A 54,993-nucleotide genomic window follows, 5' to 3' on the forward strand; every position below is an offset into this window, starting at 1 on the left:
ACTTTATGCCAGAAATGCAGACCTCCATGACCTGCTGGTGGACTATTACATTCTTGGCCATACCTTCCTCTCGCTGGCGAGAAAACATCACTGTTCAGACGGACACATCGGAAAGAAACTACAGAAAGCCGAAGGCATTATTGAGGGGATGCTCGTCATACTCGATGCGCCACTTGAAATGGACCGGTTTGTACACCGCGTGCCGGACGCTTATTCCTGTGAACCCGCTTTACGTACGTAAAAGTCTGCGTATTCTTTCAGCATCGGTTTATCAGCTTCACGCATTGCAACCGGATTAATGTTGAAAAGCAAGCGTCCTGGCGCTTGCCTCAAATTACTTATTTTCCGGTGAAGCGACTGCGGTAAAGATATGCCAGGGGTGTAAGTGAAGTTTGTCACAGGCTATACGGTGATCGCCGTGTTTTCGCAGCATAATAAGCTCGCGCGTCAGAGTCAGGAGCTCATGCTTCAGATTCATGCTTGAGGGCAAAACTAATTGTCTCCTGATATCTGCAAAGAGATGCAGGCTACGGGCGGTGCAACAGGACTGTGCCTTTTCAAGCGAGTCTGAATACGTGAAATCTGCAGCGTCCACACGCTTGATTCCGTAGACGTAATCAAGTTCGTCGAAATCCGGTAGCAGTTCGGTCTCGTCGACTTCCACTTCGAACACTGAAAGAAAATTGTCCCTGCGGAACACGGCCTCTTTGTTAGCCACGTATATCGCATAACCAATATTATCCGTCAGGTAGACGAGGCCATTCGTTGTGGGGAAGGGAGATGATTCATCGTAAGTCCGTTTAATTTCGTGAAGAATTTTTTCTGAGCTGATAATGCTCTGCGAGGCACTGAATGATGTGCCGTTATAAAGACGCATTGTTTACCCTGGTTGGCTTTTGTCCGGTTTTTTTAACCGGGTATCGCATGCTGCGCAACATAACAAAGCCAAAACAGGATGCTATGCCATAAACGCCTGCTTATGCAGGCGTTTCTTTTACAGATCCCGGTCAGTCAGGAGGAGAATCAATGCACAACAATCTGAACGGCTGGCCAGCTTTAGAAGCGCTGATACAAAGCTGGTGGCGGGGAGAAACGCCTGTTGGGGCTATTCTGCTGGCGATGATTATGGCTGTGCTGCGTATCGCTTATACCGGCGGAGGCTGGAAAAGAATGATCCTCGAAGGTCTGCTGTGTGGTGCGCTGACATTAACCGTCGCCTCAGGACTGACTTATCTCGACTGGCCACGAACGGCAACCATCGCGATCGGCGGCGCTGTCGGGTTCATCGGGGTAGATTCCCTGCGCGCTTTTGCCTTGCGTTTTATCAATAATCGTCTCGGTGATAAAAATGAAAGCGAATAATGCCCGCGGGATTCGTAATAATAATCCCGGCAACATACGATGGGGAGATCACTGGCGGGGACTCGTTCCGCAGTTACAGCAAACAGACAAAGCGTTCTGCCAGTTCGTCAGCCCGGAATACGGTATTCGGGCCATGATGATGATTCTGAAACGCTATCAAAAGCAGCATGGTCTCAATACGATCGCGGGTATCATTCATCGCTGGGCACCGCCAGAAGAGAATGACACTCAGGCCTACATAAATAGCGTGGTTACAGTGACCGGCATTCCTGCACACAAGCAAATTGACGTAACGGACAGCGCAACGATGTTGAAACTTGTCCAGGCCATTATCGTTCACGAAAACGGATATCAGCCATACGATGCTTCAGTGCTTCAAAGGGCAGAGAAACTCGCACATGAGTAATCTGCGAAATCCCTTTCTGTGGTTCATTTTCCTGGCGATGGGCTTATCTGGCCTGCTAGCGAGTGAGCCACTGTGACGTAAATACTTTCAGACATAGCTATACATAACGAAGCCCCGGGGTGCTGGAACACCACGGGGCTTCTGCTTTCCAGCGTTACACCACTAACGATGAACATAGGTGAACTATAAACGAATTATGTTGAGGTTAACTATGAAAAATGGTCTCGAACCGGAAGCACCAGATAACCCTAAAATAACTAAAGCGGCTGCCTTCGCAATTCGCCTTATATCGATTTCTATCTTCATATGGGCTATACGCTGGTGGTGAAGTGAACAGATGCCTGTCCAGCTTGCTCTTTATTTTTATTATTATTCTCAGTTGGGCTACCGACCATTTTCATAATGGAATGCTCCAGGCTCAAAAGGCAGAGCATGTCGCCCGTAAAGAACAGCTGAAATCTCAGTCCGTCCTTAAGAGCACATTGGCAGCAGTCACACTATTTCAGGATATAGCCCGTATCACGCATGAAGACAGGCGAAGCAATTTTGCTGAAAGCGAGAAGCGCATTATCCGTATCAGGAAGGAGATGCAAGAAGATGCCTGTGCTCACCATCCTGTGCCTGCCGCTGTTGCTGACCAGTTGCGCGCGCACAGAGACAGAATTCGTGCCCACTCAAGTGGTACCAATCCCGCCGCAATTGCTGGTGGACTGTGAAATTCCTGATATCCCAGAGCCCATGACATACGGTGACAGTCTGGAGCTGAATGAAAAGTTTCTTACTGTCATTGAGAACTGCAACCTGGATAAGGCAGCGATTCGGAAAATTGAAGAAAGTCGGGCCTCGCAATAGCAGGGCTCTACTTCTCCATCAATAAATCCATGCGCCTCGTACGCGCAGCTATTAACCCAGAGCCTACAGAAAAGTGAGCCTGAGAGATCCCGTATAGGTGCGGACCTCTCTGGGGCGGTTTCTCTGTGCGACAGGCTCACTTTTCTGTAGGTATCCGAAATGAATGAACTGACATTTAACAATCACAGTGTCGTGCCATTTGATAACGGTGACGGGAAAATCTGGTTCACGGCTGATCACCTCGCTGAGTTGCTGGGATACAACGATGCTAAACAGGTAAACAAAATCTTTCAGCGCCATGAAGCCGAGTTTTCAAACAGCATGACAATGCGGACCAAAGTGACGAAGAATGGAATAAACAATAGCTTACGTGAAATTTCGGTAAGGCTGTTTTCTCCACGTGGTGCTCATCTTATTGGCATGGTGTCACGTACCAAAGTCGCTAAGGAATTGCGTATCTGGCTGCTGAACTTGGCAGAAAAAGAGTCCGGTATTGAGTTAGGGCAACTCCCTGTTAACGAACTTGCCAGCCTCACGCGGCAGAAACTTCACGATGCGATAGCAGTGTTTGACCAGAAATCGTTCACCTTACGGGGGCAGCGCGGCAGTGGACTCATGGCGCAGCGTAAGCGCGATATCAAACGAGTGAAAGAAGCGACGCGTTTGGCTCTTAGTCTTACGCAGATGGTCATTCCGGATCTGGGCGAGTTTTCTCTGGAGGAGACATCATGAATCTGACGCCGGCTCAGTTTCTGGAGAAACACATCATCTCGGAGCTCACCCGTCAGGGCTTCGCCAGTAACGTCGCAAATATCGGTGCGCGCGAGGCGCTGAAATTTTACCGTCGCGCTGGCTCGTGCGGAGGAAAAAATAAGATATTCGACGAATGTCTGAGCGTGGCGAAAGCGTGGGCGGTTAAAAGTCAGGGCAAAAAGAAAAATGATCCCCCGCTGCGCGCTGAACCTGCGGGTCCTCCCGGCGGAGTACCCTGTCCACGAGGCGGCGGCCCCGCGGAAAACGGCTGATTTTTGCATTTTCATGGTGGCGGCGGCAGGTCTCTTAACTCTATGAAAATAATGAATAATTTTTAATATCACCTGTACACTTTTTTTATGGGGGTGTCATTAGACCAGTTCGTAATATCATGAATTTACTTAATAAAATTGGTTTTCACCTGCCAGGTTGAGCTGCCTATGTCGAATGTAAGTGGAATCGGTGATGCTTATCACTGGAGCGTGTTCAAGATCGCAGAAGCTTTCGGACTGCACCGTGACACCGTAAAAAAGCGCCTCTTCGCCGCCAACATTCCGGTGGCTGCGACAGCCAGGGGTAATCCCGTATATGCGCTGCAGCATGTCGGACCGGCCCTGTTCGGCGTGAAGTGTGAAACCGCTGACTCCGTTCATGATCCGTCCCGGATGGAGCCGAAAGAGAGAAAGGACTGGTATCAGTCAGAAAATGAAAGGATCAAGCTGGAAAAAGAGCAGCGCAAACTCATCCCTGTGGATGAAGTGGTCGTTGTTTATTCGTCAATGAGAAAGGCTGTCGTGCAGGTTCTGGAGACTATTCCGGATATTCTCGAGCGCGATTGTGCCCTTTCACCACAGGCTGTCAGCGTCGTACAGAAATCAATCGATGACCTGCGGTATACCCTCCAGGAAAAATCATATGAGGCTTGTGCTGCGGAGTTAATGCCGGGCGATCAAGGAGAAAGCCACGAGGAGGAATAATGAGTTTTTCATCAGCCCGAAATTCTGGCAGGGACATCGCGGCAGGGTTTTCCCCACCACGTCGCATGCCGGTTTCAGAGGCTGTGAGAAAATTCATGCGTGTTCCCAAAGGTGCCGGTAACTCGGTTCCCTGGGAGCCAGAGCTGACCCCTTATATCATCGAACCGATGAACTGCCTGACATCGCGTGAATATGATGCGGTGATTTTTGTCGGTCCGGCCCGTACCGGAAAAACGATCGGCCTCATTGACGGCTGGATTGTTTATACGATTGTCTGCGATCCCTCAGACATGCTCGTCGTGCAGATGACGGAGGACAAGGCCCGGGAACATTCTAAAAAGCGCCTGGACAGAACCTTCAGAAGCAGCGCAGCGGTCAGGAAAAGAATGAGTCCCCGCCGCAACGATAACAATGTCCACGACAAGACGTTCAGAGACGGCTCATTTCTTAAAATCGGCTGGCCTTCAGTGAATATTCTGTCGTCGTCGGATTACCGGTTTGTCGCGCTGACCGATTACGACCGCTTTCCGGAGGATATCGACAGCGAGGGGGACGGCTTCTCTCTTGCATCCAAACGAACCACGACCTTTATGTCTGCTGGTATGACGCTGGTGGAAAGCTCACCCGGCCGGGATATCTGCGATACAAAATGGAAAGCCTCAACCCCGCACGAAGCGCCGCCCTCAACCGGGATACTGTCACTGTATAACCGGGGCGATCGCCGACGCTGGTACTGGCCCTGCCCACACTGCGGGGAATACTTTCAGCCAGAAATGGCCAATCTCATGGGCTATCACGATGATATCGACCTGGTGCGGGCCAGTGAGGCTGCACGTCTGCAGTGCCCGGCCTGTCAACACATCATCCCCCCGGAGATGAAACGGGAACTGAATATCCGCGGGGTCTGGCTGAGGGATGGCGAGGCGATTAATCGCGACGGGAACGTGACCGGGGAGGGGCGTCAGTCGAGGATTGCTTCATTCTGGATGGAGGGACCGGCGGCGGCCTATCAGACCTGGGCACAACTGGTTTTTAAATACCTCACTGCTGAACAGGACTACCAGAAAACGGGTAGCGAAGAAACGCTCAAAGCGGTCGTCAACACTGACTTTGGCCGGCCTTATCTTCCCCGGGCTGCGTTTGAACAGCGCAGGGGAGAGCTTCTGGAACAGCGGGCTGAGGAGATCCCCGAGCGAACCGTTGCGGACGGAGTGAACTTTCTGGTGGCAACCGTGGACGTTCAGGGCGGCCGGCATCGTCGGTTCGTGGTACAGGTTACCGGCTACGGCAGCATGGGAGAACGGTGGATCGTTGACCGGTATAGCCTCCGCCATTCGCAGCGCTGCGACGACGGAGGAGAAAGCTGCCGCCTTGATCCTGCCAGTTACCCTGAAGACTGGGATCTGCTTATCCCGGATGTGCTGCACAAAACCTGGCAGCTGGCCGGCGACCCTTCAAAGCGCATGTCACTCATGGCGATGGCGGTGGACTCCGGCGGTGAGGATGGCGTCACTGATAATGCGTATCGGTTCTGGCGTAAATGCCGCCGGGAGGGCGAGGGGAAGCGGGTTTACCTGTTTAAGGGCGACAGCCACAAGCGGGAAAAGCTGATCACCCGGACCTGGCCTGACAATACCGGGCGTTCTGCCCGGCGGGCAAATGCCGCCGGCGATGTTCCCCTCTACCTGCTCCAGACGGATGCGCTCAAGGACCGCGTCAACAACGCGCTGTGGCGCGACGCGCCGGGACCAGGTTATGTCCATTTCCCGGCGTGGATCGGCAGCGGGTTTTATGACGAGCTCACCTATGAAGAGCGCACGCCTGATGGCCGGTGGCGTAAACCGGGGCGCGGAGCCAATGAAGGATTTGACCTCCTTGTCTATGCCGAGGCGCTGGTGATGCTGCATGGGTACGAAAAAATCAAATGGCCTGATGCTCCTTCATGGGCGCGCCGGGAAACCTGGATTGAAGAGAGTGAGACCGATAGCGCTGCGGAACGAGAGGCTTCCCGCCTGAATAACCGCGTCCACACATCCTCATCAGGCACGACGACCGATATGACTAACAATCCCTGGATTACAAACGGAGGCTGGGTATGAACCAAGGCGATGTGGAAGCCATGATCCGTGCTTATACCGAGGCAGAAATTGCCGTTCTGGGCGGCAAAACTATCATGCTGAACGGGCAGTCCATGACCATGGAGAACCTGACAGCGATTCGTGACGGGCGGCAGGAGTGGGAACGCCGTCTGACCCGATTGCTTGAGAAGCGCACCGGGCAACCAGACTATCGCCTGGCGAGGTTCTGATGTCGCTTCTGGATCAGGCAATCGGCTTTTTCTCGCCGTCGTGGAAGGCCGCCAGGCTGCGTGCCCGCATGCAGATCCGCGCCTATGAGGCCGCGACCCCCTCGCGAACGCACAAAGCCAGACGCGAAACGCGCTCCGCCAACCAACTCAATCAGGCCGGTGCCATTTCCCTCCGTCAGCAGGCCAGAGCGCTGGATGCAAACCACGACCTGGTGATTGGGATACTGGACAAGCTTGAAGAACGCGTGATTGGTTCAAGAGGCATCATCGTGGACCCCCATCCGCTGCTTAAAAACGGTCGGGTGGCGACAGAGCTTGTTAAATCCATTCGTAAAAAATGGGCTGAGTGGTCACTTCGGCCTGATGTCACCGGTGAGTTCTCACGGCCGGTGCTGGAGCGTCTGATGCTGCGCACCTGGCTCAGGGACGGGGAGGTTTTTGCTCAGATAGTGAGCGGACATGGAACAGGGCTTAGCGCTGACGGTGGGGTACCCTTCTGGCTTGAGGCGCTTGAGCCCGATTTCGTGACCATGAACTCCGATCCCGCCACCGGTCTGATTCAGGGCGTCTGGCTAAACGAATGGGGTAAGCCGCAAAAGTACCAGGTCTATAAAAACCTTCCCGTCAGCGGTTTGCTGTCGGATACCAAAGACGTGCCCTCTGACACCATGCTGCACCTTAAATTTTCACGGCGCCTGCACCAGGTCAGGGGCATTACTCTGCTGTCCGGCGTAATGATCCGCCTGAGCGCCCTGAAAGATTACGAAGAAAGCGAACTGGTCGCGGCGCGCATTGCTGCTGCGCTGGGCATGTATATCAAAAAGGGTGATGGTCAGGACTATTCAGACAGCCTGAGTGACAGCGGTGAGCGTGAACTGACTATCCAGCCGGGCATGCTTTATGACGACCTTCGTCCGGGGGAAGAGATTGGCATGATCCGCTCAGACCGTCCCAACACCAGCCTTGAGTCATTCCGTAATGGCCAGTTACGGGCGGTGGCGGCGGGTACACGTCTGAGCTTTTCCAGCACTGCCCGCAATTACAGCGGGACATACAGCGCACAGCGGCAGGAGCTGGTGGAGTCTACCGACGGGTATCTCATCCTTCAGGACTGTTTTATTGCGGCCATCACGCGGCCGGTTTATCGCGCATGGCTGAAGCAGGCGGTTGCGGCGGGCGTCATTAAGCCGCCATCCGATATTGAGCTTTCCACACTATATGACGCCATTTATTCGGGTCCCGGCATGCCCTGGATCGATCCGGTGAAAGAGGCGACAGCCTGGAAAATTCAGATACGGGGTGGGGCGGCAACCGAATCCGACTGGGCACGGGCATGCGGCCGTAATCCTGATGAGGTTAAACGCCGCCGCAAAGCGGAAGTTGATGAAAACCGAAAAGAAGGGCTGGTGTTTGACACTGACCCGGCAAACGACAAAGGAGTCAGCAGTGACCGAGAAAATAAAGCCGATAAGCCAGCGTCAGGCGATACAGGCGAAGAAGACTGAATCCTGGTTCTGGATGGCCGCAAGGGGCGAAGCTGAGGCAGAGATTTATATCTATGACGAAATCGGTTTTCAGGGGGTGCCGGCAAAACAGTTTATCAGTGACCTCCAGGCGCTTGGCGAGATCAAACATATCACCCTTCATATCAACTCGCCGGGTGGCAGCATTTTTGAAGGGATCGCCATTTTCAACGCCCTTAAATATCACCCTGCTGCGATTACGGTTCATGTCGACGGCGTGGCCGCGTCGATGGCTTCCGTTATCGCCATGGTCGGCAATCCGGTCATCATGCCGGCGAACAGTTTCATGATGATCCACAAGCCCTGGGCCGTCGCGGGCGGCGACGCCGATGACATGCGTGATTTTGCCGAACTGCTGGATAAGACAGAGGCTGTGCTTATTCCGGCGTATGCCGCAAAAACCGGGCTGTCCCGGGAGGTTATCGCCGGGATGCTGAAAGAGGAAACCTGGATGGACGGAACCCAGTGTGTCTCGCTGGGGTTCGCTGACCAGTTGGTGCCCGCGGTTCAGGCCATGGCCCACATTGATTCAAAACGTATCGAGGAGTACGAAAAAATGCCAGAAAACCTTCGCACTATGCTGACGCCCCCGCAAAACAGCGTGGCGCACGAGCCTGCTCAGCCCGCACCCCAGACCGTTTTAAATGAAACGGGGTTACGTGAGCAGTTTCTGGAAGAACAGCGTGCGCGCGCAGGGGCGCTAAACGATCTGTTTGGGATGTTTGGCGATAAATATCAGGCACTGCAGACAGCGTGCATCGCCGATCCGACGTGCACGCTTGAGCTGGCACGAGAGAAGCTGCTGAATCAGATGGGCAAAGACAGTACCCCCTCAAACAAATCAGCCGCAACTCACATTTATGCTGGCAACGGTAACTTCACCGGGGACGGCATCCGACAGGCTATCATGGCGCGGGCCGGTCATGAGCCGCTTCAGGCGGATAATCCCTACAACGCCATGGCGCTTCGCGAACATGCACGGCTGTCTCTGACTGAGCGTGGATTTGGTGTGGCGAGTTATAACCCGCTGCAGATTGTCGGGCTGGCGTTTACGCACAGCACGTCCGATTTTGGCAATATCATGCTTGATGTGTCCGGCAAGTCCCTTCTTCAGGGCTGGACGGATGCACCGGAAACGTTTGAAGAATGGACCAAAAAAGGACAGCTGTCCGACTTTAAAGTCGCACACCGTGTGGGGCTGGGTGGCTTTCCTTCTCTGCGTCAGGTTCGCGAAGGTGCAGAGTACAAATACGTCACGACCTCTGACAAGCAGGCAACGATTGCACTGGCCACCTATGGTGAACTGTTCAGCATTACCCGGCAGGCCATCATTAATGACGATCTGAGCATGCTGACTGACGTCCCCATGAAGCTCGGCCGCGCAGCGAAAGCCACTGTGGCGGATCTGGTGTACGCCATTCTGACCACGAACCCGCTACTTTCGTCAGACAGCCTGCCGCTGTTTGACGAGGCACGCCATGCCAACATGCTGGAAAAAGCCTCAATGGATGTGATTTCTCTGGATAAGGCCCGTCAGTTGATGCGCCGTCAGAAGGAAGGCGAACGCCATCTCAACATCCGTCCGGCTTTCGTGCTGGTGCCAACCGCCATGGAGTCCACGGCCAGTCAGGTCATCCGCTCAACGTCTGTCAAAGGTGCTGACACCAACGCTGGCATCATCAACCCCGTACAAAACTTTGCGACGGTCATTGCCGAACCCCGTCTGGATGACGCCAGCCAGAGCACGTTCTATCTGGCTGCAGCAAAAGGCTCGGACACGATTGAGGTCGCTTACCTTAACGGTGTGGATACGCCATTTATTGACCAGACTGAAGGCTTCACCTCGGATGGTATTACCACGAAAGTACGCATCGATGCTGGTGTGGCACCGATTGACTATCGCGGACTGGTGCAGTGCGTTGCCCCTGTAGTTGACCCTGAAGTTAACCCTAAAGTTAATCCTAAAGTGGCGTAACGCTCTGCGTGCCCGAAAGGGCTTTTTTTTATGTCTGAAATCCGGTCCTCAGGGACCGTGAAGGAGAATCAGTATGGCAAAGAACTATCTGCAGGACGGTAAAACGCTGACGTTCATCGCAAAAGAAGACTATAAAAGCGGCGATATGGTGCAGGTGGGAGATCGTGTTGTTATTGCCGTCACCGATACGCCAAAAGGGTGTGCCGGCACCGGCCTGGCGGAAGGGGTTTTCATCCTGCCAAAACAAAAGGATGTCGCCATACAGGCCGGAAAACCTGTCTCCAAACTGGGCCAGCAGGTTGTCGCCGCTAAAGCGGATGGTACTGTGCCGATCGGTACCGCCTGGGAAAACGCCAGTGATAAGGCGGTCATGGTAGCCGTTAAGCTTGGATAACCGGGTAAAAAGTCTGGCTGACAGAATGGACCGTGTTACTGCACGCCGGTTTGGTCAGCCGGTGGTGATTAACGGACGGGCAATGTGTGCAGCCGAACACGCCTTTACGGCTGACATGGGGCCATTGTGCGGCGAGGGGCTGTCACTCATTGTTTTCGACAGGGCTTATGAGCCCGGGCGGCACGACAGGGTTGAATGGCAGACAAAACGCTGGAGGGTGACCCGCTGGCAGCTTTACAACAACAAACCGCAGATCTGGCTGGAGGAGGAGAACGATGCAGGGACTGAGGCAGGCGATGATGAACCTGCATGAACTCGATCGTCAGCTGGTGCCCCGGGCCCTGGTGCAGGCGGTAAACCGCGTGGCGCGCCGCGTCATTACGCGCAGTACTCGCCAGGTCGCAAACGAGACCGGCGTGCCTCAGAAGCTGATCAGGCAGCGCGTCCGACTCCGGCTGGCCACGGCCAGTCATGCAGCCCCCTCTGCACGGCTGCTGATTAATCGTGGCAATTTGCCCGCAATCAGTCTGGGCGCAGCCCGAATGCAGCTGTCCCGGCGCAAGACAGCGACCGGCCGGCACGGCAGCGTGCTGAAAATCGGGCGGTTTACTTTCCGGAATGCATTTATACAGCAACTGGCTAACGGCCGCTGGCATGTCCTGCAGCGGACCGGCCGCAGTCGCTATCCGGTTCAGGTCGTAAAAATCCCGCTATCCGGGCCTCTGACCGAACGTTACCAGAAAGAAAGCCAGCAGCTGATGAAAACGGACATACAGGCAGAGCTGGCTGGCGCGCTCAGACAGCAACTGAGGCTATATGTCAGGAAAAGAGTGTGAAAAAACACGCTGAAATCAGGCGCACGTTTACGGATGCGCTTAAGTCCCACATCCGCGGGGCGGCCTTTTATGATGGCCGCCCCGTTTTTATTGATGAGAAAGAACTGCCTGCTGTGGCGGTGTATCTCTCAGACGCGCGCTACAGCGGGAGCTACCTGGATGCAGAAACCTGGCAGGCCACGCTGCATATTGAGGTATTCCTGCGGGCAACCCAGCCGGATACGGCACTCGATGAGTGGGTTGAATGCCATATTATGCCCGCGCTCAGTAGCGTGCCGGCGCTGTCGTCCGTCATCGATGCGCTGATGCCGCAAAGTTATGACTGGCAGCGTGACAGCGAGATGGCAAGCTGGGGATCAGCCGACCTCACTTATCTCATTACCTATCAGATGTAAGGAGCCCTTATGGCCACACCTAATCCACTTGCGTCGGTGAAAGGCGCAGGGACCACTTTGCTGATTTTTACCGGCAATGGCGATGCCACGGCTAAACCGCTGGACGATAACGGCTGGACGCGGCTGGCGCAGATCCGCGAGCTTCAGCCTGGCGAAATCAGCGCGGAAAGTTACGACGATACCTGGCTCGACGATCCGAATGCCGACTGGAAAGCCACGGCGCAGGGCGAGAAGTCGGCCGGCGAAGCCAGCATCACGCTTGCCTGGAAACCCGGTGAGCAGGGACAGAAAGATTTACTGAGCTGGTTTCACAGCGGGGAGGTGCGCTATTACAAAATCCGCTATCCGAACGGCACGGTTGATCTGTTCCGGGGCTGGGTCAGCAGCCTGGGCAAGACGATTCCGGCAAAAGAGGTCATCACGCGAACCATCAAAGTAACGAACAGCGGCCGTCCTGTTCTGGCAGAGGAAATTTCGCAGTCGCCCGAACCTGTGCCACATTCTGACAATAACCATGAGAATGGAGGACTGTGATGTTTCTGGAAAAGACCGTGTTTCATTACGGGCCTGAGCAAATGGAGTTATCTGAACTCACAGCGCTGCAGCGCGCCGAGTTTTTTGATTTTTTTGCCAGTTCTGACGTGGTCAAAGACAAGCTCCTCACTGACGCGGCCCGGAACGCAGCCCTTGTCAGGCTCAATACGGAGTCGTATGCCTGGCTTGTCTCCCGCGCGATCTGGAACTGTCATCGTGAGGCGGACGTTAACGATATTTATCAGGGGATCCTGGCCGACTGGCCCGAAAAGGCGCTGTGTCTGGCTGCGGAAACGGTGATGGTTCTCAGCGATCTCAACGGGGATGGAAAGCCGGCCGAGCCATCCGGCCCCGGGGAGGAGGACGTGAAAGTAAAGCCGATGGACGGGAGCTGAAATTTATCATGTTTCTGGCCCATGAGTTTCGCCGCCCTGACTGGCGCCGGATGCTGAGCGAGATGACGTCTTCTGAACTCGCAGACTGGCAGCGTTATTTTGCCGCGGTGCCGTTCAGCCATCGCCTGCTGGATGCGGAATTTGCGGCGCTCAGCAGCACAATGGTGGCGCTCGCCACTGGCGAATGCGGACTGACTGCAGAAGATTTCAGCCTGCTCAGTCGCTCTGAAACGGGTGACCTCATGACTGATGACATGTTGATGAGCGTGGCCGAGTCCATGGGAGGAGAACGCCATGTCCCAGCAGATTGCTGATCTTGTCGTAAACCTTGGGGCTGAGACTGCCCGGTTTCACGAGCAAATGGGCCGGGTCGAACGCCAGTTGAAAAACGCGGGGCAGCAGGCCGGGCGCACTGCGCAGCAGGTTTCCTCCGCTTCACGCGCTGAAGTGCAGGCCACGCAGGCAAAAGCCCGCTTTCTCAGCCAGCTCAAGGCACAGCTGGCCACACAACGGCTTTCACGTGAGGAGATGCTGAGAACGCGCGCGGCACAGCTGGGGCTGGGCGACGCGGCGGAAATCTATATCCGTAAGCTGGAGTCGGCCCGTCAGAAAACGCACTCTCTTGGACTGGAAAGCGCGGCGGCGCGGCGCGAGCTTGGCGTGTTGTTTGGCGAAATGGCGCGGGGCAATTTTGGGGCACTTCGTGGCTCCGGCATTACGCTTGCGAATAATGCCGGATGGATAGAAAAGCTGATGACCCTACGCGGTCTGAGCATAGCCGGGATGGTGGGCGGTATTGCCGCTGCTGTCTGGGGACTGGGGAGAGCCTGGTATCAGGGTAGTCAGGAAGCAGAGACCTTTAACAGGAAGCTTATCCTCACCGGCCACTATGCCGCCCGGACAACCTCAGCGCTTCAGGCGATGAGCCGCTCTCTGGCGGGCAACGGTATTACGCAGCATGACGCGGCTTCTGTGCTGGCGGAAGTCACCGGCTCGGGTTTATTTAACGGGCAGCACCTCCGGCAGGTCGCTGACGTCGCGGCCCGTCTCAAAACGGTGACCGGGCAGGCCACCGAAGAGACTATCCGGCAGTTTGCGCGGCTTCAGGATACACCCGTCACTGCTGTCCGGGAACTGGATAAATCCCTCCACTTTCTGACTGCCACTGAACTCGAAAGCATCTCCCGACTGGCTGAACAGGGACAGGAAACCGAGGCGGCTACACTTGCGATGGATCGTTACGCCGACACGCTGCGTCTTCGCAGCGATGAGGTGGCGCAGCACCTTGGCACGCTGGAAAAAACCTGGAAATGGCTGGGAGAGACTGCCGCAGGGACCTGGGATGCCATGCTGGGCATCGGGCGCGAACGTTCACTTGAGGACCAGATTGCCGCACTGAACGCAAAGATCCACGCTGGTGGACGGGCACTGGGCAAAGCCTGGGTTCCGGTGACGCAGCAGGACAGGGATCGGCTGTCCGGGCTTGAAGAACAGAAATTTCAGCGTGACCTGAAGGCCGCGCGGGACAAAGCCGCACAGGATGAGGAAATCCGTAAAAAACGCCGTTTCGATGCTGACCAGACTCTGAAAAAACAGTACGAAACGGAAGAGGAAAAACACCAGCGCGCGCTGTCAGTTATTCGCCACTCGTGGGCGTCACGCGAGGTCAAAGAGGAGGCGATGCGCCGTGAAAAACAGCGCTATGACTCGCTTGCTGCAGGCCGCCGAAAAGGGCGGGGCATACCTCAGCCGTCCGCGGCAGCCCTCGCAGGCGAAAGGGCGCAGGCTGACATGCTGGCACTGCAGGCCCGACTACAGGCTCTGAAGACGCATCAGGAAGCCGGTATTGTCAGCCAGCAGCGTAAAGACCTCTGGGCCTCCCAGGCGAAATTTCATGTTCTTGAGGAAGCCGCACAAAAACGCCAGCTGACCCATGAGGAAAAATCCCTGCTTGCCGGTAAAGCCGGCGTCCTGCTTCAGCAGGAAAAACTGGCCGTGATGGGGGATGAAGTTGCGCTTCAGGAACGCATGAATCAGCTTCAGGTGCAGGCTGGAAAATTTACGGAGCAGCAGCGCACGCGGCAGGCGGAAATCGCGGCGCTTGAACACGGTCTGTCGGCACGTGAGGCGCAGCAGCATGCCAGCGTTACCCGACTCGGTGCTAACTATGCAGAGGCACCAGATATGCTCGCTGCGGTGCTAAAGGCGCAGCAAAAAACCTGGCAGGCGGAAGAAAAGCTGCGGGCTGACTGGCTGGCGGGCGCAAAAGGCGCGTGGGCGGAGTACCGTGATGCGGCACTCGATGCCAACAGCCAGGTAAAACAGGCGTCATCCAGAACGCTGGATGGGCTAAGTACACAGCTGAGTACCCTGCTGACCGAGGGGAAGACCGGTTTTCGCGACTTTACCCGAAACATTCTGAGCATGCTCACCCAGATCCTGATGAAAATGACGCTGGTCAGGGGCGTGGATTTTTTCGCCGGACTGCTTAAGCAACATGCGTTGTCATTTCATGCGCAGGGGGGCGCTTTTCATTCTCAGGGGCTTCGCGCCTTCAGCGGAACGGTGGTGCGTACCCCCACACTGTTTGCTTTTGCTCAGGGGGCAGGCGTCATGGGTGAAGCCGGACCGGAAGGCATCTTTCCCCTGCGTCGCGGGGCTGACGGTAAGCTTGGCGTGGTGGCCAGGATGACAGCAGCCGGTCTGAAATACGCCCCCACCTTTAACGTGACCATTCACAACGATGGCCGCAACGGGCAGCTCGGGCCGGAGGCCGCCAGAATGATGTACGAGATGGGGCGTCAGGGCGCGAAGGATTTCTTCCTGCAGCAGCAGCGTGACGGCGGCATGATGAGCGGAGGCCGTGGGTGATGGAAACATTTGGCTGGAAGGTCAGGCCGGGCATGCGTACAGCGCGTGAGCCGCGTGTAAAGACCATCCGTTTTGGTGACGGGTATGAGCAGCGGCGCGCAGAGGGCCTGAATGCGATGCAAAGCCGCTACACCATTATGTTGTCAGGTCCTCACACCGCTATGCAGGCGGTGGAGGGTTTTCTTACCCGGCACAAGGGAACCCAGGCTTTTCAATGGCAACCCCCCGGCCAGCCGGCAACCGGCATCTTTGTCTGCCGGAGCTGGTCAATCGTAAGGCTGGCAACGCGTACGGAATTAACCGGCGAATTTGAACAGGTTCCTGCATGAGGTAACAGTGATGAATACCCTTCCTCCTCAGACTCTGAGCGAACTGATTCGGACAGCGCCCTCTGCCCGGATCGATCTGTGGGAAGCCGATCTGACTGCGACAGGCGGCAGGCGCTATTTTTTCTGCAACGAGCAGAACGAATGTGGCAAAGCCGTTCTCTGGCAAAAGCGGCGCTACCGTCCTTATCCCGTCAGAATCGAAGAGAGCAGTATGAACGGCAGGGGAGCGGCTGCACGGCCGTCACTCGTGGTGTCGAATCTGTATGGGATCGTGACCGGGCTGGCTGAAGCGCATCAGAGCCTGGTGGGGGCAACCGTCATACGTCGTGTCGTCTGCGCGCGTTTTCTGGACGCCGGGAATTTCAGGCTCGGCAATCCCTTTGCCGATCCGCAGCAGGAAGTGGTCAGCCGGTATATCATTGAGCAACTCGCTGAACTCACTTCCCTTACGGCCCGGTTCATTCTGGCTGTGCCGACGGAAACCGATGGCCTGGTGTGTCCCGGGCGCATCATGCTGGCCGACCTTTGCCCGTGGGAATATTTGTCAAAAGACTGTGGGTATACCCGGCCAAGTGATGAACACAAGCCTGTGCAATCCACCAGCAATGACACGCCTGATCACTGTGGTAACTGTGCGGCAGGTTGCCGGCAACGAAATAATATCGGGCGCTTTGGCGGTTTTCTCTCACTGAACGCTTACTCTGCAGAATGATGTCGACACAAAATGCAGCCTCCGTCGGGCACCTGTCAGAGGCTATCTTCGCTCACGCCCGGGCGTGTCATCCACAGGAGTGTTGCGGTCTGGTCATCCTGACACCGGACGGCTGCCAGTACCGCCCCTGCGTTAACGCATCCCCGGAGCCTAGCCGGCATTTTCTGATTACGCCTGAAGAGTATCTGAGCATTTCTGCTGCCGGCACGATCATCGCGCTGGTTCACAGCCATCCACACGGGCCACCTGAACTGAGCCCTGCGGACAGCGCCGCGATGAGGCACAGTGCCTGCAGCTGGTGGCTGGTCTGCGGTAACAACATCTATTGTTTTGGAGATGAAAATGCACCCAGCTGAATATCCCCCCGAAAGAACGCGGCCAGTAAGGGTATGCCTCTACGGCAGTCTGGCCAGGTCTGGCAGGCGCATTGACCTGCATGTGTCAACCGCTGCAGAAGCGCTGCATGCACTGGTGATGCAGTCCGGTGAGTTCAGACGCCTATTCAGCGAAGGACTTTATCAGGTGCGTATTGCCGGCAGCGATGCGGATGCTGACACGCTCCATGCCCGCCTGCACGAAACGCTTCCGGATGGCGCAGTGATTCATCTGGTACCCCGGCTGCAGGGCGCTTCCCGTCGCGGCCTGCTTCAGCTGTTTGCAGGCGCTGCACTCATTGCGGCGTCATTTATTCCAGGCCTGAATGCGTTTGCCTGGACAGTGGGCGCGACAACGCTTTCGCTGAGCGGAGCGGCTTTTTCGCTGGGTGCCAGCCTGATGCTGGGTGGCGCCGCTCAACTGCTGGCACCCCGACCGGCGGGCGCATCGGCCATGAATGACAAAAGTACCTGGTTTTCAGGCACAGATAACATGACGGCACAGGGCGCGCCAGTACCTGTTCTGTATGGGGAAATGCGGGTGGGGTCTCGCGTGATATCTCAGGAAATTGCCACCCGGGATATGAGCGGAGAGGGAAAAGTGATTGTTATCGGTCACTGAAGATCGCCCGCACAGGTCGGATTGTTGTTAGTAGCTATTTCTTTGGGATTTCTACCATAAAACCATCAACAGTCCAACTTGACTGACTAACTTCATAGCCAAGTGATTGCAGACGTTTAAAAGTCTGATCAAAAACTGTCACAAAATCTTCTTCACTCAAGCCCTCGAGATCCAGATCAGTCAAGCTGACATGGAATGAAGTATGGCCTATGCGAATTTTCTCGTTAATCACAGCAAATGTACGCTTAAAGATGATGTTAGAAAGTTCATCCTTTGCTCGGCTAACGACTGCAAGAGCATCCTTAGCGGATATGAGCTCATCTTCGGGCAACTCGTCTAGGAAACTTGAATCTAATCGGAAAACAATTTCAGCGTTTAAGGAGCGATTGTTTTCTCTAGAGGCTTCTTCAATTTTTTCCTTTAATTCAGCAGGAAGCCTGATTCTGAATTGCGGATCTTCACGACTCATTCTAACTCCAGTGTTAGAAGAAATTAGCAACTTTAAAAATTATGCCCCACGGTGGGGTTGACATCAATGACGCACGGTGTGACACTTGTTTCGTCCCACGGTGGGGCATAAAGGAGAGTAATCATGGAAAAAGCTAAAAATATGTACCAGCGGAAGATTCGCATCCCTGATGACATCAAGCGTGCAATAGAAGTAAATGGCGAGCAGCAGAGTCGTCAGTTTAACACTGAGGTGATTTATCAACTGAGAAAGGCATATGGACTAATAGGTGGGAAAAGTGCTGAGGCTTGAAAATGGCGAAACCCCGCAGTGCTCGAACACTAACGGGGCCTCTATCGTTAACCCAACTTGCGGAAAGATTAACATGAACATTGTAGCCAAATCAGATCTCAACTTCCACGGCATTCAACTGCAACCTGTTGCAAATTTAAATGATATTTGGCTTTCATCTGCTGATGTAGCTAAAGCACTTCATTACAACAGCACCAAGTCTGTCACCAACCTGTTTAACCAGTACAGCGATGAGTTTTCACCCGGAATGACAATGGTCATTGAATCAATGACCAATGGTATCAGCGGTACTTCGCGCCGAATGAAGGTTCGCGTGTTTTCTCTGCGTGGCGCTCATTTGCTGGCAATGTTCGCTCGTACCCCGGTCGCTAAGGAGTTCCGCCGCTGGGTGCTGGATATTCTGGACCGCGAGATTGCTGTTAAAGTGCCGGCTCAGTCAGCGCCAAGCGAGCGCGAACGTCACGCCTACAACGTGGAAGCTCTGGCTCACCATTATCAGGTCATGTATGAGGCATGGAAAACGCAGATTGAACCGGCACTACGCGCTATAGAATCGCCTCTTGCTGGACGTCTTTGTGACAGATTTCAGGATGGAAAGGTGTTTATGAGTTATGTGAAGCAGGGAGCTGAAAAGCAGTTAAAGGAAGGAGAAAAGGCAAGGATTCGCTAAAAAGAAAAACCGCCAGTGGCTGCTGGCGGGGTTCGTCAACTACTGATTGGAGTCTTACATGCAACAATCTTCATCGACTGGTTTCAATGTAGCAAAAACAAACCTGGCTGTCGATCCCCTAGGATTTCCCATCATTGAATGGGCTGGCGTAAGAGTGGTTACTACTGATTCCCTCGCAAAAGGGTATGGAACGGATGTAATCCGCATTCAGCAAAACCATATTCGTAATGAAGATCGATTCATCGACGGCGTGCACTATTTCAACGTCAAAGGCGCAGATCTTAAGGAGCTGAAGAACAGACTATCTTCAAGCGAGTCTGTTGGTAAAAATGCCCGCAGCCTAACTTTATGGACAGAAAAGGGTGCAGCTCGTATGTCCAAAATTGTCGACACCGACGAAGCATGGTCATTCTTTGAAAGGCTGGAAGATTCGTATTTCCGACCTCAGGCGGTGACCGCACTGCCGATGAGTTATGAGAAGGCGTTGGAAGATTTACTGGTTAAGGTGAAAGAGAACCGAATCCTGGCTGAGCAACGAGATCATGCCGTCGAAACGAAGGCGTGGATCGGCGAAAAGCGCGAGGCCACTGCAATGGCAACAGCCTCGGTTGAGAAGCGCCGAGCCAACGCACTGGCTGAGAAATTGGGTGAATGCAAAAAACATGCAACCATCAAGGCCGTGCAGCGCGTAACTGGAGAATCATTTAGCCACTGGCCTATGAAGAAGTGGTGCGCCGCCAACGGCCAATCCCCGAAAGATGTCCCGGACGAGACTTATGGCACTGTTAAATCTTGGCCTGCAGAAGCATGGAAGGCGGTTAACGACATCGACCTGAAAAGGATTTTCTGAACTACAAAAATTAAGTAGTTACCTACACAAAAAGTGTAGGTCTAACATTTCAACCCGCTTCGGCGGGTTTTTTATTTCTACAAGAGAGTCGTTATGAGCATTTTTCATCGTCACGAAAAAACGCCGCACGACAGACCCGACAACCTTCGATCATCTCAGGTCCTGAGTGTTATTGATGTGATCAGTGAGGGTCCCATTGTCGGTCCTGTCAGTGGCAACAAAAGCGTACTGGTTAACGGTACACCTGTTCTGGGATCGGATGGTCGGGTCAATATCCCCGGCGTCAGCATGCGTTTTCATGCCGGAACAGCGGATCAGCGGCCGCTGGGCGGATTTGAGGCCTCGACTCGGGAAACGCTGATCAATGCTGATGTGACCGCACTCAATCCCGTCACGCGCACGGTGGAGGGAAAAGACATTAACCGGCTTCGTCTGACGCTGGGCGTTCGCCAGCTCTTCTCGGTCAACAAGAAAGGCGAAACGCGTAATGCATCAGTGACCCTGAAGATCCTTATCCGGCATCCCGATAGCTCCAAAACGGAAAAGGAAATTACTGTGAAAGGGTGCACGCACGAGCCGTTTGCGTTCTCGGTCGTGCTCGAAAAACTGCCCCCTACGCCCTTTGACGTTTGCGTAACGCGCATTACGCCGGACAGTAAAGACACTCGCCTGCTCAATAAGACATTCTGGGCCTCATACAGCGAAATCACGGATGCCCGTCAATGCTATCCCAATACGGCCGTCGTGGGGCTGAAGATTGACTCTGACAAGTCAGGCAACCAGCGGGCGGACCGCAATTACCTGATGCGGGGACGCCTGGTCAGGGTGCCGAATAATTATAACCCCGTAACGCGCAGCTATGGAAAAGAAGCGTGGAGTGGGGACTTCATTGTAGCCTGGTCAGATAACCCAGCCTGGTGCCTCTATGACTTACTGACGCATCCGCGCTATGGCCTCGGTCAGCGTATGGGAATGGCGGACGTTGATAAGTGGGCGCTTTACAACATCGCACAATACTGTGATGGAAGCGTGAACGATGGATATGGCGGAAAGGAACCGCGCATCCGGTGTAACGCGTGGCTGACGCAGCAAAGAAAGGCCTGGGATGTCATCAGTGATTTCTGTGCCATGATGCGCTGCATGCCCGTCTGGAACGGTCAGCGCCTGACGTTTATTCAGGATGCCCCTTCAGATGTTGTCTGGACCTACACCAATGCCAGCGTGGCGGGCGGCCAGTTCCATTACAGCTTCAGCGCGCTGAAAGACCGCCATAACGCCGTCGAAGTGCGTTTTATCGATCCCCATAACAACTGGCAGCCGTCGGTTGAGCTGGTGGAAGACAGTGCGGCCATAAAGCGTTACGGACGCAACCTGCTGAAGATAGATGCCTTTGGGTGTACCAGCCGCGGGCAGGCACACCGGACCGGGTTATGGATCATCCAGACGGAGCTGCTGGAAACCCAGACCGCCGATTTTTGCGTGGGCGCAGAAGGGCTGCGCCATATTCCCGGCGACATCTTCGAAATCTGCGATAACGACTATGCCGGCACCACGGTCGGCGGCCGTATTGTGGATGTGGTACCGGAAACGAAAACCATCCGTCTTGACCGGCCCGTATCACTTTCAGGTGAGGGCGGGGCAACGCTTAATCTGATCAGCGAGTCTGGCGAGCCTTTTACTGTCAACGTGCACGGGCGTACTGAACACGACTGTGTGCAGGTGGATGCGTTACCCAGTGGGATGACATCGCTCAGCGTGTCACCCGGAAGCGTGTGGGGGCTTAAACAGCCTGCCCTGCGCAAGCGGCTGTTCCGCTGCGTGGCTATTCGGGAAAGCGAAAACGGGGGATATGCGGTAACGGCGCTGCAGCACTGCCCGGAAAAGCAGGCGCGGGTGGATGAAGGCAAATCCTTTTCGGCTGCCCCCACCAGCGTGCACGGAATGTTGCCGCCTGCTGTCCGGCATCTTCGCACCCGTGTGGACGTGTCATCCGGTCATATTCAGGCCACAGCGCTGTGGGATATCCTGCAGACAACCGGCAGCGTGCGCTTTGACGTGCGCGTGACGCGCGGCGAGAGCGCCTCAGGCCGTCTGGTTTTCCGCTGTGCAACCGAACGCCCGGAATGTCTGTTCACGCTGCCGGACGCCGGCCGCTACACGTTAACCGTCACCGCGATCGGTGATGCCGGGCAGAAAGGTGATCCAGCCTCGACCGGCATCACCATTGCCGCGCCCGAGCCACCCGTCTCCATCGACGTAACGCCGGGCTACTTTCAGGTCTCTCTGGTGCCGCATCAGGCGATTTATGACGGCACGCTGCGATATGAATTCTGGTATTCCGGAACCCGGCTCGCTGACGCGCAACAGGCCGAATCCCAGGCGCAGTATCTTGGAGAAGGACGCTGCTGGATAAAAGACGGCCTTATGCCGGGCAATGTTCACCATTTCTATATCCGTAGCGTGAACGCGCTGGGCAAATCTGCTTTCACTGAACAGTCCGCCAGTCCGAGCGACAAAGCGGACGATTATCTGGCGTTTTATAAAGGAAAAATCAGCGACACGCATCTTGACCAGAGCCTGCTGTCAACAATGACGCAGCTGTCAGAAGGTGCAGCAAGCATTGGAAAAATTGAGAAAAGCTGGAAAGACACGGAAGGGCGGCTGAACTCGCAATGGTCGGTCAGACTGGAGCAGATGAAAAACGGCCAGTATTGTATGACCGGCTTCGGCATGGGGATCGAGGAAAAACCCGAGGGGATGCAGAGCCAGATCCTGATGGCTGCCGATCGCGTGGCTTTCGTCAATCCGGCAAACGGGAATACCGTGCCTGCACTGGTCATTGAGCACAACGATATTTACTTCCGGGAAGCACTCATTAAGCATTTGCGTGCTGTCAGTCTGACCAGCGGTGGGTCACCGCCTTCATTCAGCCTGACGCCCGACGGGAAACTGGCAGCAAAGCAGGCTGATATCAGCGGTACCCTGCGGGCGACCGCAGGCGAGCTTGAGAAGGTTCGTATCAGAGACAGCTGCACCATCGAGGGTGTGCTGGATGCGAAACAGATTACTGGAGATATATATAATGTTCAGTCCGGTGGCGTAACCTTGCCGAAGGGTGTCTTTAGCTGGTCAGACAAAGCGGGAGAACATGTTTTGTTCAAAATTGCTGGCGAGACCTTTGATCGCATCTTTGAATCAAATCTGACGCTGACCGCAGAGTGCATAAAAAACCGGCAGGAGTTTAAGTTGATCATCCGGCATCATACAAAACCTGCCTTTTATGAAGATCATGTGCTTGCTTACGCTGATACCGGAAATAAAGGTAAATCACCTGGTATGAGTTACAAATTAAATGGCATCCGCTTGCCAGCGATCGGCCGTTCGCGTGTACATGAGATTATCATGGTCATTGGTAATAGTGGGCGTCGTGGAGGTGTTGTCTGTAAGGCCCCGCCCGGCGAGGTACCAAGGTTTACCGCTTACCGGGCCGGCCGGCAATTTGTCACGGGCGCTGAGCGATAATCATCGGCTGTGAACTGGTAACGTACGCTCTTCAGCGCGGGCGGCGCATGCCTGCTGTCGGGCGGCAGGATATCCGCAGCAGGGGAGTTGTTGCCGTCTGAAATGCGTGGCGACAGGTAAAAAAAAGCCCGAACGGATCGTCGGGCGGCATCAGGTCCGAGCCAGACCTCTCTGGTGTTGGCTTAGTCTCGTTGAGCAGCTTAATCCAGCCATACCTGGCTGAGGAATAAAGGGAAACTACTCTCGAACGCAGCAGCATTGCTGTGTTACACGTTCATCATAATCCATGCATGAAAACTTTCCGTTAAGATTGTGTAATTATAGGATTTAAGTATGGGTGAAAGGCGATAAAGCCGGCCGGCCGCCAGGGTCAGGCGAAAAAAGCCTGCGTTACACAGGCATCAATTCGCTCAAAGGGAAGGGTAATCCAGAATGCCAGTCAGGCTGGCTCATCCACACTACAGGGTTGGGGCAGAATAGATACAAATTAACGACGCGTGCGCAAAAATGAGCACGTTATGGGGCCGCAGCCAGTAAAAGCCGGCCGAAGAAAGGCGTCAAAACGGTTTGCCGGATATCAGAAGTAAAAAAAGCCCCGGACCCAGCAGGTATCCGGGGGATAGCCAACATTGCCTTAATACGGGTATGACAGAGCATCTGCCTTCACAGATGGTCACAGGCCAATACTAAAACATCCTCAGCAAAATTCCAGGCGTTCAGGCAGCCATCCGCTGCTGGTCAGAGGTCTGACGAAAAAGTTTTCAGGTCAGGAGGCAGTGGGAGGTGTGTGTCTGACAGGAACAGGGCCGGCAGGCGCTGATATGTCGCTGAAACAAGGGGAAAGGGAAATCCTGAATGCCAGTCGTGCTGGCTTCGCCACCATGCAGTGTCTGTAAGGAATAGATAATAATTTATCTTTTGCTCTGGATTGAGCACCTTACGGGTATAAAGGGTGCTGAATCCTGGCCTGCATGAGAGAAAAAATATCTATGCCCACCAATGGCTTTACAAAAACCCCAACCGCAGCGGCTTGATCAGTTCTACCGATCGATATTACTGTTTATCCATACAGTATTTATCACGGAGGTAAATGACCATGCCACGCGACTACGAAATCATGATTGCTTTCCGGCAGGCGGTGAAACGCGACGCTGCCGGCCGCTACACCATCAGCACACTCGACTTCATCAGAGAACTTGACCGTCTGAACTGGCATTACACGCTGCGGGCGGCCAATAAGTGGATTGAGATGCACACCACAACGTTCCGCGACATCACCAAAACCGACGGTGAAGAGCGCCTGTTTCAGGTGTTCAATCCCAATGGCGGTGTGTGATGTTTGCCCTGGTCGATGTGAACTCGTTCTATGCGAGTTGCGAAACAGTATTCAGGCCCGATCTGCGGGGAAAGCCGGTAGTGGTGCTGAGCAACAATGACGGATGTGTCATTGCCCGTTCGGCAGAGGCCAAGGCGCTGCAAATCCCCATGGGCGCGCCGTACTTCAAGCTGAAGGATGAATTCCGCCGGCACAAGGTGCAGGTGTTCAGCTCCAACTACGCGCTATATGCCGACATGAGCAACCGCGTGATGAGCACGCTGGAGAGCATGGCGCCGGCCGTGGAAATTTACTCCATCGACGAAGCGTTTATGTGCCTGGACGGTATGCAGCGCAATCACCCGCTTGAGGACTTTGGCCGCGCTGTCCGGGCGCGCGTTAAGCAGGAAACGCACCTGATCGTAGGCATAGGGATAGCGCAGACCAAAACGCTCGCCAAACTGGCTAACCATGCCGCCAAGAAGTGGACGAAGACCGGCGGCGTGCTGGACCTGTCGAATATCGACCGTCAGCGCAAGCTTATGGCGCTGGTACCGGTTGAGGATGTCTGGGGCGTCGGCCGGCGTATCAGCAGGAAGCTCAACGCCATGGGCATCATGACCGCGAAAGACCTGTCAGAGCAAAGCACCTACACCATCCGCAAACACTTCAGCGTTGTGCTGGAACGAACCGTCAGAGAGCTGCGCGGTGAGCCATGCCTGCAACTGGAAGAGTTCGCGCCAACCAAACAGCAAATCGTCTGCTCCCGTTCATTCGGCTCCCGGATCACCAAATACGACGACATGCGTGAAGCAATATGCACCTTCGCCGCGCGCGCTGCAGGCAAGCTGCGCGGAGAGCGCCAGTATTGCTCGCAGATAGCCGTGTTCGTCCGGACCAGTCCCCATGCCGTGGGCGAAGTCTTCTATGGCAACCAGTCGACAGGCAAGGTGCTCACGCCGACCAACGACACGCGCGACATCATCCGGGTGGCCATTGAAGCGCTCGATCGCATCTGGCTTGAAGGACACCGCTATATGAAGGCTGGTGTGATGCTGGGCGATTTTTACAGCGAAGGCGTGTCGCAGCTGAATCTGTTTGATGAAAACAAACCACAGGCCAACAGCGAGGCGCTGATGCGCGTGATGGATGGTCTCAACCTGAGCGGGAAGGGGAATCTATGGTTCGCAGGGCAGGGTATACAGAACACATGGGCGATGAAACGCGAGATGCTTTCGCCGGCATACACCACAAAAGTTTCCGACCTGCCGGTGGTCCGGTGCTGATCATTTCACGCCCGTCTGAAACGCTTCACATTCCAACGTGTGATGGCGTGGCGATAATCGACAGGTCGGTTCGGCCAAAAGTGGGTGACACAATCTACTTTGTGGCTTTCGGCATCTGCCAGCTCGGCATGCTGGGTCGCAATTACATCGCCTGCGAAGACGGAGAAACGTTTGAGGGAGAGGCGCTGGAAGAGATAACGATCATCGGCGTGCAGACGTGGGGAGTGATATCGGCGCGGAAGGATAACCGGCCGATAATCTGAGTGTTACTCCCTTCCATCCAGCCAGTCAGCCCATCGCTGCATCATTTCATAGCGGTTATTAAGGTATTGCGCGTGGTTATATACCCCGCGCGTACCCTGAGAATTAACGTGGGCAAGCTGCGCCTCTATGGCGTCACTGTTCCAGTGAAGCTCATTCATTACGGTACTGAACTGGTGCCGGAACCCGTGTCCGGTCGTCTGACCCTCATAGCCGAGCCGTCGGATGAGGCCCAGAATGGCGTTTTCACAGATGGGCTTTTTCGGATCGCTTCTGCCCGGGAAACACAGGGTGTGACGTTCAGTGAGCTTCTTCGTCAGTGACATCAGCGCATGCACCTGATCTGACATCGGTACGATATGAATGCGCCGGCTTTTCATGATCTCTGCATCAACAGTGATGAGGCGGCTTTCAAAATCGACATTTTCCCACCTGAGAAACCGCACCTCCTTCGTTCTCAGGGCCGTGTAATGCAGGACAAGCGCCGCATTTTTTACAATGACGCTGCCGGAATAGCTGTCAAGAGCACGGTGAAACGCCTGGATACGATCCATGGTGAGAAAGGGGAAATTCTTTTTCTGGTAGCTCTGCTGCGCGCCGATAAGGTCTGGGGCCGGATTGTAGCGCGCACGGCCGGTTACGATCGCATAGCGGAACACTTCACCGCACCGTCTTCTGGCTTTGCCTGCCCGCTCCAGAGCGCCTCTGTCTTCGTAGCGTCGTATCACTTTCAAAAGCAGCGTTGGCTCGATCTCATCCATCCGGAGATGGCCGATGAGCGGCAGGATGTCGGTTGTGAACATCCCGTACAACTCGTCGGCATAGCCCGCTGACCACACCTGAGATTTGTGGGCATACCACTCCCTGAAAATGCCCTCAAAAGTCAGGGTATCCGGCATCGGTTCCTTTTGCTTCAGCGCCTGTTTTTGCCGGGCCGGATCGACGCCGGAAAGCAGGGTCATTTTCGCTTCCGCCTGGCGTGCGCGTGCTTCGGCCAGGGATATGTGTGGCCAGGGACCAATAACCAGCGTTTTCTCTTTACCGTCAAAGCGGTAGCGGAGCCGCCATACCTTCTTCCCGGTAGGCGGGACAAACAGAAACAGACCGCCTGCGTCGGACAGACGATAGGACTTCTCTCTGGGTTTGGCGGCGTCGATCTGCCTGACCGTCAGCATGTGGGCATAATTCCGGGTTATATTTAATTGTGCCCACAATATGCCCGCAAAAAAGCGGTGTAGTCAACGCAGTTTGGTTCATTTTGGTTCGGGCTTAAAAGGGTTAACGTTATGTTTTTAGGGGGATTTGTTCGGGTGGGTTGAGGCGGGTTCGGGTCGTTATGGTGTCCCCTGCAGGAATCGAACCTGCAACTAACCCTTAGGAGGGGCTCGTTATATCCATTTAACTAAGGAGACGTGCGGCGCGCAGTATAGCGCACCGTGCAGGGGATTTTAACCGTGGGCCGCCTGTTTGCTCAAAGTGTCAGCAATCAGGCAGTGGCGATCACGCTTTTTCCTGATTTTTCTGCTTTTCCTGCTTCTCTTTACGCTTCTGTTCGGCTCGCGCTTTGGCTTTGGCCGCTTCGCTCATGTCGTTACGGATCTGCGCGTGACTGATCAGGGCAAAAATCAGCGTACCGCCGGTGATGTTGCCCAGCAGGGTGGGCAGTGCAAACGGCCACAAAAACTCCTGCCACGGCAGCGTGCCGGCAAACACCAGATACAGCACTTCAACCGATCCGACCACAATGTGCGCCAGATCGCCCAGCGCCACCAGCCAGGTCATCATCACAATCACCACAATTTTGGCGCCGCCAGCGTAAGGAAACATCCACACCATGGTGGCGATGATCCAGCCTGAAATCACTGCGTTGGCAAACATTTCTCCCGGCGTGTGCTCCATCACTTTTTCGCTGATGGCGGTGAAGGCCTGGCGCGTGGCGTCATCGAAAATCGGCATATGATTAAACGCCAGCGCGCCCAGCGCGGTACCAATTAAATTGCCGATCAGCACCACGCTCCACAGCCGCAGTAGCAGCATAAAATTGCCGCCGGTGGGTTTATGCATCACCGGCAGTACGGCGGTGACGGTATTCTCGGTAAACAGCTGCTGGCGCGCCATAATCACGATGACAAAACCAAAGGTGTAGCCGAGATTCTCCAGCAGATAAGCGCCGGGCACGCCAGCGAGGTGTACCTGAAAAATGCCTTTCGCCATCAGCGAGGCGCCCATAGATAAGCCGGCGGCAATCGCTGACCACAGCAGCGCCATGCCGTCGCGTTCCAGCTCCTTTTCACCGTCCTGCCGAATCTCTTCATGGATCGCCGCAGCCCGCGAGGGCAGGGCGTCTTCGTCCACTTCAATATCCGTGCCTTGTTCTTTTTCTTCACTGTCCACGTCATTGTCATGCGTGTTATTTGATGGCGATGGCTTCATTTTTTCTCCCGGTGATAATGCCAGTGCGTAATAAGCGTAGACGCTTTTAGCAAGGGCGAAATGTTACAAAGATTCAAATTAAGAGTAACAAGAGATTAGCAAAGGTGGTTTTTTGAGCGCTTTCTTGATCTGATGCGCATGAATACCCCATTTGGGGGAAGGGGGAGCTTGCGCACAGACTTCGGCCCCTGGTTTGAGTGTGGTATTATTCCCGCCTCATTTATTGCTATGAATCTCCCTTCTATGCTCGAAGTGATTAATCTCGCTTGCGTTCGCGATGAGCGAACCCTGTTCCACGGACTGAGTTTTCAGGTGCAGGCGGGCGATGTGGTGCAAATCGAAGGGCCCAACGGCGCAGGCAAAACTTCACTGTTGCGACTGCTGGCCGGGTTAAGCCGGCCAGAGCAGGGCGAAGTACGCTGGCAACAGCAGTCTATTCGCCGGCAGCGCGAAATATGGCAGCAAAACCTGCTGTATCTCGGCCATCATCCGGGCGTGAAATCGGTGCTGTCGCCGCGGGAAAATCTGCATTTCTGGCACGGCGATCGCAGCGAAGACACGCTGTATGACGCGCTGGAGCAGGTCAATCTGCTGGGCTATGAAGAGGTGCCGGTGGCTCAGCTTTCTGCCGGGCAGCAGCGGCGCGTGGCGCTGGCGCGACTGTGGCTCAGCCCGGCTCCGGTGTGGATTCTGGATGAGCCGCTGACCGCCATCGACAAACACGGCGTGGAAAAATTAATGGCGCGCTTCGCCGATCATGCCGATAACGGTGGCGTGGTGATTCTGACGACCCATCAGGATCTGCCGGACAGCCATGCGCGCGTGCGCAAAATTCGTCTTACATCGGAGTGGGCGTGATGCTTGGCCGGGTTATTCAGCGTGAGTTAAAGATTGCCTTTCGCAGCGGCGCGGAAGTGATTAATCCGCTGTGGTTTTTTCTAATTGTGATTACGCTGTTTCCGTTAGGCATTGGCCCAGAACCGCAGCAGCTGGCGCGCATCGCACCTGGCGTCGCCTGGGTAGCCGCGCTGCTGGCATCGCTGCTGGCGCTGGAGCGGCTGTTTCGCGACGACTTTCTCGATGGATCGCTGGAGCAGCTGCTGTTGCTGCCGACGCCGCTGCCGATCACCGTGCTGGGCAAAGTGATTGCGCACTGGCTGATTACCGGGCTGCCGCTGATTTTACTCTCGCCGCTGGCGGCGCTGCTGCTGTCGCTGGATTTTGCTGGCTGGCGGGCAATGGCGCTGACGCTGCTGATCGGCACGCCAACCCTGAGTTTTCTCGGTGCGATTGGTACCGGCCTGACCGTCGGGCTGCGGCGCGGCGGCGTATTGCTGAGTTTACTGGTGTTGCCGCTGTCGATACCGGTACTGATTTTTGCCAGCGCGGCGATTGATGCGGCCGGTCAGGGGTTACCGATCGGCGGTTATCTGGCGATTCTCGGCGCCATGCTGGCGGTCAGCGCCACGCTGTCGCCGTTTGCGACCGCCGCCGCGCTGCGCATCAGTCTGCATTAAGGCGGGCCTCCGGCAGAGAGGCCGCCATCCGAATTCTTATTTAGTGTGAGCAATGTCAATGTGGAAATGGTTACACCAGTGGGCAAAGCCTGAGCGGCTTTACCAGCTATGCGGTCGCTTGATTCCCTGGTTCGCAATCCTGGGCGTCGGTGCGCTGCTGCTCGGCTGGATTTGGGGATTCGGCTTTGCGCCGGCGGATTATCAGCAGGGCAACAGCTTCCGCATCATGTACATTCACGTGCCGGCGGCGATGTGGTCGATGGGCGTCTATGCCTCGATGGCCATCGCCGCTTTCATCGGCCTGGTGTGGCAGATGAAAATGGCCGATCTGGCGGCTGCGGCGATGGCGCCGATTGGTGCGGTGTTTACCTTTATCGCACTGGTGACCGGCTCGGCGTGGGGCAAGCCGATGTGGGGCACCTGGTGGATTTGGGATGCGCGTCTGACTTCTGAACTGGTGCTGCTGTTCCTCTATATGGGCGTGATTGCGCTCTATCACTCTTTCGACGATCGCCGCACCGCCGGACGCGCGGCCGGCATCCTGATTCTGGTCGGCGTGGTTAACCTGCCGATTATTCACTTCTCCGTGCAGTGGTGGAACACGCTGCATCAGGGCTCGTCGGGCATTCTGCAACAGGCGATCGATCCCAGCATGCGCACGCCGCTGCGCTGGTCGATTCTCGGCTATCTGCTGGTGTTTGGTGCGCTCACCCTGATGCGTCTGCGCAACCTGATTCTGTTTACCGAGCGTCACCGCCCGTGGGCGATTGACGTGGCGCAGGGAGGACGCAAAGCATGACGCCTGCCTTCTCATCGTGGAGCGAGTTTTTCGCCATGGGCGGCTATGCCTTTTACGTCTGGCTGGCCGTGTGTTTTACGCTGATTCCACTGATCGGTCTGGTGCTGCACACCGTGTTGTTCCGTCGCCGCCTGCTGGCAGAGATTCGCCAGCGTCAGTCCCGCGAGCGCCGCATCCGCGCGGCAAAAGCCAAACAAGCTGCCAGTGAAGCAGCAGGAGAGTCCGTGTGAATATCCGTCGTCGTAACCGCCTGTATGTGGTGGTGGCGGTGCTGGTGGGCTTAGGTCTTGCCACGTCGCTGGTGATGTACGCGCTGCGTTCCAACATCGACCTGTTCTACACCCCGAGTGAAATTCTCTACGGCAAAGGTGAGGATCACCAGAAGCCTGAGGCCGGTCAGCGCCTGCGCGTCGGCGGCATGGTGATGCCCGGTAGCGTCAAACGCGATCCGAAAACGCTGGCGGTGTCGTTCAAACTGTATGATGCCAACGGCGTGGTCAGCGTCAGCTACGAAGGCATTCTGCCGGATCTGTTCCGCGAAGGGCAGGGCGTGGTGGCGCAGGGCGTGCTGGAGGACGGCAATCTGGTCAACGCCAAAGAGGTGCTGGCGAAGCACGATGAGAAGTACACGCCGCCGGAAATTCAGGACGCAATGAAGAAGAATCATAACGGACCGGCAGCGGCCTATCAGCCGGCGGGTACGCAATCATGATGCCGGAAATTGGCAGCTTTCTGCTATGTCTGGCGCTGGGCTTAGCGCTGTTATTAAGTATTTATCCGCTGTGGGGCGCGGCGCGTCAGGATGGCCGGCTGATGGCGCTGGCGCGTCCGCTCACCTGGGGCATGTTCCTGTGCATCGCCGCCGCGTTCCTCGTGCTGGTGCACGCGTTTGTGGTCAACGATTTCACCGTCGGCTACGTTGCCACCAACTCCAATTCGCTGCTGCCGGTGTATTACCGCATCGCCGCCACCTGGGGCGCGCATGAAGGATCGCTGCTGCTGTGGGTGCTGCTGCTCAGCACCTGGACATTAGCGGTGGCGATTTTCAGCCGCGGCATGCCGCAGGATGCGCTGGCGCGCGTGCTGGCGGTGATGGGGATGATCAACCTCGGCTTCCTGTTGTTCATCATCCTCACCTCGAATCCGTTTACCCGCACGCTGCCGAACTTCCCGATTGATGGGCGCGACCTCAACCCGATGCTGCAGGATATCGGGCTGATCTTCCATCCGCCGCTGCTCTATATGGGCTATGTTGGCTTCTCGGTGGCGTTTGCCTTTGCCATCGCGTCGCTGATGGCGGGCCGGCTGGATACCGCCTGGGCGCGCTGGTCACGTCCGTGGACCACCGCGGCATGGGTATTTCTTACTATTGGTATCGTGCTCGGTTCCGCGTGGGCGTATTACGAACTCGGCTGGGGCGGTTGGTGGTTCTGGGATCCGGTTGAAAACGCGTCCTTTATGCCGTGGCTGGCCGGTACTGCGCTGATGCACTCATTGGCAGTGACAGAAAAACGCGGCAGCTTTAAGTCGTGGACGGTGCTGCTGGCGATTACCGCGTTCTCATTAAGCCTGCTGGGCACCTTCCTGGTGCGTTCCGGCGTGCTGGTGTCGGTGCACTCGTTCGCCTCCGATCCGGCGCGCGGTATGTTCATCCTCGCCTTCCTGGTGATTGTCATCGGCAGTTCGCTGCTGCTGTACGCCCTGAAAGGGGGCCAGGTGCGCAGCCGCGTGCAGAGCGAAGCCTGGTCGCGCGAATCCTTCCTGCTCGGCAACAACGTGCTGCTGATTGCCGCAATGCTGGTAGTGCTGCTCGGTACGCTGCTGCCGCTGGTGCATAAACAGCTCGGGCTGGGCAGCATTTCGGTTGGCGAGCCGTTCTTCAATACCATGTTCACCTGGCTGATGGCGCCGTTCGCGCTGATGCTCGGCATCGGGCCGCTGGTGCGCTGGCGCCGCGATGAGCCGCAAAAGCTGTGGAAGCGGCTCGGCGTGGGTCTGCTGGTGACGCTGATCCTGTCGATCGTGCTGCCGTGGCTGTTGCAGGATCGCATCGAAGCGATGACGGTGATTGGCCTGCTGATGGCCATCTGGGTGATCCTGCTGACGCTGATGGAGCTGCACGAACGCGCTACCCATCGGCATCGTTTTCTGGCGGGATTGCGCCATCTGTCGCGCAGCCACTGGGGCATGGTGCTGGGCCATCTTGGCGTGGCGGTGACGGTGGTGGGCATTGCCTTTAGCACCCAATACAGCGTTGAGCGTGACGTGCGCATGAAGGCCGGCGACAGCGTGGATATCCACAACTATCACTTTATTTTCCGCGACGTGCACAATCTGCAGGGCCCCAACTACAGCGGCGGCGTGGCGATTATCGATGTCACACGCAACGGTAAGCCAGAAGCGGTGCTGCATGCAGAGAAACGCTTCTATACCGCAGCGCGTACCATGATGACGGAAGCGGCGATCAGCGGTGGCTTTACGCGCGATCTCTACGCGGCGCTGGGCGAAGAGCTGGATGACGGTTCCTGGGCGGTGCGTATTTATTACAAACCCTTTGTGCGCTGGATCTGGTTCGGCGGCGTGTTTATGGCGGTGGGCGGCCTGTTATGCCTGCTCGATCCGCGCTATCGCTCGCGCAAAAAAGCACAGCGCGAGGAACTGGCATGAATAAAAAGATCCTGTTTATTCCTTTAGTCCTGTTTTTGCTGCTGGCGGCGGCGCTGCTGTGGCAGCTGACGCGCAACGCCAGCGGTGACGATCCTACGCGCCTCGAATCGGCGCTGATCGGTAAACCGGTGCCGGTGTTTAAACTCGAAGCGCTGGATCAGCCGGGTAAAATCTATAACCAGCAGGTGCTGACCGATGGCAAACCGCTGCTGCTGAATGTCTGGGCCACCTGGTGTCCGACCTGCCGCGCCGAACATCAATATCTCAACACGCTGGCGGAGCAGGGCATTCGCGTGGTTGGCCTCAATTACAAAGACGATCGCAGCAAAGCCGTCACCTGGCTTAACACGCTCGGCAATCCGTATGCGCTGAGCCTGTATGACGGCGACGGCATGCTCGGTCTGGATCTCGGCGTCTACGGCGCGCCGGAGACTTTCCTGATTGATGGCCACGGCATTATCCGTTACCGCCACGCCGGCGACATGAACGACCGGGTGTGGAATGAAGAGGTGAAGCCGCTGTGGCAGAAATACAGCAGGGAGGCCGGCGTATGAAACAGCTGCTTATGCTGCTCACGGGGCTGCTGCTGAGCACCAGCCTGTGGGCCGCGATCGATACTTATCAGTTCGATTCGGTCCAGCAGGAGGAGCAGTATCGTGAGCTCACCGCATCGCTGCGCTGCCCGAAGTGCCAGAACAACAGTATTGCCGACTCCAACGCGATGATTGCCGCCGACATGCGGCTGAAAGTGTATGAGCTGATGAAGCAGGGCCAGAGCCGCCAGCAGATCATTGATTACATGGTGGCGCGTTATGGCAACTTCGTCACTTATGAACCGCCGGTGACGCCGTCGACGCTGATTCTGTGGGTTGGGCCGGCGCTGTTTGTGGTGCTCGGCGGGCTGATTATTATTCTGCGCAGCCGACGCGGCAACGCGCGCAGCGAGCTGGATGACGATGAACAACAGCGCCTTGCGGCGATTCTGAAGCGTGACGGGAAGCCGTAATGACTGGATTCTGGATTACCCTGATTATTTTACTGGCGGCGGCGACGGCGCTGTTTGTCGGTGCCGGCTGGCGGCAGCGTCAGGCCAGCAGCGGCGATCGCGATCGTCTCAATACCGATTTTTATCAGCAGCGTCTGCGCGAGCTGGAGCATGACGAAGCCGAGGGCGTGGTCAGTGAACGTCCGGAGATGGTGCGCGAACTGCAGCAAACGCTGTTGACCGACGTGCCCGGCGACGCGGCGGCACGCGCGCATCACAGCAGCCGCTGGGTACTGCTGCCGGGTGTGATCGTCCTGGTGCTGGTGTCGGTGGGCGTTTATCTGAAAACCGGTGGCCTCGCCCAGCTGGCGGGCTGGCAGAGTGTGCAGCAGGAGTACCCGGCGCTGCGCGCGCGGGTGATGGATCCCAATGCGCAGCCGCTGACCATGGAAGAGCTGGCGCGTCTGCAGCTCGGCCTGCGCACCTCGCTACAAAACGATCCGCAAAACCTCAATGACTGGGCGATGCTGGGCCGCCTCGGCATGGTGCTGAACAATTCCACCGATGCCAGCCAGGCCTTTGAGCACGCTTTGCAGCTGGCGCCGGACAACCTTGAACTGCAGCAGGATTATGCCGAAGTGCTGACGCGCTCCAGCGATCCGCAGGATAACCGCCAGGCCAATATGCTGCTGAAAGACCTGCTGAAGCGCGACCACAGCAACGTGCGCACCCTCAGTCTGCTGGCGTTCAATGCCTTTGAGCAGCAGCAGTATGGTGAAGCGATTGGCGCGTGGCAGGTGATGCTGAAGCTGCTGCCGGCCGGCGATCGACGCATTACCATGATAGAGCGCAGCATTGAACAAGCGAAAACCGACGCGGGACAGCAAAATAGCCAGCTGGCATTGACGGTGAGCTTAACGCCAGAGGCAGAAAAAATGTTACCGCCGGGCGGAGTGTTGTATATTTCTGTGTCTGACGGTGTTTCACCGGTGCCTGTGGCTGTAAAGCGTTTACCGCTCAGCCACTTCCCGCTATCGCTTACGCTGGATGACAGCAACGCCATGATGCCGGATCGCCTGCTTTCGGCGCAGCATCAGGTGCAGGTCAGGGTGCGCATTTCGCGCGATGGTAGTGCTAATCCGCAGTCCGGCGACTGGTTTGGTTTAAGCGCGGTCACCCCCTGGGATGGTCACCAGCCGATGGCTGTTGAGGTCAATCAGCAGCAGCCCTGAAGCGATACACCTTTTATCTGCACAGGGAGAGAAGAATGAATAATCGCCTGACCGGCCTGGCGCTGGCCAGTTTACTGCTGGTGGGATGTGCCAGTTCCAAACCGGCCGACGAGACGACGCCTGCGCAGCGCAGCGATCCGCTCGAAGGGTTCAACCGCACGATGTTTAACTTCAACTACAACGTGCTGGATCCCTATGTAGTGCGCCCGGTGGCGGTTGCCTGGCGTGATTACGTGCCGGTGCCGGCCCGTACCGGGCTGAGCAACTTCCTCGGTAACCTTGATGAACCGGCCAGCATGGTGAACTCAATTCTGGTCGGCGAGCCGCGTCAGGCGGGCATTCACTTTACCCGTTTCTTCCTGAATACCGTGCTCGGCCTCGGCGGTTTCATCGACGTCGCCGGCAAAGCTAATCCCCAGCTGGCGCGTGAAGTGCCGCACCACTTTGGCAGCACGCTGGGCCGTTATGGCGTTGGCTACGGTCCGTACGTGGTGCTGCCAGGTTACGGCAGCTTTACCGTGCGTCAGGATGGCGGCGACTACGTCGATACGCTTTATCCGGTGCTGAGCTGGCTTACCTGGCCAATGTCGATCGGTAAATGGACGCTGGAAGGGGTGGAAACGCGCGCGCAGCTGCTTGATTCCGACGGCCTGCTCAGACAGCAGCAGGATCCGTACGCCTTTATCCGCAACGCCTATTTCCAGCGTAACGATTTCCTCGCCAGCGGCGGCAAGCTGAAGCCGGAGGAGAACCCGAACGCCAGCGCGATTCAGGACGATTTAAAAGATATCGACTCTCAATAAATGACAACGGCGACCAACAGGTCGCCTTTTTGTTTTCAGCTGGCGACCCGCATGGGCCGCTGCACTGATTATCAGAACTTGTAGTTAAAGTTAGCGCCGTACAGCCAGGCCTTACCTTCGGAATTAAAGGTATAAGGACCTTCTTTCACCGTCACGTGCTGACCGTGCATATAGGAAACCCCGACATCCACCGACGCGTCCGGCGTGAAGGCGTAAGACGCACCGGCGCTCAGCCACAGGCGATCCTGATCCGGAATCGAGATAGAGCGTTTATCCGCCGGCACCGGGCTGTCATCAAACGCGATACCGGTACGGAACGTCCAGTTGTCGTCGTAGTTGTAGGTGGTACCTAACGCGATGCGATATGCATCACGGTAGCCTTCATCTTTATAGAACAGCGTCTGGCCGTTGCTGCCGGTGGCTTTCAGCTCCTGGAACTGGCTCCAGCTGGTATAAGCGAGGCTGTAGTGCACCGCCCACTGTGGCGCCACTTTATGCCAGCCGGACACTTCCCACATTTCCGGCAGGTTCAGCGTCAGCGAACCCGGAATGGTGGCGCCGCTGGTGCCATACGGCAGACCCAGCGCAATCGCCTGCGGCGTGCCGTTAAAGGCGCGCGGGATATTGCTCTTATAGTCGCCGTCGAAGTCGATCTTCACTTTGGAACGATAGGTGAAGCCGAAGCGGTTGTTTTTATCCACTTCATACAGGATACCGGCGTTCCAGCCGTAGCCCCATTCGTCACCTTTCAGGTGCGCGACCTGGGTATCGGCCGGCAGACCGGCGCGGGCACCGGCTTCACCGGCGTAGCGCTCAATTTTCGCTTTGGCGTACACCGCGTCAAAGCCGACGCCGAAGCTGAAGTTATCATTTAACCGATAAGCGGTGCTGAGGTTGAAGTTGCCGGTCATCAGATCGGTTTTGCCACCAAAGCCGCCCGCGGTGTAGCCGTTATTAAATTCGGTGGCCAGACCGTAGTTCGAGGTGGCCGAGGCGCCAATCCACCACTGATCGTTAATCGGATGCACATAATGGATGTTCGGGATCCACTGGTTTGGCGCAATATTGCTGGCGTTGAGGCTGTTGCCGGTCGGGCTGTTACCGCTGATATCCACTTCCGGGTCGATATAGACGGCACCGATGGAGAAAGAAGGGCGGTCCATCAGGGCCATGGTGGCTGGGTTACGGCTGGCAGAGGCGGCGGTATCACCCATGGCGCCTTCACCGGAATAGGCGCGGCCCAGGCCAATTGCTGAGAATTCGTTAAGTTGAAAGCCTGCGGCGTAGACGTGAGAAGAGACGAGCGCCACTGCAGCTGCCACAGCTGACTTTGCAAACAGGTTCTTATGGTTCATGACCACAACCTCATCTAAATTATTATTAAACGTAGTTACGTCGCGTAACAAAGGACGGCGGATTGTAGGGACTGACGATACAGACACATATCAGACCAGTGCGACGAGTATAGGTCCGACCTGTGTATTTGTTGCAATATTGTTTTTAAAATATTTCTGCTTTGATCGATAAAATCAGATCTGCTTAACAAAATCCTTGCGGTTCTGCTCCAGCATAGCGAGTCAAATTTGTTTTGGATCAAATTTTAGTGTGATATTCGTCACTTAGCGGGCGGAAGATAGCCGCGACGTGGCATCCGGCGTACACTTTGCAGCAGAAAATGATCCGATAGTGTTGATTTATCGTCAGGAGAAAAACATGACTGATGCCATTAGAAACTGTAGTGCGAACGAAACGGCAGCCTGCTGCTGCGTTGACGTAGGCACCGTGATGGACAACACCGATTGCAGCGCCAGCTGGTCAGGCGTGTTCGCTGACCGTCAGGCGGCAGAAGCAATGCTGGCCGAGCTGAGCGCCAAAGCGCGCCAGGTCGAGTCCGATCCGTGCGAGATTCATTCGCGCTTTACCGACGAAGCAGACGGCGTGCGCCTGGACGTCGATTTCACCTTTGTCTGCCAGGCCGAAACGCTAATTTTCCAGCTCGGCTTACGCTAATCCCGCCGCTGCCGACCCGCTTTTTCGGCAGCGTTGCCTCTTTTTCGTGTTACTCCTCGCACTTTTTTTCTTCTGTTATTGGCGACTTAGCAACACCTGGTTAACACTGATGATCAGGTCAGACCTGTTGGGCAATGATGCTCAGGTCGTAAATTACAGGTGAGTGCAATGAGCAAAGCGCAGCCGCTGCTGACGCGTCAGGGCGAACGTATCGCCATTACCCACGGATTACGCACCCCGTTTGCCCGCCAGGCAAGCGACTTTCATGGCATTCCGGCGCTGGAGCTGGGGCGCATGGTGGTCAGCGAATTAATGGCGCGCAGCGAATTGCCGGTGGAGGTGATCGATCAGCTGGTGTTCGGCCAGGTGGTGCAGATGCCGGAAGCCCCCAACATCGCGCGTGAAATCGTGCTGAGCAGCGGACTGAGCGTGCACACCGATGCCTACAGCGTGAGCCGCGCCTGCGCCACCAGCTTTCAGGCGGTGGCCAACGTGGCGGAAAGCCTGATGGCCGGGACCATTGATGCAGGTATTGCCGGTGGCGCCGACTCCTCCTCGGTGCTGCCGATTGGCGTCAGCAAAACGCTGGCGCGCGCGCTGGTTGACCTCAACAAAGCCCGTACCCTGAGCAAAAAATTACACATCTTACGCCGCCTGCGCCCACGCGATCTGTTGCCGGTGCCGCCGGCAGTGGCGGAATACTCCACCGGTTTACGCATGGGCGACACCGCCGAGCAGATGGCCAAAACGCACGGTATTACGCGTGAGCAGCAGGACGCGCTGGCGCTGCGCTCGCACCAGCGTGCAGCACAGGCCTGGCAATCCGGCGTGCTGGCGCAGGAAGTGATGCCGGCGTTTGTGCCGCCGTGGAAAGCACCGATTGAGCAGGATAACAACATTCGCTTTAACGCCAGTGCGGCGGATTATGCAAAGCTGCGTCCGGCGTTTGACCGTCGACACGGCTCGGTCACCGCGGCCAACAGCACGCCGCTGACCGATGGCGCGGCGGCGCTGATTCTGATGCGCGAAGGGCGCGCGCGTGAGCTGGGCATTACACCGCTCGGTTACCTGCGCAGCTATGCGTTTGCCGCGATTGATGTCTGGCAGGACATGTTGCTCGGACCGGCTTACGCATCACCGCTGGCGCTGGATCGCGCCGGCATTACCCTCGGCGATCTGACGCTGATCGACATGCATGAAGCCTTTGCCGCGCAGACGCTGGCCAACCTCAGGCTGTTTAACGATGAACGCTTTGCGCGCGAGGTGCTGAAGCGCGATCGCGCGCTGGGCGAAGTCGACGAGACGCGTTTCAACGTGCTGGGCGGTTCCATCGCCTACGGTCATCCGTTCGCCGCCACCGGCGCGCGCATGATCACGCAAACGCTGCATGAGCTGCGGCGGCGCGGCGGCGGCTTAGGGCTGGTGACCGCCTGTGCCGCTGGCGGATTAGGCAGCGCGATGGTTCTGGAGGCCGAATAATGAGCGAATCTGCATTCCATTTACAGATGCGTCCGGATCACGTTGCGGTGATCACCATTGATGTGCCGGGCGAAAAGATGAACACCCTGAAAGCGGAGTTTGTGCCGCAAATCCGCGCGGTGCTGGCGGAGGCGCGCAGCGATGCGCAGCTGGCGGGCCTCGTGCTGATTTCGGGCAAACGCGACAACTTTGTCGCCGGTGCGGACATCAGCATGATCGCCCGTTGTGAAACGGCGCAGCAGGCTGAAGCGCTGGCGCGGCAGGGACAGGAAGTGATGGCGGAGATCGCCGCGCTGCCGTTCCCGGTGGTCGCCGCCATTCATGGAGCCTGTCTTGGCGGCGGCCTGGAGCTGGCGCTGGCCTGCGATGCGCGCATCTGCTCGCTGGATGAGAAAACCCGTCTCGGCCTGCCGGAGGTACAGCTCGGCCTGTTACCCGGTTCCGGCGGCACCCAGCGGTTGCCGCGTCTGATTGGTGTGCAGCAGGCGCTGCCGCTGATCCTCAGCGGCAAACAGCTGCGCGCTAAGCAGGCGCTAAAGCATGGCCTGGTGGATGATGCGGTGCCGCAGGCGATTCTGCTGGCAACCGCCGTGGCACGTGTACATGAAGGAAAGCACGCCGCACGCAGCCTGTCGCGCCGCGATCGCCTGCTGCAGGGGCCGCTGGCGCGTCCGCTGCTGTTTACGCTGGCCAAACGCCAGACCGACGGTAAAACCCATGGTAACTATCCGGCCACCGACCGCATTTTGCAGGTGGTGCGCATCGGGCTGGAGCAGGGCAGCGCCGCCGGTCACGCCGCGGAAGCGCGCGCGTTTGGCGAGCTGGCGATGACCGTACAGTCGGCCGCACTGCGCAGCCTGTTTTTTGCGTCCACCGCCCTGAAGAAAGAGCCGATGGCGGATGCGCCGCCGCGCCCGCTGCAGCAGATTGGCGTGCTGGGCGGCGGGCTGATGGGCGGTGGGATTGCCAGCGTCACCGCGCTGAAAGCCGGTCTGCCGGTGCGAATCCGCGATATCAACCTGAACGGCGTTAACCACGCGCTGCAGTACAGCTGGGATTTGCTGAGCAAAAAGGTAAAACGTCGCCAGCTCAAGCCGGCGGAACGCCAGCAGCAGATGGCGCGCATCAGCGGCGGCACCGATTATCAGGGCTTCCGCCAGCGCGATCTGGTGATCGAAGCGGTGTTTGAGGATCTGGCGCTGAAGCAGCAAATGGTGGCCGAGATTGAAGAACACTGTCAGCCGCACACCATCTTTGCGTCTAACACCTCCTCGCTGCCGATTGCGCAGATCGCCGCCGGCGCGCAGCGCCCGGAGAATGTTATCGGCCTGCACTTCTTCAGTCCGGTAGACAAGATGCCGCTGGTCGAGGTGATTCCGCATAGCGGCACTTCAGCACAGACGCTGGCCACCACGGTGGATCTGGCGCGTCGTCAGGGCAAAACCGCCGTGGTGGTCGCCGACCGTCCCGGCTTTTATGTTAACCGCATTCTCGCGCCCTATATAAATGAAGCCATGCGCTGTCTGCTGGAGTGCGAGCCCATTGAACACATTGATAGCGCACTGGTGAAATTTGGTTTCCCGGTCGGCCCGCTGCAGCTGCTGGATGAAGTCGGTATTGATGTCGGCAGCAAAATCAGCCCGATTCTTGAAAAGGCCTACGGTTCACGCTTCAGCGCGCCGCAGGCGGTGAGCGCTATCCTGGCCGACGATCGCAAAGGGCGCAAAAACCAGAAAGGTTTTTATGATTATCAGCGCACGCGCTGGCCGCGCAAACGTCAGGCCGATGCCAGTCTGTACCGCCTGCTGCAGTTAAAACCCCAGGCGAAACAGAGCGAGCAGCAGATCGCCACGCGCTGCGTGATGCTGATGCTTAACGAGGCGGTACGTTGTCTCGACGAAGCGGTGATCCGCAGCGCCCGCGACGGCGACATCGCGGCAGTGTTTGGCATCGGGTTTCCGCCGTTTCTCGGCGGGCCGTTCCGCTATATTGACCAGCGTGGTGCGGGCGAGATCGTCAATACATTACGTACATTAATGCAGCAATACGGCGAGCGTTTTACGCCCTGTGACGCGTTAGTGGCAATGTCAGAAGGGAAAACGAATTTTTACACTTCTGCACATTCATGAATAGCCGCACGGATTCAGCGGGTTAGAATCGGGGCCGCGCAGTGCCTGGCGCGGCACCATTCTGAGATATGCTTATTTAATAAACAACCGGTTGACTATACTCAAGCCATTGGGGTAAAACACAGCGTTCATTCGCAGAATGAAGCGTCTGGTGCTGTGGTACCCGGCGATATCGACAAACAACAGCGGTGCTTTATGCAAGTTTTTATCATGCGTCACGGCGACGCAGCTCTGGAAGCAGCGAGTGATGCGGTTCGTCCTCTCACCCTGTGTGGCTGCGACGAATCACGTCAGATGGCGAGCTGGCTGAATGGTCAGACGCCGGGAATCGATAAGGTGCTGGTCAGCCCTTATCTGCGCGCCGGGCAAACGCTCGCCACGGTACGTGAAGCGCTGAAACTGCCGGAAGGGCAGGAAGTGCTGCCAGAACTGACGCCAGGCGGCGATCCGGGCATGGTCGCCTGCCATTTACAGGCGCTGGCAGTGCAGGGTGCGCACGCGGTGCTGGTGATTTCGCATCTGCCGCTGGTCGGCTATCTGGTTTCCGAACTCTGCCCGCAGGAAGCACCACCGATGTTCGCCACCTCCGCCATTGCCTGCGTGGAGTTTGATGCCGACGCCTGCGAAGGCAAGCTGGCGTGGCAGGTGAGTCCGGCCAAATTAGCCAAAGCCATGTAATTCCCCGTCATACTTCAGGCCGCAGCTGCGTTAGCTGCGTCAATTCACCCCAGTCACTTACTGATGTAAGCTCCTGGGGATTCATTTCCTTGCCGCCTTGCTGCAACCTGAATTATTTTGGGGAATGATGTGCGCTCAAACCGCAACTGCGTTGGCTGAGTCATTTCATCCCAGGCACTTCTTCGCATAAGCTCCCGGGGATTCATTCCCTTGCCGCCTTGCTGCAACCTGAATTATTTTGGGGAATAATAGAGATCACTTTATTTCCCACTCGCTGTCCCTTTGCCGGTCAGGGTAATTCCGGCGGCTGCCACTCTTCGACTTCAATCAACACCAGCAGCGCGGCGTCGCCGCCAAACAGTTTGGGTGCCTGGTGAAACGCCATCACGTGCGGATGCTGTGCCAGCCACAGCGGGGTTTGCTGCTTGAGAATGTGCTTGCCGTGGCCGGTCATCACGCTGGCACAGAAAATATGCTCGCGGCGGCAGGCGGCAATCAGCGCGCCGAGTTCCTGTTTCGCCTGAAGCTGGGTTAACCCGTGCAGATCGAGAAAAATCTCTGGCGTGTAATCGCCACGCCGTAATTTTTTCAGCTCGTAATGGCTGACGTCGGCGCGCACGTAGCGCGTCGGCCCGTCGCTGGAGAGCAGGGGCTGAAACTCATCGGAGAAATAATGGCTGTTATCGGCCTGCTCAGACAGCAGCCGCTTCAGCGGCACTTCACGGCTTTTCGCTGCCGGTTTGTGCACGATCGTATCCTGTTTCAGCTGGCGCGTACCGCTCATTAGCTGGCGGAACAGCGCCTGGTCGTCCTGGCTTAGCGGCGTCTTTTTACTCATGTCTTAGTGAATCATCAGAAATGGCGGGTGTCTGGCCGTTACCTTACCGCTAAGCGTCAACAAATGTCAGCTTTTTCACCTCGCTGCGCTGAATTCTGCCCGGCTTCATGGCACACTATCGGCCGATTGATTTTATGGCCTGCGGAGGGCTACGTGGACAAGATTTTCGTCGATGAGGCAGTGAACGAACTGCACACCATTCAGGATATGCTGCGCTGGGCAGTAAGCCGCTTTTCGGCGGCGGGCATCTGGTACGGCCACGGCACGGACAATCCCTGGGACGAAGCGGTCCAACTGGTGCTGCCGACGCTCTGGCTGCCGCTGGATATTCCGGAAGACATGCGCCACGCGCGCCTGACCGCCAGCGAACGTCACCGCATCGTGGAACGCGTAATCCGTCGCGTTAACGAGCGCATTCCGGTGGCCTACCTCACCAATAAAGCCTGGTTCTGCGGCCATGAATTCTACGTCGATGAGCGCGTGCTGGTGCCGCGTTCACCGATTGGCGAGCTGATCGAAAACCGCTTTGCCGGCCTGATCAACGAAACGCCACGCCATATTCTCGACATGTGCACCGGCAGCGGCTGCATCGCCATCGCCTGTGCGTACGCCTTCCCGGAAGCGGAAGTGGATGCTGTCGATATCTCCACCGACGCGCTGGCCGTGGCTGAACAGAATATTGAAGAGCACGGTCTGCTGCATCACGTCACGCCGATTCGCGCCGACCTGTTTCGCAATCTGCCGCAGGTTAAATATGATCTGATCGTCACCAACCCGCCGTACGTCGATGCCGAAGACATGGACGACCTGCCGAACGAATATCGCCACGAGCCGGAGCTCGGTCTGGCCGCGGGCAGCGACGGCCTGAAGCTGGTGCGCCGCATCCTGGCCTGCGCGCCGGACTACCTCAGCGAGCAGGGCGTGCTGATTTGCGAAGTTGGTAACAGCATGGTGCACATGATGGAGCAGTATCCGGACGTGCCCTTTACCTGGCTGGAGTTTGATAACGGCGGTGACGGCGTGTTCATGCTGACGCGCGATCAAATCGTCGCGGCGCAGTCGCACTTCTCATTCTATAAAGACTAAAAATCGGGGCGAGCGCTCGCCCGCAACATCGCAACAAGGAACCCCCATGGCCGGAAACAGCATCGGACAACTTTTTCGCGTTACCACCTTTGGCGAGTCGCACGGTATTGCGCTTGGCTGCATTGTTGATGGCGTGCCGCCCGGCATCCCGCTGACCGAAGCCGATATTCAGCACGATCTCGATCGTCGTCGTCCCGGCACTTCGCGCTATACCACCCAGCGCCGCGAGCCGGATCAGGTGAAGATTTTGTCCGGCGTGTTTGAAGGCGTCACCACCGGCACCTCCATCGGTCTGCTGATTGAAAACACCGACCAGCGTTCGCAGGATTACAGCGCGATTAAAGATCTGTTCCGTCCCGGCCATGCGGATTACACCTACGAACAGAAATATGGTCTGCGCGACTATCGCGGCGGCGGCCGCTCCTCGGCCCGCGAAACCGCCATGCGCGTAGCGGCCGGTGCCATTGCTAAAAAGTATCTGCAGATGAAGCACGGCATCGTGGTGCGCGGCTATCTGGCGCAGATTGGCGACATCGCCTGCGAACTGAAAGACTGGAGTATCGTGGAAGATAACCCGTTTTTCTGCCCCGATGCCGACCAACTCGATGCGCTGGACGAACTGATGCGCGCGCTGAAAAAAGAGGGCGACTCCATCGGTGCCAAAGTCACGGTGATGGCCGAAAACGTGCCGCCGGGCCTCGGTGAGCCGGTGTTCGATCGCCTCGACGCCGACCTGGCGCACGCGCTGATGAGCATCAACGCGGTGAAAGGCGTGGAGATCGGTGATGGTTTCGCGGTGATTAACCAGCGCGGCAGTCAGCACCGTGATGAAATCCGCAGCAACGGGTTTCAAAGCAACCATGCCGGCGGCATTCTCGGCGGGATCAGCAGCGGCCAGACCATCAGCGCCAACCTGGCGATGAAACCCACTTCCAGCATCACCGTGCCGGGCAACACCATCACCCGCGACGGCGCGGAACTGGAGATGATCACCAAAGGCCGTCACGATCCCTGTGTCGGCATCCGCGCGGTACCGATCGCGGAAGCAATGATGGCGATTGTGCTGATGGATCACCTGCTGCGCCAGCGTGGGCAGAACGCTGACGTCAACAGCAGCGTCCCGCGCTGGTAAGCCGCATGATACGCCGCCTGTTACTCTCCCTTGCCGCGCTGCTGTGCAGTGCGGTCAGCCTGGCTGCCACGCCGTGGCAGCAAATCCATCAACCGATTGCCGGCAGCCCGCAGTCCATCGGCAGCTTTGCCAACGGCTGTATCGTCGGGGCGCAGCAGCTGCCGCTCAACTCGCCTAACTATCAGGTGATGCGTCAGGATCAGCGACGCTATTACGGCCATCCGGACCTGATCGCCTTTATCCAGCGCCTCAGCACCCAGGCGCACCAGCTGCAGCTGGGCCAGGTGCTGATTGGTGATATGGGCATGGCCGCCGGCGGACGCTTTAGCAGCGGCCACGCCAGCCATCAGACCGGTCTCGACGTGGATATCTGGCTGCAGCTGCCGCAGAGCCGCTGGACGGCACAGCAGCTGCTGAAGCCGCAGCCGCTCGATCTGGTTGGGCCGGACGACCGTCAGGTGATCGCGCGTCACTGGCAGCCGCAGATCGACAGTCTCATCAAGCTGGCGGCGAAAGATGACGACGTCACGCGCATCTTCGTCAATCCGGCGATTAAAAAGCAGCTTTGTGCCGATGCCGGTAGCGATCGTGCGTGGCTCCACAAAGTGCGGCCGTGGTTCGCCCACCGGGCACACATGCACGTGCGCCTGCGCTGTCCGCCGGGCAGCCTGGAGTGTGAAGATCAGGCGCCACCGCCGCCGGGTGATGGCTGCGGCGCAGAGCTGGAGAGCTGGTTCCTGCCGAAGAAGCCGGGCACTACGCCGCCGGTGAAGAAGTCGCCGCCGCCGTTGCCGCCTTCCTGCCAGGCGTTACTTGATAAGCATCTACTGTAGGAACCTGAGATGGATCTGTTTGTTGTCAGTCCGATCGTGCTTGGCGTGCTGTTTCTGGTCGCGGTGCTGGCGGCCTTTATTGATTCCATCGCCGGCGGTGGCGGTCTGCTGACCGTGCCGTCGCTGCTGGCGGCCGGTCTTTCGCCGGCGCAGGCGCTGGCGACCAACAAGCTGCAATCGGTCGGCGGCTCCTTCTCGGCCAGCCTCTATTTTGTGCGGCGCGGCGCGGTGAAACTGCGCGAGCAGCGGCTGAATATCGCCATGACCTTTCTCGGCGCGATTGGCGGAACGCTGCTGATTCAGCATATTCAGGCTGAGATACTGCGCCAGATACTGCCGCTGCTGCTGATCAGCATCGGGCTGTGGTTCCTGCTGATGCCGCGTCTTGGCGAGGCCGATCGCGAGCAGCGTCTGCACGGCCTGGCGTTTGCGCTGGTGGGCGGCGGCTGCGTCGGCTTTTACGATGGCTTCTTCGGCCCGGGTGCCGGCTCGTTCTATGCGCTGGCCTTCGTCACGCTTTGCGGCTTCAATCTGGCCAAAGCCACCGCCCACGCCAAAATCCTAAATTTCACCTCCAACTTCGCCAGTCTGCTGTTCTTTATGTTCGGCGGCAAGGTGGTGTGGGGCACCGGCGTGATTATGCTGCTGGGGGCGTTTATTGGCGCACGCCTCGGCGCCAGGCTGGTGCTGAGCCGCGGTCAGAAGCTGATTCGCCCGATGGTGGTGACGGTGTCTGCCGTGATGAGCGCTAAGCTGTTGTGGGACAGCCACGGCAGTGTCATTCTCGCCTGGTTTGCCGCACTGTAATCCGCACTCGTCAAAACCGGCCGCCAGTGCGACAATGGCGGCGGTTTGTTTAAAGATTAAAATATTATGAGTAAAGAGCACCATTATCAGCAGCTGGTGGAGATTTTTGACGGCTGCTTTGCTGAGGATTTTCAGACGCGTCTAATTAAAGGCGATGATGAACCTATTTATCTTCCAGCGGATGACACCTCACCGTGGCACCGCGTGGTGTTTGCCCATGGCTTTTACGCCAGCGCGCTGCACGAAATTTCGCACTGGTGTATTGCCGGTGAAGCGCGGCGCAAGCTGGTGGATTTTGGTTACTGGTACTGCCCGGACGGGCGCGATGCGCAAACGCAGGGCCAGTTTGAAGCGGTGGAGATTAAGCCGCAGGCGCTGGAGTGGCTGTTCTGTGTGGCAGCCGGCTTTCCCTTCAACGTCAGCTGTGACAATCTCGACGGCGATTGTGAACCGGATCGCATCGCGTTTCAGCGCAAGGTGCATGCACAGGTAATGCATTATCTGCAGCACGGCATTCCGGCGCGTCCGGCGCGCTTTATTGATGCGTTAGCCAGCTATTATGGTACGCCTGCACTGACGGCGGCACAGTTTCCGTGGCCGGAAGATCTGTGAGCCGCACTCCGATAAATGAAGGATGATGAGAAGATGATCGTAGAATTCGAGTCCCGCATTCTGGCGCTGATTGACGATATGGTCGAACACGCCAGCGACGACGAACTGTTTGCCAGCGGTTATCTGCGTGGCCATCTGACGCTGGCAGTAGCGGAAATTGAGCAGAGCGGCGAACACACGCCGGAAGCGCTGCAAATTCAGGTCACCAACAGCCTGCAAAACGCCATCGCCGCCGGTGAGCTGTCGCCGCGCGACCAGGCGCTGGTAGTGGGCATGTGGGATAACCTGTTTACCCAGGCGCGCCTCACTGCCTGACTGGCCGGGGCGATCGCTCGCCCCGCGCTTTAGCGTCCTGCCTTTTTCCCTTTCAGCAATTTGCGCACCCAGTAACGGTTGGGATGCAGCGCCGCCAGCGTGCTGCTGTCCAGCGGCTGCGGCTCGCCGCTCATTTGCGCCGCCAGCACTTCTGCCGCCAGCGGTGCGCTGCACAGTCCGCGCGACCCCAGTGCGCCAAGCACGAACAGGCCGGGATGCACCGGCGCTTCCGCAATCTGCTCGCCGCGCGCGCGCTGCGCCGGTAAATCCTCATACTCACTGAGCGTCGCCGCGTAATCTGGCACGCTGCCGCTCATCGGCAGGTGATCGCGCGTGGCGCAGCGCACGCCGCTGCGCGCTTCATCAGCGCTGACGTCAACCTGCGTCGGCCAGCTGACCTGCGGCAGACAGTTAATCAGCCGCTGGCGATTCTCCTGCTGATCGTCGGCGCGGAAAGCGGTTGTCGTTTCACCGCGATGGTAGCTGGCACCGATGCAGTGCGTGGCAAAGTTCGGGCTGACCGGGGTGAGATAGCCGTCGTAACACAGCACGGTGCGCAGCGGGTTCAGCGCCGCGTTGGTCGGCACATGGCTGACCTGACCGGCCACCGCATACACCGGCAAATCGCGGCTTTGCCCGATCGCCTGCAGCGCATGGCCGTTGGCCAGCACCACCTGCTGATGGCTTACCGCAGGCTGTTGGGCGAACTGCAGCGTCCAGCCTGCCTGCTGGCGGACCAGTTGCGTCACGCGATGCAGCCAGTGCATGCGCAGTCCCTGAGTCTGGGCATACTCCAGCAGATTGCTGGTGAGCTGTGACGGCGACAGCCAGCCGCCCTGCGGATAGAAAATACCGCCGCAGTCGAGATCGACGCCGGCCAGCTGTTGCGCCTGCTGCGGGCTGACGCCGTGCGCCAGCTCGTGCGGCAGATCCATGCTCAGCATCTGCGCGATCTTCTCCGCGCTTTTGGCATCCCAGCCGAGCTGCAGCACGCCGCTCCACTGATGTTCGAACATCACCGGCAGCGCATCGTACAGGCGACGGGCAAAGCTGAATGCCGCCGGGAAAAAAGTGGCGAGCGCCGGATCGTGCTGGTTAAGCAGCGGATAGAGCGCGCCCTGACGATTACCCGATGCGCCGAGCGCCGGGGCGGCATCGGCGCAGTACAGCGTAACCTGCCAGCCACGCCGCAGCAGCGCCAGCGCCAGCACCGCGCTGGCCACGCCGCCGCCAATCAGCGCCACCTCGCGGCTGGCTGCCTGCGGACGCGCATACCACGGCTGAGCCGCTAGCTGCCCGGGGGCGCTGTCCAGCAAGCCGGTCAGCATTTCACGCTTGTGGCCGAAGCCTTTGCGCTTCGCCACGCTGAACCCGGCCTGCTGTAAGCCCCGCCGCACAAAGCCCGCCGAAGTAAAGGTGGCGAAGGTGCCGCCGGGCCGCGCCAGCCGCGCCATGGCGGCGAACAGCGAAGGCGTCCACATCTCCGGGTTTTTCGCCGGCGCGAAGCCATCTAAAAACCACGCGTCAACCTGGCCGTTGAGGCTGTCATCAAAAGTATCAATCAGCGCGTTAATATCACCCAGCCACAGATCCAGCGTCACCTCGCCGCCATTGAACAGCAGGCGCTGACAGCCGGGCAGGGCCAGCGGCCACTGCTGCTGTAGCTGTCCGGCCCACGGGGCCAGTTCCGGCCAGTGCGAGTGCGCGCTCACCAGATCGGCGTGGGTCAGCGGGTATTTTTCGCAGCTGATGAAGTGCAGGCGGCGCAAGCCGGCTTGCGGATGGGCGGCGCGGAAGCGATCGAACGCCTGCCACAGGGTAAGAAAGTTGAGTCCGGTGCCAAAACCGCTCTCGGCAACGATGAACAGATCGCGCGGATGTGCGGCAAATCGCTGCGGAAGATGGTTACCGTCGAGGAACACATAGCGCGTCTCCTCCAGTCCGTTGTCGTTGGAGAAATAGACGTCGTCGAACGCTCGGGAAACAGGTGTACCCTGATCGTTCCAGTTTAATTGCGCGTGTTCAACCGGGGATAACTTCACGGGAAAGGCTCATTTTTCAGGCAGTGGCGCGATTTTAGCGAGTGGCGTCACATGACGCAAATTTACAAAAGGAAATGGCTGATCGGACTTGTTCGGCGTACAACTGTAAGCTAGAGTGCACGTCAATCCAAAAGAAGTGGAATGAGGACTATTGAATGAAACGTGCAGTGATTACTGGCCTGGGTATCGTTTCCAGTATTGGTAATAACCAGCAGGAAGTGCTGGCTTCCCTGCGTGAAGGCCGTTCCGGAATCACTTTCTCCGAAGAGATGAAAGATGCCGGCATGCGCAGCCATGTATGGGGTAACGTCAAACTGGACACTAACGGGCTCATCGATCGCAAAATCGTGCGTTTCATGAGTGATGCCTCAATCTATGCCTATCTGTCGATGGCAGAAGCAATCAAAGATTCCGGCCTGACGGATGAGCAGTACCAGAACAACCCGCGCGTCGGTCTGATTGCCGGTTCCGGTGGCGGTTCCCCGCGTTATCAGGTGTTCGGTGCCGACGCGATGCGTGGCCCGCGCGGCCTGAAAGGCGTTGGCCCATACGTAGTGACCAAAGCGATGGCGTCCGGCGTCTCTGCCTGCCTGGCCACGCCGTTCAAAATCCACGGCGTCAACTACTCCATCAGCTCGGCGTGCGCCACCTCGGCACACTGCATCGGTAACGCGGTAGAGCAGATTCAGCTGGGCAAACAGGATGTGGTATTTGCTGGCGGCGGCGAAGAGCTGAGCTGGGAAATGGCCTGTGAGTTCGACGCCATGGGCGCGCTCTCGACGAAATACAACGAAACCCCGGAAAAAGCGTCGCGTACTTACGATGCCAGCCGTGACGGTTTCGTGATCGCCGGCGGCGGCGGTATGGTGGTAGTGGAAGAGCTGGAGCATGCGCTGGCGCGTGGTGCCCACATCTACGCTGAGATCGTCGGCTACGGCGCAACCTCTGACGGCGCTGACATGGTGGCACCGTCAGGCGAAGGCGCGGTGCGTTGCATGAAGATGGCGATGCAGGGTCTGGATACGCCAATCGACTACCTCAACACTCACGGCACGTCAACGCCAGTCGGCGACGTGAAAGAGCTGGGCGCGATTCGCGAAGTGTTTGGCGACAACACGCCATACATCTCTGCGACCAAAGCCATGACCGGTCACTCGCTGGGTGCGGCAGGCGTGCAGGAAGCGATTTACACCCTGCTGATGCTGGAGCACAGCTTCATCGCGCCAAGCATTAACGTGGAACAGCTGGATGATGCAGCGAAAGGCATGAACATTGTGACGCAGCCAACCGAAAAAGCGCTGACCACGGTGATGTCCAACAGCTTCGGCTTCGGTGGCACCAACGCCACGCTGACCCTGCGTAAATACCAGGCGTAACGCTTACGCTAATGCTCAAAGGCCGGTTAATCCGGCCTTTGTGGTTTTTGTCGCTGATGGATTCAGGTTGCCAGCAGCCTTACCAGCTTCGCGCAGGCGCGGTCAATTTCGCCGGGCGTCAACGCCGCAAAGCCGAGTATCCAGCCCTGCTGTGGCGATGCGCCGGCGTAAAGGGGTGACAGCGGCGGCAGCAGCAGACCGTCTGCCTGCGCCAGGTGTGTGAGCCGCGCCTCATCTCCCTGTAATAACTCAACTGTCAATTGCAACCCGCCTGTCGCTGGCAGCGGCCGCAGCCACGGCTGCAGATGCTGTTCCAGCTGCACCAGCAGCCGATCGCGCCGGCTATGATAGAGCTGACGCATCAGCCGCAGGTGGCTGGCGAAATAGCCTTGCTGGATAAATTCGGCGGTGATCGCCTGCGGCAGCAGGGCGCTATGGCCGTCAAGTACGCTGCGTGCGCGACCCAGCGCCGTCACCAGCGCCGCGGGCACCACCATCCACGCCAGTCGCAGCGATGGAAACAGGGTTTTGGAAAAGGTCCCCAGGCTGATAACCCGGCTATCGGCTTCCATGCCCTGCAGCGCCGGCGCCGGGCGACCGTCATAGTGAAATTCACTGTCGTAGTCATCCTCGATCAGCCAGCTATCGTGCTGACGTGCCCACGCCAGCCACTGCAGCCGCCGCGCGAGGCTCATCGGTGTGCCGGTCGGATACTGGTGGCCGGGCGTCAGATACACCAGTTGCGCCCGGCCGCTGAGTGGCTGCGCGCCCTGATCGTCCAGCGGCATGGCGCGGCAGCGGGCACCGGCGGCGAGAAAGGCGTTCCGCGCGCCACGGTAGCCCGGCTCCTCCAGCCACACTTCATCCTCTGCATCCAGAAACATCAGCGCCAGCAGCTGCAGCGCCTGCTGTGAACTGGTGAGCATGATGACCTGCTCAGCCGTACAGCGCACGCCGCGCGACAGCGCCAGATAATCCGCCACCGCCTGGCGCAGCGGCGCATAACCGAGCGGATCGCCATAGCCCATCACCTGACTGCCCAGCGCGCGCTGTACGCTGTGGCTCAGCCGCTGCCACTGGCGGTGCGGAAACGCGCGCAGTTCCGGTGATCCGGCGGCAAAGGCAAGGGGAAAAGGGGGATCCTGGCAGCCACCGGTCGCCAGCACCTGCGTGCCGCGCTGCGAAAAGCGCGGTGCGCGCTGCGCTGTCGCCTTTTCCGCCGGTGGCGGCAGGGCGATAGCGACGAAGGTGCCGCGTCCGCTGTGCCGCTGCACGTAGCCTTCGCTCTCCAGCTGGCTGTAAGCGGCTTCAACCGTCACGCGTGACAGCGCCAGATCGGCAGCCAGCTGGCGGCTCGAAGGCAGCTTCTGCCCGAAGCGCAAATGGCCGCTGACAATGGCCTGGCGCAGCGTGGCGCACAGCCGCTGACGTAAACCGCCCTGCGTCTGATGGCGAAACAGTGGCAAAAAGGCGTGCTGCATAATGGTCTTATCGCTACAGTCAAAGTGGTATCAGGATGCAGACCACTTTGCCGTACACTGCAGGGACATCACAACAGGAGAATGCCATGTCAGCCGTTTTGTTTTATCCGCCCGCCAGCCCGCAGCACAGCGTGGCTTATTTGCAGCACAAACTCAGCTATTACACCGATGCCTGGGATCTGGCGGCGGATTTGGCGCAGGGCGTCACGCAGATTGTGGTGATTGATGCCCGCAGCCGCGACGCGTATCAGGCCGGACATATCTGCGGCGCGCTGTCGTTGCCGCATCGCGAGATGGATGCAGCCAGCACCGCGCGGCTCGATCGTCACCGCGTCTATGTGACTTACTGCGACGGCATCGGCTGCAACGGTTCGACCAAAGCAGCGCTAAAACTGGCTGAGCTGGGGTTTCAGGTTAAAGAGCTGATTGGCGGGCTGGATTTCTGGAAGCGCGACGGCCACCCGATGGCGTGGGGCGTGGCGGCAGGCGAGTGGCCCGCCGCGGCACCCGCGGCGAAGTGCGGCTGCTGAGCGCGATGGCTTAACTACAGCAGCAGCCAGAGCAAAAAGAAGAACAGCGCCAGGCCGAGCACCAGCGTCAGCGCCGGGCGCTTCGCCAGTGGACGCGGCAGAATTTCGACAAACGGTGCCCAGATTGGCTGCGGACGCAGCTCGCTGTCGGCCAGCGGCGTTTCGCTGTTGCGCTCGGCGCGGCGGCTGAACAGCAGCATCAGCAGATCCTGGCTCTGCGCCGGCGTCAGCAACGTCTGCGGCGTGGCCTGGAAGCGCTGCAGGCTGTAATCCTCCAGCATGCGCTGCTCGTCGTGGCTCAGCGGCTGTTTGAGCGAGCTTTCCAGCAGCTGCAGCGTCGGCGCGCTGTGCTGGCTCAGCGTCTGGCGCACCTGTAAAAACTGCGTCAGCAGTGGGAAGTGGCGCGACGGAACCGGGTCGCCGCTTTTCAGATTGACCAGTTTCAGCGTGTCGGCCAGCACTTTTACCGGCGATTCCCCGGTCGCGGCGGCAAGGCGCGTGACCTGCTGGTTGAGCGCCTGCTGTTCGGCCGGTAACAGGGTGCGATCGGTAGTGCGCGTCTGCTGCGGCTGCGGGATTGCCATCTGACCGTTCTGCAGCATGGTCAGCACCTGACGCAGCTGATCCTGGCTCAGCGCGCTCAATACCGTCTGATTAAACTGCTGACGGATAAAGTCGCTCACCGCCTGACGATTGTTGCCCTGCGGCAGTTTTTCCAGCAGCTGCTGCAACAGCTGGCGCGTGGCGTGGCTGTTCTGCACCTGGGTCAGACGGCTGTTAAGATGCTGCTCGGCCGCCGGAAAGTGGCGCGACTGCAGTTCGGCGTCATTTTTTACGCCCACTTCATGACGGATGCCAGCCCACAGTTCGGGCGCTTTCAGCGTGCTGAGTGACATGATACGGACGATCAGGCGTTCCAGCGTGGTG

59 protein-coding genes, 1 tRNA gene and 2 pseudogenes (2 of these 62 only partly in view) are annotated in these 54,993 nt (G+C 57.5%); 52 read left to right on the top strand and 10 right to left on the bottom strand.

All coding sequences use genetic code 11. The features are described from left to right. Positions 1-241, top strand: partial view of an antiterminator Q family protein gene (locus tag C1N60_RS06330; RefSeq protein ID WP_241799010.1) — the 3' portion only. Its footprint begins 176 nt before the window's first position; 241 of the gene's 417 nt are visible here — the last part of the coding sequence; its start codon lies off the left edge, out of view; it ends in the stop codon at positions 239-241. A 93-nt stretch (positions 242-334) separates the two neighbouring features. Here C1N60_RS06330 and C1N60_RS06335 read toward each other — a convergent pair whose 3' ends face one another. After that, positions 335-877 (bottom strand): hypothetical protein, encoded by a 543-nt coding sequence (locus C1N60_RS06335; protein WP_394521540.1) that lies wholly within the window; start codon positions 875-877, stop codon positions 335-337. A gap of 149 nt (positions 878-1,026) precedes the next feature. Between C1N60_RS06335 and C1N60_RS06340 the strand changes: the two genes are divergently transcribed. The 22 genes and pseudogenes from C1N60_RS06340 (at position 1,027) to C1N60_RS06445 (ending at position 17,618) form a co-directional block, all read left to right on the top strand. Next, positions 1,027-1,362: a phage holin, lambda family gene (locus tag C1N60_RS06340; protein ID WP_315654633.1), complete on the top strand. Its 336-nt coding sequence runs from the start codon at positions 1,027-1,029 to the stop codon at positions 1,360-1,362. Next, complete coding sequence (locus C1N60_RS06345; RefSeq protein WP_315654631.1) at positions 1,349-1,768, top strand: structural protein; 420 nt, start codon at positions 1,349-1,351, stop codon at positions 1,766-1,768. The genes C1N60_RS06340 and C1N60_RS06345 overlap by 14 nt, the downstream gene beginning before the upstream one ends. Before the next feature lie 329 nt (positions 1,769-2,097). Further along, on the top strand, positions 2,098-2,484 hold the full coding sequence (locus C1N60_RS06350; protein ID WP_315654629.1) for a hypothetical protein: 387 nt from the start codon (positions 2,098-2,100) through the stop codon (positions 2,482-2,484). A 295-nt stretch (positions 2,485-2,779) separates the two neighbouring features. Beyond that, on the top strand, positions 2,780-3,352 hold the full coding sequence (locus C1N60_RS06355) for a BRO family protein (RefSeq protein WP_394521541.1): 573 nt from the start codon (positions 2,780-2,782) through the stop codon (positions 3,350-3,352). Further along, positions 3,349-3,645: a hypothetical protein gene (locus tag C1N60_RS06360; RefSeq protein ID WP_315655132.1), complete on the top strand. Its 297-nt coding sequence runs from the start codon at positions 3,349-3,351 to the stop codon at positions 3,643-3,645. The genes C1N60_RS06355 and C1N60_RS06360 overlap by 4 nt, the downstream gene beginning before the upstream one ends. A gap of 168 nt (positions 3,646-3,813) precedes the next feature. Further along, entirely contained in the window at positions 3,814-4,350 is a 537-nt protein-coding gene (locus tag C1N60_RS06365) for a DUF1441 family protein (RefSeq protein ID WP_136546088.1), read from the top strand. Next, positions 4,350-6,321, top strand: a pseudogene (locus C1N60_RS06370) (phage terminase large subunit family protein); the annotation flags it as partial. The gene C1N60_RS06365 and the pseudogene C1N60_RS06370, both read left to right, overlap by 1 nt. 124 nt (positions 6,322-6,445) lie before the next feature. Then, positions 6,446-6,658 carry a hypothetical protein gene (locus C1N60_RS06375; RefSeq protein ID WP_136546090.1) on the top strand — a complete coding sequence of 71 codons (213 nt, stop codon included), beginning with the start codon at positions 6,446-6,448 and terminating at the stop codon, positions 6,656-6,658. Then, positions 6,658-8,163 (top strand): phage portal protein, encoded by a 1,506-nt coding sequence (locus tag C1N60_RS06380; RefSeq protein WP_211145566.1) that lies wholly within the window; start codon positions 6,658-6,660, stop codon positions 8,161-8,163. Before C1N60_RS06375 ends, C1N60_RS06380 begins: the two co-directional genes overlap by 1 nt. 13 nt (positions 8,164-8,176) lie before the next feature. Next, positions 8,177-10,156: a ClpP-like prohead protease/major capsid protein fusion protein gene (locus tag C1N60_RS06385; protein ID WP_394521737.1), complete on the top strand. Its 1,980-nt coding sequence runs from the start codon at positions 8,177-8,179 to the stop codon at positions 10,154-10,156. A gap of 73 nt (positions 10,157-10,229) precedes the next feature. Then, entirely contained in the window at positions 10,230-10,550 is a 321-nt protein-coding gene (locus C1N60_RS06390) for a DUF2190 family protein (RefSeq protein WP_264251247.1), read from the top strand. 25 nt (positions 10,551-10,575) lie between these two features. Further along, complete coding sequence (locus tag C1N60_RS06395; RefSeq protein ID WP_264251250.1) at positions 10,576-10,863, top strand: ATP-binding protein; 288 nt, start codon at positions 10,576-10,578, stop codon at positions 10,861-10,863. Continuing rightward, positions 10,826-11,386 (top strand): phage tail protein, encoded by a 561-nt coding sequence (locus C1N60_RS06400; protein ID WP_394521542.1) that lies wholly within the window; start codon positions 10,826-10,828, stop codon positions 11,384-11,386. Before C1N60_RS06395 ends, C1N60_RS06400 begins: the two co-directional genes overlap by 38 nt. Continuing rightward, positions 11,383-11,781 (top strand): phage tail terminator protein, encoded by a 399-nt coding sequence (gene gpU / locus C1N60_RS06405; protein WP_394521543.1) that lies wholly within the window; start codon positions 11,383-11,385, stop codon positions 11,779-11,781. Before C1N60_RS06400 ends, gpU begins: the two co-directional genes overlap by 4 nt. A 9-nt stretch (positions 11,782-11,790) precedes the next feature. Next, a pseudogene (locus C1N60_RS06410) lies at positions 11,791-12,261 on the top strand (phage tail tube protein); the annotation flags it as partial. A 53-nt stretch (positions 12,262-12,314) separates the two neighbouring features. Beyond that, positions 12,315-12,710 (top strand): phage minor tail protein domain-containing protein, encoded by a 396-nt coding sequence (locus C1N60_RS06415; protein ID WP_264251259.1) that lies wholly within the window; start codon positions 12,315-12,317, stop codon positions 12,708-12,710. An 8-nt stretch (positions 12,711-12,718) separates the two neighbouring features. Then, on the top strand, positions 12,719-13,024 hold the full coding sequence (locus tag C1N60_RS06420) for a phage tail assembly protein T (protein WP_394521544.1): 306 nt from the start codon (positions 12,719-12,721) through the stop codon (positions 13,022-13,024). A 214-nt stretch (positions 13,025-13,238) separates the two neighbouring features. Beyond that, positions 13,239-15,581 carry a phage tail tape measure protein gene (locus C1N60_RS06425; protein ID WP_394521738.1) on the top strand — a complete coding sequence of 781 codons (2,343 nt, stop codon included), beginning with the start codon at positions 13,239-13,241 and terminating at the stop codon, positions 15,579-15,581. Next, a complete protein-coding gene (locus tag C1N60_RS06430) occupies positions 15,581-15,910 on the top strand; it encodes a phage tail protein (RefSeq protein WP_394521545.1) in 330 nt (109 codons plus the stop codon). The genes C1N60_RS06425 and C1N60_RS06430 overlap by 1 nt, the downstream gene beginning before the upstream one ends. Positions 15,911-15,920: 10 nt before the next feature. Further along, complete coding sequence (locus C1N60_RS06435) at positions 15,921-16,622, top strand: phage minor tail protein L (protein ID WP_394521739.1); 702 nt, start codon at positions 15,921-15,923, stop codon at positions 16,620-16,622. Then, positions 16,622-16,978 carry a C40 family peptidase gene (locus C1N60_RS06440; protein WP_394521740.1) on the top strand — a complete coding sequence of 119 codons (357 nt, stop codon included), beginning with the start codon at positions 16,622-16,624 and terminating at the stop codon, positions 16,976-16,978. Before C1N60_RS06435 ends, C1N60_RS06440 begins: the two co-directional genes overlap by 1 nt. Further along, complete coding sequence (locus tag C1N60_RS06445) at positions 16,965-17,618, top strand: tail assembly protein (RefSeq protein WP_394521546.1); 654 nt, start codon at positions 16,965-16,967, stop codon at positions 17,616-17,618. The genes C1N60_RS06440 and C1N60_RS06445 overlap by 14 nt, the downstream gene beginning before the upstream one ends. 34 nt (positions 17,619-17,652) lie before the next feature. On the opposite strand, the gene C1N60_RS06450 is transcribed toward C1N60_RS06445, so the two are convergent. Next, positions 17,653-18,087 (bottom strand): Arc family DNA-binding protein, encoded by a 435-nt coding sequence (locus C1N60_RS06450; RefSeq protein WP_264251272.1) that lies wholly within the window; start codon positions 18,085-18,087, stop codon positions 17,653-17,655. A gap of 123 nt (positions 18,088-18,210) precedes the next feature. Here C1N60_RS06450 and C1N60_RS06455 point away from each other — a divergent pair, with 123 nt between their 5' ends. The 7 genes from C1N60_RS06455 to C1N60_RS06485 all read left to right on the top strand — a co-directional run bounded on the left by C1N60_RS06455 (position 18,211) and on the right by C1N60_RS06485 (position 26,284). Beyond that, positions 18,211-18,378, top strand: a complete 168-nt coding sequence (locus C1N60_RS06455) for an Arc family DNA binding domain-containing protein (protein WP_394521547.1) — start codon at positions 18,211-18,213, stop codon at positions 18,376-18,378. A 73-nt stretch (positions 18,379-18,451) separates the two neighbouring features. Next, on the top strand, positions 18,452-19,048 hold the full coding sequence (locus C1N60_RS06460; protein WP_394521548.1) for a BRO-N domain-containing protein: 597 nt from the start codon (positions 18,452-18,454) through the stop codon (positions 19,046-19,048). Between the two features lie 58 nt (positions 19,049-19,106). After that, positions 19,107-19,898 carry an ORF6N domain-containing protein gene (locus C1N60_RS06465; protein WP_394521549.1) on the top strand — a complete coding sequence of 264 codons (792 nt, stop codon included), beginning with the start codon at positions 19,107-19,109 and terminating at the stop codon, positions 19,896-19,898. 93 nt (positions 19,899-19,991) lie between these two features. After that, positions 19,992-23,420, top strand: a complete 3,429-nt coding sequence (locus tag C1N60_RS06470) for a phage tail protein (protein WP_394521550.1) — start codon at positions 19,992-19,994, stop codon at positions 23,418-23,420. Positions 23,421-24,516: 1,096 nt separating this feature from the next. After that, the gene (locus tag C1N60_RS06475) at positions 24,517-24,756 is read left to right on the top strand and encodes a hypothetical protein (RefSeq protein ID WP_058771615.1); all 240 of its coding nucleotides are present in this window, start codon (positions 24,517-24,519) and stop codon (positions 24,754-24,756) included. Next, positions 24,756-26,021 (top strand): translesion error-prone DNA polymerase V subunit UmuC, encoded by a 1,266-nt coding sequence (umuC, locus tag C1N60_RS06480; protein WP_394517270.1) that lies wholly within the window; start codon positions 24,756-24,758, stop codon positions 26,019-26,021. The genes C1N60_RS06475 and umuC overlap by 1 nt, the downstream gene beginning before the upstream one ends. Then, the gene (locus C1N60_RS06485) at positions 26,015-26,284 is read left to right on the top strand and encodes a hypothetical protein (protein WP_394521551.1); all 270 of its coding nucleotides are present in this window, start codon (positions 26,015-26,017) and stop codon (positions 26,282-26,284) included. The genes umuC and C1N60_RS06485 overlap by 7 nt, the downstream gene beginning before the upstream one ends. Before the next feature lie 3 nt (positions 26,285-26,287). Here the strand turns inward: C1N60_RS06485 and C1N60_RS06490 are convergent, their stop codons facing one another. The 3 genes from C1N60_RS06490 to C1N60_RS06500 all read right to left on the bottom strand — a co-directional run bounded on the left by C1N60_RS06490 (position 26,288) and on the right by C1N60_RS06500 (position 28,715). Then, a complete protein-coding gene (locus C1N60_RS06490) occupies positions 26,288-27,457 on the bottom strand; it encodes a tyrosine-type recombinase/integrase (RefSeq protein WP_394517272.1) in 1,170 nt (389 codons plus the stop codon). A gap of 162 nt (positions 27,458-27,619) precedes the next feature. Next, positions 27,620-27,694, bottom strand: a tRNA-Arg gene (locus C1N60_RS06495). 88 nt (positions 27,695-27,782) lie between these two features. Then, complete coding sequence (locus C1N60_RS06500; protein WP_394521552.1) at positions 27,783-28,715, bottom strand: formate/nitrite transporter family protein; 933 nt, start codon at positions 28,713-28,715, stop codon at positions 27,783-27,785. Positions 28,716-28,958: 243 nt separating this feature from the next. Between C1N60_RS06500 and ccmA the strand changes: the two genes are divergently transcribed. From ccmA to mlaA, 10 genes are read left to right on the top strand one after another with little or no spacing between them, the layout of a single operon-like run. Then, positions 28,959-29,573: a cytochrome c biogenesis heme-transporting ATPase CcmA gene (gene ccmA / locus C1N60_RS06505; RefSeq protein ID WP_104093049.1), complete on the top strand. Its 615-nt coding sequence runs from the start codon at positions 28,959-28,961 to the stop codon at positions 29,571-29,573. Beyond that, the gene (ccmB, locus tag C1N60_RS06510) at positions 29,573-30,232 is read left to right on the top strand and encodes a heme exporter protein CcmB (protein ID WP_031280025.1); all 660 of its coding nucleotides are present in this window, start codon (positions 29,573-29,575) and stop codon (positions 30,230-30,232) included. Before ccmA ends, ccmB begins: the two co-directional genes overlap by 1 nt. Before the next feature lie 58 nt (positions 30,233-30,290). Further along, positions 30,291-31,031, top strand: coding sequence for a heme ABC transporter permease (locus tag C1N60_RS06515; protein ID WP_058769875.1), 741 nt, complete (start codon positions 30,291-30,293; stop codon positions 31,029-31,031). Beyond that, positions 31,028-31,261 (top strand): heme exporter protein CcmD, encoded by a 234-nt coding sequence (gene ccmD, locus C1N60_RS06520; RefSeq protein WP_031280028.1) that lies wholly within the window; start codon positions 31,028-31,030, stop codon positions 31,259-31,261. The genes C1N60_RS06515 and ccmD overlap by 4 nt, the downstream gene beginning before the upstream one ends. Then, positions 31,258-31,743 (top strand): cytochrome c maturation protein CcmE, encoded by a 486-nt coding sequence (gene ccmE / locus C1N60_RS06525; protein ID WP_264251286.1) that lies wholly within the window; start codon positions 31,258-31,260, stop codon positions 31,741-31,743. The genes ccmD and ccmE overlap by 4 nt, the downstream gene beginning before the upstream one ends. After that, positions 31,740-33,698, top strand: a complete 1,959-nt coding sequence (locus C1N60_RS06530) for a heme lyase CcmF/NrfE family subunit (protein WP_058769877.1) — start codon at positions 31,740-31,742, stop codon at positions 33,696-33,698. The genes ccmE and C1N60_RS06530 overlap by 4 nt, the downstream gene beginning before the upstream one ends. Continuing rightward, on the top strand, positions 33,695-34,252 hold the full coding sequence (locus C1N60_RS06535) for a DsbE family thiol:disulfide interchange protein (protein WP_058782039.1): 558 nt from the start codon (positions 33,695-33,697) through the stop codon (positions 34,250-34,252). The genes C1N60_RS06530 and C1N60_RS06535 overlap by 4 nt, the downstream gene beginning before the upstream one ends. After that, a complete protein-coding gene (locus C1N60_RS06540; RefSeq protein WP_394521553.1) occupies positions 34,249-34,704 on the top strand; it encodes a cytochrome c-type biogenesis protein in 456 nt (151 codons plus the stop codon). The genes C1N60_RS06535 and C1N60_RS06540 overlap by 4 nt, the downstream gene beginning before the upstream one ends. Beyond that, entirely contained in the window at positions 34,704-35,915 is a 1,212-nt protein-coding gene (gene ccmI / locus C1N60_RS06545) for a c-type cytochrome biogenesis protein CcmI (protein ID WP_394521554.1), read from the top strand. The genes C1N60_RS06540 and ccmI overlap by 1 nt, the downstream gene beginning before the upstream one ends. Positions 35,916-35,950: 35 nt before the next feature. Beyond that, a complete protein-coding gene (gene mlaA, locus C1N60_RS06550) occupies positions 35,951-36,718 on the top strand; it encodes a phospholipid-binding lipoprotein MlaA (protein WP_021509150.1) in 768 nt (255 codons plus the stop codon). 71 nt (positions 36,719-36,789) lie between these two features. Here the strand turns inward: mlaA and fadL are convergent, their stop codons facing one another. After that, positions 36,790-38,073 (bottom strand): long-chain fatty acid transporter FadL, encoded by a 1,284-nt coding sequence (gene fadL / locus C1N60_RS06555; protein WP_021509151.1) that lies wholly within the window; start codon positions 38,071-38,073, stop codon positions 36,790-36,792. Positions 38,074-38,431: 358 nt separating this feature from the next. On the opposite strand from fadL, the gene C1N60_RS06560 reads away from it, so the two are divergent. The 4 genes from C1N60_RS06560 to sixA all read left to right on the top strand — a co-directional run bounded on the left by C1N60_RS06560 (position 38,432) and on the right by sixA (position 43,014). Further along, positions 38,432-38,728 (top strand): YfcZ/YiiS family protein, encoded by a 297-nt coding sequence (locus tag C1N60_RS06560; protein ID WP_394521555.1) that lies wholly within the window; start codon positions 38,432-38,434, stop codon positions 38,726-38,728. 168 nt (positions 38,729-38,896) lie between these two features. Further along, entirely contained in the window at positions 38,897-40,207 is a 1,311-nt protein-coding gene (fadI, locus tag C1N60_RS06565) for an acetyl-CoA C-acyltransferase FadI (RefSeq protein ID WP_021509153.1), read from the top strand. Then, positions 40,207-42,336, top strand: coding sequence for a fatty acid oxidation complex subunit alpha FadJ (gene fadJ / locus C1N60_RS06570; RefSeq protein WP_394521556.1), 2,130 nt, complete (start codon positions 40,207-40,209; stop codon positions 42,334-42,336). The genes fadI and fadJ overlap by 1 nt, the downstream gene beginning before the upstream one ends. 195 nt (positions 42,337-42,531) lie before the next feature. Further along, positions 42,532-43,014, top strand: coding sequence for a phosphohistidine phosphatase SixA (gene sixA / locus C1N60_RS06575; RefSeq protein WP_021509155.1), 483 nt, complete (start codon positions 42,532-42,534; stop codon positions 43,012-43,014). 289 nt (positions 43,015-43,303) lie between these two features. Here sixA and smrB read toward each other — a convergent pair whose 3' ends face one another. Continuing rightward, the gene (gene smrB / locus C1N60_RS06580) at positions 43,304-43,852 is read right to left on the bottom strand and encodes an endonuclease SmrB (RefSeq protein ID WP_159378563.1); all 549 of its coding nucleotides are present in this window, start codon (positions 43,850-43,852) and stop codon (positions 43,304-43,306) included. A 153-nt stretch (positions 43,853-44,005) separates the two neighbouring features. Between smrB and prmB the strand changes: the two genes are divergently transcribed. The 6 genes from prmB to C1N60_RS06610 all read left to right on the top strand — a co-directional run bounded on the left by prmB (position 44,006) and on the right by C1N60_RS06610 (position 48,637). Beyond that, a complete protein-coding gene (gene prmB, locus C1N60_RS06585) occupies positions 44,006-44,938 on the top strand; it encodes a 50S ribosomal protein L3 N(5)-glutamine methyltransferase (RefSeq protein WP_058775834.1) in 933 nt (310 codons plus the stop codon). 46 nt (positions 44,939-44,984) lie between these two features. Further along, positions 44,985-46,070, top strand: coding sequence for a chorismate synthase (gene aroC / locus C1N60_RS06590; RefSeq protein ID WP_394521557.1), 1,086 nt, complete (start codon positions 44,985-44,987; stop codon positions 46,068-46,070). Between the two features lie 5 nt (positions 46,071-46,075). After that, positions 46,076-46,903, top strand: a complete 828-nt coding sequence (gene mepA, locus C1N60_RS06595; RefSeq protein ID WP_168715081.1) for a penicillin-insensitive murein endopeptidase — start codon at positions 46,076-46,078, stop codon at positions 46,901-46,903. A gap of 9 nt (positions 46,904-46,912) precedes the next feature. Continuing rightward, entirely contained in the window at positions 46,913-47,710 is a 798-nt protein-coding gene (locus C1N60_RS06600) for a sulfite exporter TauE/SafE family protein (RefSeq protein WP_021509160.1), read from the top strand. A 66-nt stretch (positions 47,711-47,776) separates the two neighbouring features. Then, positions 47,777-48,322 carry an elongation factor P hydroxylase gene (locus C1N60_RS06605; RefSeq protein ID WP_058758412.1) on the top strand — a complete coding sequence of 182 codons (546 nt, stop codon included), beginning with the start codon at positions 47,777-47,779 and terminating at the stop codon, positions 48,320-48,322. A gap of 33 nt (positions 48,323-48,355) precedes the next feature. Further along, complete coding sequence (locus C1N60_RS06610; RefSeq protein ID WP_010617478.1) at positions 48,356-48,637, top strand: YfcL family protein; 282 nt, start codon at positions 48,356-48,358, stop codon at positions 48,635-48,637. 29 nt (positions 48,638-48,666) lie between these two features. Here C1N60_RS06610 and mnmC read toward each other — a convergent pair whose 3' ends face one another. Beyond that, entirely contained in the window at positions 48,667-50,679 is a 2,013-nt protein-coding gene (gene mnmC / locus C1N60_RS06615; protein ID WP_394521558.1) for a bifunctional tRNA (5-methylaminomethyl-2-thiouridine)(34)-methyltransferase MnmD/FAD-dependent 5-carboxymethylaminomethyl-2-thiouridine(34) oxidoreductase MnmC, read from the bottom strand. 155 nt (positions 50,680-50,834) lie between these two features. On the opposite strand from mnmC, the gene fabB reads away from it, so the two are divergent. After that, positions 50,835-52,055, top strand: a complete 1,221-nt coding sequence (gene fabB, locus C1N60_RS06620; RefSeq protein WP_021509164.1) for a beta-ketoacyl-ACP synthase I — start codon at positions 50,835-50,837, stop codon at positions 52,053-52,055. A 62-nt stretch (positions 52,056-52,117) separates the two neighbouring features. Here the strand turns inward: fabB and C1N60_RS06625 are convergent, their stop codons facing one another. Next, positions 52,118-53,536, bottom strand: a complete 1,419-nt coding sequence (locus C1N60_RS06625; protein WP_394521559.1) for a MocR-like pyridoxine biosynthesis transcription factor PdxR — start codon at positions 53,534-53,536, stop codon at positions 52,118-52,120. A gap of 86 nt (positions 53,537-53,622) precedes the next feature. Between C1N60_RS06625 and C1N60_RS06630 the strand changes: the two genes are divergently transcribed. Then, positions 53,623-54,066: a rhodanese-like domain-containing protein gene (locus tag C1N60_RS06630; RefSeq protein WP_394521560.1), complete on the top strand. Its 444-nt coding sequence runs from the start codon at positions 53,623-53,625 to the stop codon at positions 54,064-54,066. A gap of 14 nt (positions 54,067-54,080) precedes the next feature. Here C1N60_RS06630 and flk read toward each other — a convergent pair whose 3' ends face one another. Next, positions 54,081-54,993: the 3' portion of a flagella biosynthesis regulator Flk gene (flk, locus tag C1N60_RS06635; protein ID WP_394521561.1), read on the bottom strand. Its footprint extends 119 nt past the window's final position; the window shows 913 of its 1,032 coding nt (coding positions 120-1,032); the start codon falls outside the window, past its right edge; it ends in the stop codon at positions 54,081-54,083.

This window comes from Pantoea sp. SGAir0184, assembly GCF_043544755.1.

What these genes read in the sequence shown, in the direction of transcription:
- C1N60_RS06335 (WP_394521540.1), bottom strand. Translation starts at nt 877, where the DNA reads ATGCGTCTTTATAACGGCACATCATTCAGTGCCTCGCAGAGCATTATC.
- C1N60_RS06340 (WP_315654633.1), top strand. Translation starts at nt 1,027, where the DNA reads ATGCACAACAATCTGAACGGCTGGCCAGCTTTAGAAGCGCTGATACAA.
- C1N60_RS06345 (WP_315654631.1), top strand. Translation starts at nt 1,349, where the DNA reads ATGAAAGCGAATAATGCCCGCGGGATTCGTAATAATAATCCCGGCAAC.
- C1N60_RS06355 (WP_394521541.1), top strand. Translation starts at nt 2,780, where the DNA reads ATGAATGAACTGACATTTAACAATCACAGTGTCGTGCCATTTGATAAC.
- C1N60_RS06360 (WP_315655132.1), top strand. Translation starts at nt 3,349, where the DNA reads ATGAATCTGACGCCGGCTCAGTTTCTGGAGAAACACATCATCTCGGAG.
- C1N60_RS06365 (WP_136546088.1), top strand. Translation starts at nt 3,814, where the DNA reads ATGTCGAATGTAAGTGGAATCGGTGATGCTTATCACTGGAGCGTGTTC.
- C1N60_RS06375 (WP_136546090.1), top strand. Translation starts at nt 6,446, where the DNA reads ATGAACCAAGGCGATGTGGAAGCCATGATCCGTGCTTATACCGAGGCA.
- C1N60_RS06380 (WP_211145566.1), top strand. Translation starts at nt 6,658, where the DNA reads ATGTCGCTTCTGGATCAGGCAATCGGCTTTTTCTCGCCGTCGTGGAAG.
- C1N60_RS06385 (WP_394521737.1), top strand. Translation starts at nt 8,177, where the DNA reads ATGGCCGCAAGGGGCGAAGCTGAGGCAGAGATTTATATCTATGACGAA.
- C1N60_RS06390 (WP_264251247.1), top strand. Translation starts at nt 10,230, where the DNA reads ATGGCAAAGAACTATCTGCAGGACGGTAAAACGCTGACGTTCATCGCA.
- C1N60_RS06395 (WP_264251250.1), top strand. Translation starts at nt 10,576, where the DNA reads ATGGACCGTGTTACTGCACGCCGGTTTGGTCAGCCGGTGGTGATTAAC.
- C1N60_RS06400 (WP_394521542.1), top strand. Translation starts at nt 10,826, where the DNA reads ATGCAGGGACTGAGGCAGGCGATGATGAACCTGCATGAACTCGATCGT.
- C1N60_RS06415 (WP_264251259.1), top strand. Translation starts at nt 12,315, where the DNA reads ATGTTTCTGGAAAAGACCGTGTTTCATTACGGGCCTGAGCAAATGGAG.
- C1N60_RS06420 (WP_394521544.1), top strand. Translation starts at nt 12,719, where the DNA reads ATGTTTCTGGCCCATGAGTTTCGCCGCCCTGACTGGCGCCGGATGCTG.
- C1N60_RS06425 (WP_394521738.1), top strand. Translation starts at nt 13,239, where the DNA reads ATGCTGAGAACGCGCGCGGCACAGCTGGGGCTGGGCGACGCGGCGGAA.
- C1N60_RS06430 (WP_394521545.1), top strand. Translation starts at nt 15,581, where the DNA reads ATGGAAACATTTGGCTGGAAGGTCAGGCCGGGCATGCGTACAGCGCGT.
- C1N60_RS06435 (WP_394521739.1), top strand. Translation starts at nt 15,921, where the DNA reads ATGAATACCCTTCCTCCTCAGACTCTGAGCGAACTGATTCGGACAGCG.
- C1N60_RS06440 (WP_394521740.1), top strand. Translation starts at nt 16,622, where the DNA reads ATGTCGACACAAAATGCAGCCTCCGTCGGGCACCTGTCAGAGGCTATC.
- C1N60_RS06445 (WP_394521546.1), top strand. Translation starts at nt 16,965, where the DNA reads ATGCACCCAGCTGAATATCCCCCCGAAAGAACGCGGCCAGTAAGGGTA.
- C1N60_RS06450 (WP_264251272.1), bottom strand. Translation starts at nt 18,087, where the DNA reads ATGAGTCGTGAAGATCCGCAATTCAGAATCAGGCTTCCTGCTGAATTA.
- C1N60_RS06455 (WP_394521547.1), top strand. Translation starts at nt 18,211, where the DNA reads ATGGAAAAAGCTAAAAATATGTACCAGCGGAAGATTCGCATCCCTGAT.
- C1N60_RS06460 (WP_394521548.1), top strand. Translation starts at nt 18,452, where the DNA reads ATGAACATTGTAGCCAAATCAGATCTCAACTTCCACGGCATTCAACTG.
- C1N60_RS06465 (WP_394521549.1), top strand. Translation starts at nt 19,107, where the DNA reads ATGCAACAATCTTCATCGACTGGTTTCAATGTAGCAAAAACAAACCTG.
- C1N60_RS06470 (WP_394521550.1), top strand. Translation starts at nt 19,992, where the DNA reads ATGAGCATTTTTCATCGTCACGAAAAAACGCCGCACGACAGACCCGAC.
- C1N60_RS06475 (WP_058771615.1), top strand. Translation starts at nt 24,517, where the DNA reads ATGCCACGCGACTACGAAATCATGATTGCTTTCCGGCAGGCGGTGAAA.
- umuC (WP_394517270.1), top strand. Translation starts at nt 24,756, where the DNA reads ATGTTTGCCCTGGTCGATGTGAACTCGTTCTATGCGAGTTGCGAAACA.
- C1N60_RS06490 (WP_394517272.1), bottom strand. Translation starts at nt 27,457, where the DNA reads ATGCTGACGGTCAGGCAGATCGACGCCGCCAAACCCAGAGAGAAGTCC.
- C1N60_RS06500 (WP_394521552.1), bottom strand. Translation starts at nt 28,715, where the DNA reads ATGAAGCCATCGCCATCAAATAACACGCATGACAATGACGTGGACAGT.
- ccmA (WP_104093049.1), top strand. Translation starts at nt 28,959, where the DNA reads ATGCTCGAAGTGATTAATCTCGCTTGCGTTCGCGATGAGCGAACCCTG.
- ccmB (WP_031280025.1), top strand. Translation starts at nt 29,573, where the DNA reads ATGCTTGGCCGGGTTATTCAGCGTGAGTTAAAGATTGCCTTTCGCAGC.
- C1N60_RS06515 (WP_058769875.1), top strand. Translation starts at nt 30,291, where the DNA reads ATGTGGAAATGGTTACACCAGTGGGCAAAGCCTGAGCGGCTTTACCAG.
- ccmD (WP_031280028.1), top strand. Translation starts at nt 31,028, where the DNA reads ATGACGCCTGCCTTCTCATCGTGGAGCGAGTTTTTCGCCATGGGCGGC.
- C1N60_RS06530 (WP_058769877.1), top strand. Translation starts at nt 31,740, where the DNA reads ATGATGCCGGAAATTGGCAGCTTTCTGCTATGTCTGGCGCTGGGCTTA.
- C1N60_RS06535 (WP_058782039.1), top strand. Translation starts at nt 33,695, where the DNA reads ATGAATAAAAAGATCCTGTTTATTCCTTTAGTCCTGTTTTTGCTGCTG.
- C1N60_RS06540 (WP_394521553.1), top strand. Translation starts at nt 34,249, where the DNA reads ATGAAACAGCTGCTTATGCTGCTCACGGGGCTGCTGCTGAGCACCAGC.
- ccmI (WP_394521554.1), top strand. Translation starts at nt 34,704, where the DNA reads ATGACTGGATTCTGGATTACCCTGATTATTTTACTGGCGGCGGCGACG.
- mlaA (WP_021509150.1), top strand. Translation starts at nt 35,951, where the DNA reads ATGAATAATCGCCTGACCGGCCTGGCGCTGGCCAGTTTACTGCTGGTG.
- fadL (WP_021509151.1), bottom strand. Translation starts at nt 38,073, where the DNA reads ATGAACCATAAGAACCTGTTTGCAAAGTCAGCTGTGGCAGCTGCAGTG.
- C1N60_RS06560 (WP_394521555.1), top strand. Translation starts at nt 38,432, where the DNA reads ATGACTGATGCCATTAGAAACTGTAGTGCGAACGAAACGGCAGCCTGC.
- fadI (WP_021509153.1), top strand. Translation starts at nt 38,897, where the DNA reads ATGAGCAAAGCGCAGCCGCTGCTGACGCGTCAGGGCGAACGTATCGCC.
- fadJ (WP_394521556.1), top strand. Translation starts at nt 40,207, where the DNA reads ATGAGCGAATCTGCATTCCATTTACAGATGCGTCCGGATCACGTTGCG.
- sixA (WP_021509155.1), top strand. Translation starts at nt 42,532, where the DNA reads ATGCAAGTTTTTATCATGCGTCACGGCGACGCAGCTCTGGAAGCAGCG.
- smrB (WP_159378563.1), bottom strand. Translation starts at nt 43,852, where the DNA reads ATGAGTAAAAAGACGCCGCTAAGCCAGGACGACCAGGCGCTGTTCCGC.
- aroC (WP_394521557.1), top strand. Translation starts at nt 44,985, where the DNA reads ATGGCCGGAAACAGCATCGGACAACTTTTTCGCGTTACCACCTTTGGC.
- mepA (WP_168715081.1), top strand. Translation starts at nt 46,076, where the DNA reads ATGATACGCCGCCTGTTACTCTCCCTTGCCGCGCTGCTGTGCAGTGCG.
- C1N60_RS06600 (WP_021509160.1), top strand. Translation starts at nt 46,913, where the DNA reads ATGGATCTGTTTGTTGTCAGTCCGATCGTGCTTGGCGTGCTGTTTCTG.
- C1N60_RS06605 (WP_058758412.1), top strand. Translation starts at nt 47,777, where the DNA reads ATGAGTAAAGAGCACCATTATCAGCAGCTGGTGGAGATTTTTGACGGC.
- C1N60_RS06610 (WP_010617478.1), top strand. Translation starts at nt 48,356, where the DNA reads ATGATCGTAGAATTCGAGTCCCGCATTCTGGCGCTGATTGACGATATG.
- fabB (WP_021509164.1), top strand. Translation starts at nt 50,835, where the DNA reads ATGAAACGTGCAGTGATTACTGGCCTGGGTATCGTTTCCAGTATTGGT.
- C1N60_RS06625 (WP_394521559.1), bottom strand. Translation starts at nt 53,536, where the DNA reads ATGCAGCACGCCTTTTTGCCACTGTTTCGCCATCAGACGCAGGGCGGT.
- C1N60_RS06630 (WP_394521560.1), top strand. Translation starts at nt 53,623, where the DNA reads ATGTCAGCCGTTTTGTTTTATCCGCCCGCCAGCCCGCAGCACAGCGTG.